The sequence below is a fragment of the Bradyrhizobium lablabi genome (assembly GCF_018131005.1).
GTDB classification, from domain to species: Bacteria; Pseudomonadota; Alphaproteobacteria; order Rhizobiales; family Xanthobacteraceae; genus Bradyrhizobium; species Bradyrhizobium lablabi_D.
The window spans coordinates 226,488-284,158 of sequence record NZ_JAFCJK010000002.1; the positions used below are offsets into that span (position 1 = coordinate 226,488).

53 protein-coding genes (2 of these 53 cut by a window edge) are annotated in these 57,671 nt (G+C 62.8%); 25 read left to right on the plus strand and 28 right to left on the minus strand.

The annotated features are described in order from the left end of the window. The 4 genes from JQ553_RS06090 to JQ553_RS06105 form a co-directional block, all read right to left on the minus strand. On the minus strand, positions 1–2,132 hold the 5' portion of the coding sequence (locus JQ553_RS06090) for an efflux RND transporter permease subunit (RefSeq protein WP_249144006.1). It extends 1,048 nt beyond the left edge of the window; only the first 2,132 of its 3,180 coding nucleotides appear in the window; the start codon lies at positions 2,130–2,132; the stop codon falls past the left edge of the window. After that, the gene (locus tag JQ553_RS06095) at positions 2,129–3,577 is read right to left on the minus strand and encodes an efflux RND transporter periplasmic adaptor subunit (RefSeq protein WP_212499010.1); all 1,449 of its coding nucleotides are present in this window, start codon (positions 3,575–3,577) and stop codon (positions 2,129–2,131) included. The genes JQ553_RS06090 and JQ553_RS06095 overlap by 4 nt, the downstream gene beginning before the upstream one ends. Next, positions 3,574–3,981, minus strand: a complete 408-nt coding sequence (locus JQ553_RS06100; protein ID WP_212499011.1) for a FixH family protein — start codon at positions 3,979–3,981, stop codon at positions 3,574–3,576. The genes JQ553_RS06095 and JQ553_RS06100 overlap by 4 nt, the downstream gene beginning before the upstream one ends. Before the next feature lie 99 nt (positions 3,982–4,080). Continuing rightward, complete coding sequence (locus JQ553_RS06105; protein ID WP_212499012.1) at positions 4,081–4,470, minus strand: hypothetical protein; 390 nt, start codon at positions 4,468–4,470, stop codon at positions 4,081–4,083. Positions 4,471–4,604: 134 nt separating this feature from the next. On the opposite strand from JQ553_RS06105, the gene JQ553_RS34310 reads away from it, so the two are divergent. Further along, positions 4,605–4,823, plus strand: coding sequence for a GDCCVxC domain-containing (seleno)protein (locus JQ553_RS34310; protein WP_249144073.1), 219 nt, complete (start codon positions 4,605–4,607; stop codon positions 4,821–4,823). Positions 4,824–4,855: 32 nt separating this feature from the next. On the opposite strand, the gene JQ553_RS06110 is transcribed toward JQ553_RS34310, so the two are convergent. Further along, a complete protein-coding gene (locus JQ553_RS06110) occupies positions 4,856–7,609 on the minus strand; it encodes a type I secretion C-terminal target domain-containing protein (RefSeq protein ID WP_212499013.1) in 2,754 nt (917 codons plus the stop codon). A gap of 568 nt (positions 7,610–8,177) precedes the next feature. After that, positions 8,178–9,749: a S10 family peptidase gene (locus tag JQ553_RS06115; protein WP_212499014.1), complete on the minus strand. Its 1,572-nt coding sequence runs from the start codon at positions 9,747–9,749 to the stop codon at positions 8,178–8,180. Positions 9,750–9,914: 165 nt separating this feature from the next. Here JQ553_RS06115 and JQ553_RS06120 point away from each other — a divergent pair, with 165 nt between their 5' ends. The 3 genes from JQ553_RS06120 (at position 9,915) to JQ553_RS06130 (ending at position 11,938) form a co-directional block, all read left to right on the plus strand. Then, complete coding sequence (locus JQ553_RS06120; RefSeq protein ID WP_212499015.1) at positions 9,915–10,694, plus strand: NAD kinase; 780 nt, start codon at positions 9,915–9,917, stop codon at positions 10,692–10,694. Between the two features lie 101 nt (positions 10,695–10,795). Then, the gene (locus JQ553_RS06125; protein WP_212499016.1) at positions 10,796–11,341 is read left to right on the plus strand and encodes a response regulator; all 546 of its coding nucleotides are present in this window, start codon (positions 10,796–10,798) and stop codon (positions 11,339–11,341) included. An 18-nt stretch (positions 11,342–11,359) separates the two neighbouring features. After that, entirely contained in the window at positions 11,360–11,938 is a 579-nt protein-coding gene (locus JQ553_RS06130) for an Hpt domain-containing protein (protein WP_212499017.1), read from the plus strand. A 200-nt stretch (positions 11,939–12,138) separates the two neighbouring features. On the opposite strand, the gene JQ553_RS06135 is transcribed toward JQ553_RS06130, so the two are convergent. From JQ553_RS06135 to folE, 4 genes are all read right to left on the minus strand, one after another. After that, positions 12,139–13,317 (minus strand): DUF2336 domain-containing protein, encoded by a 1,179-nt coding sequence (locus JQ553_RS06135; RefSeq protein WP_212499018.1) that lies wholly within the window; start codon positions 13,315–13,317, stop codon positions 12,139–12,141. Positions 13,318–13,472: 155 nt separating this feature from the next. Further along, a complete protein-coding gene (locus tag JQ553_RS06140; RefSeq protein ID WP_212499667.1) occupies positions 13,473–14,462 on the minus strand; it encodes a transglycosylase SLT domain-containing protein in 990 nt (329 codons plus the stop codon). 112 nt (positions 14,463–14,574) lie between these two features. Continuing rightward, positions 14,575–15,003, minus strand: coding sequence for a phosphoribosyl-AMP cyclohydrolase (gene hisI, locus JQ553_RS06145; protein WP_212499019.1), 429 nt, complete (start codon positions 15,001–15,003; stop codon positions 14,575–14,577). Positions 15,004–15,030: 27 nt separating this feature from the next. Next, the gene (folE, locus tag JQ553_RS06150; protein ID WP_212499020.1) at positions 15,031–15,711 is read right to left on the minus strand and encodes a GTP cyclohydrolase I FolE; all 681 of its coding nucleotides are present in this window, start codon (positions 15,709–15,711) and stop codon (positions 15,031–15,033) included. Positions 15,712–15,933: 222 nt separating this feature from the next. Here folE and JQ553_RS06155 point away from each other — a divergent pair, with 222 nt between their 5' ends. Continuing rightward, positions 15,934–16,380 (plus strand): iron-sulfur cluster assembly scaffold protein, encoded by a 447-nt coding sequence (locus JQ553_RS06155; protein ID WP_212499021.1) that lies wholly within the window; start codon positions 15,934–15,936, stop codon positions 16,378–16,380. Between the two features lie 53 nt (positions 16,381–16,433). Here the strand turns inward: JQ553_RS06155 and JQ553_RS06160 are convergent, their stop codons facing one another. Beyond that, complete coding sequence (locus JQ553_RS06160; protein WP_212499022.1) at positions 16,434–17,360, minus strand: hypothetical protein; 927 nt, start codon at positions 17,358–17,360, stop codon at positions 16,434–16,436. A 237-nt stretch (positions 17,361–17,597) separates the two neighbouring features. Between JQ553_RS06160 and yidD the strand changes: the two genes are divergently transcribed. Beyond that, complete coding sequence (gene yidD / locus JQ553_RS06165; RefSeq protein ID WP_212499023.1) at positions 17,598–17,948, plus strand: membrane protein insertion efficiency factor YidD; 351 nt, start codon at positions 17,598–17,600, stop codon at positions 17,946–17,948. A gap of 103 nt (positions 17,949–18,051) precedes the next feature. After that, the gene (locus JQ553_RS06170; protein ID WP_212499024.1) at positions 18,052–18,219 is read left to right on the plus strand and encodes a hypothetical protein; all 168 of its coding nucleotides are present in this window, start codon (positions 18,052–18,054) and stop codon (positions 18,217–18,219) included. 16 nt (positions 18,220–18,235) lie between these two features. Here JQ553_RS06170 and JQ553_RS06175 read toward each other — a convergent pair whose 3' ends face one another. Beyond that, entirely contained in the window at positions 18,236–19,453 is a 1,218-nt protein-coding gene (locus tag JQ553_RS06175) for a hypothetical protein (RefSeq protein ID WP_212499025.1), read from the minus strand. 2 nt (positions 19,454–19,455) lie between these two features. After that, complete coding sequence (locus JQ553_RS06180) at positions 19,456–20,826, minus strand: APC family permease (RefSeq protein ID WP_212499026.1); 1,371 nt, start codon at positions 20,824–20,826, stop codon at positions 19,456–19,458. Between the two features lie 304 nt (positions 20,827–21,130). Here JQ553_RS06180 and JQ553_RS06185 point away from each other — a divergent pair, with 304 nt between their 5' ends. Next, positions 21,131–22,438 (plus strand): alpha/beta hydrolase, encoded by a 1,308-nt coding sequence (locus JQ553_RS06185; protein WP_409363035.1) that lies wholly within the window; start codon positions 21,131–21,133, stop codon positions 22,436–22,438. A 56-nt stretch (positions 22,439–22,494) separates the two neighbouring features. Here the strand turns inward: JQ553_RS06185 and JQ553_RS06190 are convergent, their stop codons facing one another. Beyond that, a complete protein-coding gene (locus JQ553_RS06190; RefSeq protein WP_212499669.1) occupies positions 22,495–23,631 on the minus strand; it encodes an MFS transporter in 1,137 nt (378 codons plus the stop codon). Between the two features lie 344 nt (positions 23,632–23,975). Between JQ553_RS06190 and thrS the strand changes: the two genes are divergently transcribed. Further along, a complete protein-coding gene (gene thrS, locus JQ553_RS06195) occupies positions 23,976–26,021 on the plus strand; it encodes a threonine--tRNA ligase (protein ID WP_212499027.1) in 2,046 nt (681 codons plus the stop codon). 85 nt (positions 26,022–26,106) lie between these two features. Further along, positions 26,107–26,670, plus strand: coding sequence for a nitroreductase (locus tag JQ553_RS06200; protein ID WP_212499028.1), 564 nt, complete (start codon positions 26,107–26,109; stop codon positions 26,668–26,670). Positions 26,671–26,732: 62 nt separating this feature from the next. Here JQ553_RS06200 and JQ553_RS06205 read toward each other — a convergent pair whose 3' ends face one another. Together JQ553_RS06205 and JQ553_RS06210 are read right to left on the minus strand one after the other, a co-directional pair. Further along, a complete protein-coding gene (locus tag JQ553_RS06205; protein WP_212499029.1) occupies positions 26,733–29,228 on the minus strand; it encodes an EAL domain-containing protein in 2,496 nt (831 codons plus the stop codon). A 166-nt stretch (positions 29,229–29,394) separates the two neighbouring features. After that, the gene (locus JQ553_RS06210) at positions 29,395–30,456 is read right to left on the minus strand and encodes a hypothetical protein (protein WP_212499030.1); all 1,062 of its coding nucleotides are present in this window, start codon (positions 30,454–30,456) and stop codon (positions 29,395–29,397) included. Positions 30,457–30,678: 222 nt separating this feature from the next. On the opposite strand from JQ553_RS06210, the gene JQ553_RS06215 reads away from it, so the two are divergent. Continuing rightward, the gene (locus JQ553_RS06215) at positions 30,679–31,722 is read left to right on the plus strand and encodes a patatin-like phospholipase family protein (RefSeq protein ID WP_409363036.1); all 1,044 of its coding nucleotides are present in this window, start codon (positions 30,679–30,681) and stop codon (positions 31,720–31,722) included. A gap of 5 nt (positions 31,723–31,727) precedes the next feature. Here JQ553_RS06215 and JQ553_RS06220 read toward each other — a convergent pair whose 3' ends face one another. Beyond that, on the minus strand, positions 31,728–32,156 hold the full coding sequence (locus tag JQ553_RS06220; protein ID WP_212499031.1) for a CBS domain-containing protein: 429 nt from the start codon (positions 32,154–32,156) through the stop codon (positions 31,728–31,730). Positions 32,157–32,345: 189 nt separating this feature from the next. After that, positions 32,346–33,143 carry a rhomboid family intramembrane serine protease gene (locus JQ553_RS06225; protein ID WP_212499032.1) on the minus strand — a complete coding sequence of 266 codons (798 nt, stop codon included), beginning with the start codon at positions 33,141–33,143 and terminating at the stop codon, positions 32,346–32,348. Positions 33,144–33,656: 513 nt separating this feature from the next. On the opposite strand from JQ553_RS06225, the gene JQ553_RS06230 reads away from it, so the two are divergent. The 3 genes from JQ553_RS06230 (at position 33,657) to JQ553_RS06240 (ending at position 36,290) form a co-directional block, all read left to right on the plus strand. Continuing rightward, positions 33,657–34,211: a PAS domain-containing protein gene (locus tag JQ553_RS06230; RefSeq protein WP_212499033.1), complete on the plus strand. Its 555-nt coding sequence runs from the start codon at positions 33,657–33,659 to the stop codon at positions 34,209–34,211. A 63-nt stretch (positions 34,212–34,274) separates the two neighbouring features. Then, positions 34,275–34,715: a cupin domain-containing protein gene (locus JQ553_RS06235; protein WP_212499034.1), complete on the plus strand. Its 441-nt coding sequence runs from the start codon at positions 34,275–34,277 to the stop codon at positions 34,713–34,715. Positions 34,716–35,384: 669 nt separating this feature from the next. Then, positions 35,385–36,290, plus strand: coding sequence for a hypothetical protein (locus tag JQ553_RS06240; protein WP_212499035.1), 906 nt, complete (start codon positions 35,385–35,387; stop codon positions 36,288–36,290). Between the two features lie 376 nt (positions 36,291–36,666). Here the strand turns inward: JQ553_RS06240 and JQ553_RS06245 are convergent, their stop codons facing one another. From JQ553_RS06245 to JQ553_RS06255, 4 genes are all read right to left on the minus strand, one after another. Then, positions 36,667–37,557: a carbonic anhydrase gene (locus JQ553_RS06245; RefSeq protein ID WP_212499036.1), complete on the minus strand. Its 891-nt coding sequence runs from the start codon at positions 37,555–37,557 to the stop codon at positions 36,667–36,669. Positions 37,558–38,699: 1,142 nt separating this feature from the next. After that, entirely contained in the window at positions 38,700–38,957 is a 258-nt protein-coding gene (locus JQ553_RS34315; RefSeq protein ID WP_312015091.1) for a hypothetical protein, read from the minus strand. A gap of 474 nt (positions 38,958–39,431) precedes the next feature. Further along, positions 39,432–40,361, minus strand: a complete 930-nt coding sequence (locus tag JQ553_RS06250) for a transporter (RefSeq protein WP_249144008.1) — start codon at positions 40,359–40,361, stop codon at positions 39,432–39,434. A gap of 127 nt (positions 40,362–40,488) precedes the next feature. Beyond that, complete coding sequence (locus JQ553_RS06255; RefSeq protein WP_212499038.1) at positions 40,489–41,541, minus strand: transporter; 1,053 nt, start codon at positions 41,539–41,541, stop codon at positions 40,489–40,491. A gap of 976 nt (positions 41,542–42,517) precedes the next feature. Between JQ553_RS06255 and JQ553_RS35210 the strand changes: the two genes are divergently transcribed. From JQ553_RS35210 to JQ553_RS06270, 3 genes are all read left to right on the plus strand, one after another. Further along, the gene (locus tag JQ553_RS35210) at positions 42,518–42,742 is read left to right on the plus strand and encodes a LuxR C-terminal-related transcriptional regulator (protein ID WP_212499039.1); all 225 of its coding nucleotides are present in this window, start codon (positions 42,518–42,520) and stop codon (positions 42,740–42,742) included. A gap of 439 nt (positions 42,743–43,181) precedes the next feature. Further along, positions 43,182–43,676, plus strand: coding sequence for a hypothetical protein (locus tag JQ553_RS34320; RefSeq protein WP_249144009.1), 495 nt, complete (start codon positions 43,182–43,184; stop codon positions 43,674–43,676). Between the two features lie 1,066 nt (positions 43,677–44,742). Further along, positions 44,743–45,489 carry an outer membrane protein gene (locus JQ553_RS06270; protein ID WP_212499040.1) on the plus strand — a complete coding sequence of 249 codons (747 nt, stop codon included), beginning with the start codon at positions 44,743–44,745 and terminating at the stop codon, positions 45,487–45,489. Positions 45,490–45,798: 309 nt separating this feature from the next. Here JQ553_RS06270 and JQ553_RS06275 read toward each other — a convergent pair whose 3' ends face one another. The 5 genes from JQ553_RS06275 to JQ553_RS06295 form a co-directional block, all read right to left on the minus strand. Then, the gene (locus JQ553_RS06275; RefSeq protein WP_212499041.1) at positions 45,799–46,743 is read right to left on the minus strand and encodes a DUF1259 domain-containing protein; all 945 of its coding nucleotides are present in this window, start codon (positions 46,741–46,743) and stop codon (positions 45,799–45,801) included. A gap of 63 nt (positions 46,744–46,806) precedes the next feature. Then, positions 46,807–47,142, minus strand: a complete 336-nt coding sequence (locus JQ553_RS06280) for a hypothetical protein (protein ID WP_212499042.1) — start codon at positions 47,140–47,142, stop codon at positions 46,807–46,809. Between the two features lie 75 nt (positions 47,143–47,217). Beyond that, positions 47,218–47,451, minus strand: coding sequence for a PepSY domain-containing protein (locus JQ553_RS06285; protein ID WP_212499043.1), 234 nt, complete (start codon positions 47,449–47,451; stop codon positions 47,218–47,220). A 58-nt stretch (positions 47,452–47,509) separates the two neighbouring features. Further along, positions 47,510–48,901, minus strand: coding sequence for a chromate efflux transporter (chrA, locus tag JQ553_RS06290; RefSeq protein WP_212499671.1), 1,392 nt, complete (start codon positions 48,899–48,901; stop codon positions 47,510–47,512). Further along, a complete protein-coding gene (locus tag JQ553_RS06295; protein ID WP_212499044.1) occupies positions 48,898–49,716 on the minus strand; it encodes a sulfurtransferase/chromate resistance protein in 819 nt (272 codons plus the stop codon). The genes chrA and JQ553_RS06295 overlap by 4 nt, the downstream gene beginning before the upstream one ends. Positions 49,717–49,955: 239 nt before the next feature. Here JQ553_RS06295 and JQ553_RS06300 point away from each other — a divergent pair, with 239 nt between their 5' ends. The 6 genes from JQ553_RS06300 (at position 49,956) to JQ553_RS06325 (ending at position 54,518) form a co-directional block, all read left to right on the plus strand. Next, positions 49,956–50,774, plus strand: a complete 819-nt coding sequence (locus JQ553_RS06300) for an aldo/keto reductase (protein WP_212499045.1) — start codon at positions 49,956–49,958, stop codon at positions 50,772–50,774. A gap of 63 nt (positions 50,775–50,837) precedes the next feature. Beyond that, entirely contained in the window at positions 50,838–51,662 is an 825-nt protein-coding gene (locus tag JQ553_RS06305; protein ID WP_212499046.1) for a hypothetical protein, read from the plus strand. A gap of 91 nt (positions 51,663–51,753) precedes the next feature. Continuing rightward, complete coding sequence (locus tag JQ553_RS06310; RefSeq protein ID WP_212499047.1) at positions 51,754–52,407, plus strand: glutathione S-transferase family protein; 654 nt, start codon at positions 51,754–51,756, stop codon at positions 52,405–52,407. A 245-nt stretch (positions 52,408–52,652) separates the two neighbouring features. Next, positions 52,653–52,856 (plus strand): hypothetical protein, encoded by a 204-nt coding sequence (locus tag JQ553_RS06315; protein WP_212499048.1) that lies wholly within the window; start codon positions 52,653–52,655, stop codon positions 52,854–52,856. 153 nt (positions 52,857–53,009) lie between these two features. Continuing rightward, entirely contained in the window at positions 53,010–53,996 is a 987-nt protein-coding gene (locus JQ553_RS06320; RefSeq protein WP_212499049.1) for a hypothetical protein, read from the plus strand. A gap of 81 nt (positions 53,997–54,077) precedes the next feature. Continuing rightward, positions 54,078–54,518 (plus strand): DUF1489 family protein, encoded by a 441-nt coding sequence (locus JQ553_RS06325; RefSeq protein ID WP_212499050.1) that lies wholly within the window; start codon positions 54,078–54,080, stop codon positions 54,516–54,518. An 11-nt stretch (positions 54,519–54,529) separates the two neighbouring features. On the opposite strand, the gene panC is transcribed toward JQ553_RS06325, so the two are convergent. Then, the gene (panC, locus tag JQ553_RS06330; protein ID WP_212499051.1) at positions 54,530–55,381 is read right to left on the minus strand and encodes a pantoate--beta-alanine ligase; all 852 of its coding nucleotides are present in this window, start codon (positions 55,379–55,381) and stop codon (positions 54,530–54,532) included. Positions 55,382–55,656: 275 nt separating this feature from the next. On the opposite strand from panC, the gene JQ553_RS06335 reads away from it, so the two are divergent. After that, positions 55,657–56,580, plus strand: a complete 924-nt coding sequence (locus JQ553_RS06335; protein ID WP_212499052.1) for a division plane positioning ATPase MipZ — start codon at positions 55,657–55,659, stop codon at positions 56,578–56,580. A 494-nt stretch (positions 56,581–57,074) separates the two neighbouring features. Further along, positions 57,075–57,671: the 5' portion of an alpha/beta fold hydrolase gene (locus tag JQ553_RS06340; RefSeq protein WP_212499053.1), read on the plus strand. Its footprint extends 342 nt past the window's final position; the window shows 597 of its 939 coding nt (coding positions 1–597); it begins with the start codon at positions 57,075–57,077; its stop codon lies beyond the right edge, outside the window.

Below are 57,671 nucleotides of genomic sequence, written 5' to 3' on the forward strand. Positions count from 1 at the left end.
TAGCCGCCGAGGCTGCGCTCGGCATAAGCCGACGAGGTCCCCGGAACGGCCTTCAGCACCTGTTCGATCTGCCTGGCGAGTTTGTCGATGCCGGCGAGGTCGGGACCGATGACCTTGACCCCGATCGGGGTGCGGATTCCGGTCGAGAGCATGTCGATCCGCGCCTTGATCGGCATGGTCCACGCATTGGACACGCCAGGGAATTGCAGCGCCTTGTCCATCTGGGCGATCAGGCTGTCGATAGTCACGCCTGCCCGCCATTCCTCCTTCGGCTTGAGGTTGACGACTGTCTCAACCATCTCCGAAGGCGCCGGGTCGGTCGCGGTCGCGGCGCGGCCGGCCTTGCCGTAGACAGAAGCGACCTCCGGAAAGCTCTTGATGATCCGGTTCTGGGTCTGCATCAATTCGGACGCCTTGGTCACCGAAATGCCCGGCAGCGTCGTCGGCATGTAGAGCAGCGTGCCCTCATTGAGATTGGGCATGAACTCGGTCCCGAGCTGGCGGGCGGGCCAGACCGAGACGGCCAGGACTGCGAGTGCCAGCACCATCACCAGCGTCTTGGCGCGCAGCACCCCCTTGATCACCGGACGGTAGATCCAGATCAGGAAACGGTTGATCGGATTCCTGCGCTCGGGCACGATCTTGCCGCGTACGAAGATCACCATCAGCGCCGGCACCAGTGTGATCGACAACAGCGCGGCGGCAGCCATCGCAAAGGTCTTGGTGAAGGCGAGCGGGCTGAACAACCGCCCCTCCTGCTGCTCCAACGTGAAGATCGGCGTGAACGACACGGTGATGATCAGCAGGCTGAAGAACAGGGCAGGTCCGACCTCCGTGGCGGCCTCGATCAGGATCGCAATCCGCGGCTGGTCAGGTCCAGCGCGCTCCAGATGCTTGTGCGCATTCTCGATCATGACGATGGCCGCGTCGATCATCGCACCGATCGCGATCGCGATGCCGCCGAGGCTCATGATGTTGGATCCGATTCCCAATAGCTTCATCGCACTGAACGCCATCAGCACGCCGACCGGCAGCATCAGGATCGCGACAAGCGCGCTGCGGAAATGCAGCAAAAACACGATGCACACGAACGCGACGACCATGCTCTCCTCAAACAGGGTGCGCTTCAGCGTGCCGATTGCCGCATTGATGAGGTTCGAGCGGTCGTAGACCGGCACGATCTCGACCGACTTCGGCAGGCTGGCCGCGATCTCGGTGAACCGTTTCTTGACGTTCTCGATCACGTCGAGCGCATTCATGCCGAAGCGCTGCAGCACAATGCCGCTCGCCACCTCGCCCTCGCCGTCCAGCTCGGCGATGCCGCGCCGCTCGTCGGGACCGAGCTCGACACGCGCGACGTCGCGCAACAGCACCGGCGTTCCGCTATCGGTCTTGAGGACGATGTTACCGAGATCGTTGATGCTCTTGAGGTAACCCTTGCCGCGGATCACATATTCGAACTCGGAGAGTTCGACGGTGCGGCCGCCGACGTCGGCATTGCTGGCGCGGATCGCGTCGCGCATCCGCTGCATGGTGATGCCGAGATCGCGCATCCGCTGCGGATCGAGGATGACGTTATACTGCCTGACGAAGCCGCCGACGCTTGCGACCTCCGCCACGCCCTCGGCCTTGGCGAGCGCGAACTTCAGGTTCCAGTCCTGGATGGCGCGGGTGTCGGCGAGGTTCAACTCCTTGGACATCACGGCATATTGGTAGACCCAGCCGACGCCCGTCGCGTCGGGACCGATCGTTGGCGTCACGCCGGAAGGCAATCGCGACGTCGCGCCATTGAGAAATTCGAGCACGCGCGAGCGCGCCCAGTAGATATCGGTGCCGTCCTCGAAGATGACATAGACGAAGGAGACGCCGAAGAACGAGAAGCCGCGGACGACCTTCGACTTCGGTACCGTCAGCATCGCGCTCGTCAAGGGATAGGTAACCTGATCCTCGATCACCTGCGGCGCCTGCCCCGGATATTCAGTGTAGACGATCACTTGCGTATCGGAGAGATCGGGAATCGCATCGAGCGGCAAGTGCAGAAGCGCGTAGAGGCCGGCGGCCGCCGCAAAGCTGCTGCCGAACAGGACCAGCAACAGGTTGCGCGCCGACCAGGCGATGACGTGGGCGATCATGGCTTGGCTCCCACGGTCTCGTCGCCGGATAGGCCGGTGTTGTGCAGACCGCCCGGATCGGCAAATCCCCTCAGCGCCGCCTTGAGGTTGCTCTCGGCGTCGATCAGGAAGTTGGCCGACGTCACGACCGCGTCGCCCTCGGCAAGGCCGTCGCGGATTTCGACATAACCTTCGCCGCGCCGCCCGAGCTTGACCTCGCGCGGCTCGAACCGGCCGCGCCCCTTGTCGATCAGGACGGCCTGCCGGCTACCGGTGTCGAGCACGGCACTCTCGGCCACTGAGAGAACCGGCGCCCCGTTTCCGGTATCGATCTCGGCGTCGACATACATGTCGGGGAGAAGCGCGAGATCGGCGTTCTGCAATTCGACCCTGACCCGCGCGGTACGCGTTTCCTTGTTCAACTGCGGATAGATCACGCTGATCTGTCCGTCGAACGAACGTCCCGGGTAGCTCCGAGCGCGCACCATGACCGGCTGCCCGACCGCGACCAGTCCGAGATCGCGTTCGGCCAAGTCGACCACCGCCCACACCAGCGAGACGTCGGCAATCCGGAACAGCACATCGCCCGGCTGCGCACGCATTCCCTCGGTCGCGGTGCGTTGAAGCACGATGCCGTCGCGCGGGGCCGACCATTGGATCGCGATCGGCACCGTCCGGCTTCTTTCTATCTCGGCGATGACGGGCTCGGGAACGTCGAGGTTCATCAGCCGCTGCCTGGCACCGCGTCCGTACGGCTCGATGCCTGCGGTGGCCTTCGATGTGATGGTCGCAAGATATTCGGCCGCGGCGGAGGAGACCGCGGGGCTGTAGATTTCCATCAACGGCTGACCCCTGGTCACGCGGCTACCGGTCGTGATGTCCGCGACCCGCTGCACGTAGCTTTCGGCGCGCATCGCGACGACGGACAGCCGGCGTTCGTCGAGCTGGATCGTGCCGGGAGCACGGACCAGAGTCCGAATGCGACGAAGCTCGGCGCGCGCCGATTTCACGCCGGTACGCTGGATCTTGCCGGGCGACAACGTCACCGAACCGTCATCGCTGTCGTCGCCCTCATAGACCGCGATGTAGTCCATTCCCATGGAGTCCTTCTTCGGCACCGGTGACGTATCCGCCAGGCCCATCGGGTTGCGGTAGTATTTGACCTTGCGTTCGCCCCCGGCTGCCGGCAGGGCCTCCGCGGGCCGCTCGGGCTCATCGAAGCTCACATCGGCGCCCGCGGGCACCGCACGATAGTCGCGGCCGTCGGGCGTCTTCTTCGGTGTCAGCGAATAAAATGGCCTGCCGTCCGGATCGCGGAAGTAGATCGGCGGGCCTGCCTCCGCCGCCCGCGCGGCGGAGGGGTTAACTGTCGCGACCGGCTGCGGCGGCACGCCGCGGATCATGAATGCGACTCCTGACGCTGCCGCGATCGCGGCGGCAGCGCCGGCGAGACCGAGGCGGCTCATTTCTCGGCCGTAACGACGAGCTTGTTTTCGACCGTGCCGGTCTCGCCCTGCACTTTGGCGCCGAGCGAAAGCTGCCATCTGCCGGCCATGCCAAAGGTCGCCCTGAACCGATAGGCCCCCGGCTCGGTGCCCGGCATCGGCGTCACCTTGGTCGCCATCTCCTGCATGCCGTCAGGCGCCATGTCGAGCCGTGTCGCGAAAATGACCGCGTCGGGCACCGCCCGTCCGGTCGTCTTGTCGACCAGCCGCACCGCTATGACGCGATCGTCGCCGACCCGGACGGTCGCCTGGGTGAGCTGGAATTCGTAGTTCTTGATGTCGGCGCGTGCGGGCTTTGCCACGCCCGTCAAGGCGACGCCGATCAGCGCCGCAGCAGCGGCGCGCGCCAGATTGGAAGTGTTCATCGTTGATGTCCTCGAGATGTCTGATAGGCCGTGTGGCGGCATGCGATGACGCGCGCTCCATGAGGCGCACGTGTCATCGATCAGGCGCTTGCGCGCCGGTCAGACGTTTGTTCGAGGAGGATGGTCGGGGGGATCTGCACCAAGTCCGTCCCGCAGGCGATCGTCACCTGGGGCAAGTTCACGCCGCAGGGGATACCGCTCGACCAGCGACGCCGCCCCGACCGGAACCGGCAGCGAGACAGCGAACATGCAAAGCGCCAACCATGGACAGTCGTCGCAGGTCCTGTTCTTGGTCTGGTCCGGGCAGCATGGCATGTCGTCGGCCATTGCCTGCTCGTCCGAAATTGCCTGCTCGTCCGACATTGCCTGCATGGTCGTGGAGGCGGCATTCGGCATCAGCCGGGCAAATGCCGACGCCACGGGTGCGAGCAACAGCCCGGCCGCGACGAAGAGGAGGATCCAGAGATTGGCAAGCCGTCTCAGGTGCATGCCCGTTTGTCGCACGTATCAGCGCGTCCCGCAAATCCGGCCGAAATCACGATCTCGCCATAGGCGCCGGACGTCTCGCCTTGATGCGCGCCGTCACGGGGCGTAGTAAGCGCCAACAAATGAACCGGCGTCCTATGCAAATTATCTCGACCCTGACGTGCCCGGCTTGCGGATTTGCCGCGTCCGAGACCATGCCGACCGATGCCTGCCAGTTTTTCTACGACTGCAAGCGTTGCGGAATCCGTCTCAAGCCCAAAGCCGGCGATTGTTGCGTCTTCTGCTCCTATGGCTCGGTGCCCTGCCCGCCCGTCCAGACTTCGGGAACGCAGTGCGGCCGCCCGCGTCAGGATTGAGCGCGCCGCGTCGATTTGACCCGACCGGATCTCTATGTGAACAGCCAGCGCGCTTCGATTTGCGAAAGGTGATCTTGCTGCGCTTCCAGTGACTCTACAATCCTCGCCGATAACATCGTTTGCGACGCGCCGCCGGCAAGTTCGTTCATCCAGCCTTGCAATCCACACGGCCCCGAATGGCGCCCGAATGCATTTGCGTGAAGGCCATCGATAAATTGGGCGCTCGCCATTCCAGCATCGACCATGTCGTGCGGCGACGTCTCGTGAGCGCCGGCAGACCTCCAACCCTGATGTCCCAACAGATCGGGATCGCGACCTGGCAGACCATAGATGTGACCAGCGCCGTGTCCATCCGGGTTCGTCGTGTCGGTCGGTACAAGTCCGGCGACGGTCAGCGTCGCTGCAGGTTGGGACGCATCGAAAATGACCTTGACGCCATCGCCCGCATGAACGCCGTCGAGCTGCGCGATGGTCGTCCAGCGTGCACCGTTGGTTGCGCCATCCCGATCGACCTGCAAGATGGCCTCTGTGCCACTCGAATCTTCCAGCACCCGGACGAGATTACCGACCGGTTGACCGCGGCCGGCCGATAGCAATCCCGAGAAATCGAAGGTATCGCCTTCGGCTGGATTGAATGTACCGGCGTTGCCCTGATTGTAGTCAAGAATGTGATCGACGTTTGCGGACCCTTGTCGTCCGCCAGTGCGCGCGGTCAGATCAAACACAAACGTATCGGCACCGGCGCCTCCGGTCATCGTGTCGCTGCCGCCTCTGCCGTTAAGGATGTCTCCCTCGGCAGTCGGAAACGGCTGACCTGCGACAGTATGCGTCATGTCGATGACGTCGTTACCTGCAGTGCCATGGATGGAGGCGCCCGCGACATTTCGAACCATAACCGCGATAGCCTGAGTGTCGATTCCGCCATGGCCGTCCGAGACCTGAACGGTGACATCGTAGACATTGTTGCTGCCCGCGTCGGTCGGCACTTCAAAGTTCGGCGCGGTAACGAATGATAGAGCCCCGGTCGAAGCGCCGATCGTAAATTTGCTCGCGTCCGCGCCACCAATGACCGAATAACTCAGCGCTTGCCCGACGTCCGGGTCGGTCGCCGTCACCGTGGTGACCGCGGTGGTGTTCTCGTCAATGGATGCCGTCGTCGTGTCGCCACCCCCGTTAGAGGCGATGGTCGGGGCGCCGTTCTGGCTTGGCGTCCAGGACGAGTCGAACACGCTGGGATCTCTCCCGGTTTCGTACCAGGGCGCGACGGTCGCGTTCCAATCGGTCAGCGCCTGGTAGCGGGGAGAGCTCTGCTGGTACAGGGATTCGAGAGCGCTCCAGGAGCCCCACTTCGACGGCGCGCTGATGATCCCGAAGTTCATGTAGAGACCACCGCCCGCGTCCTTGAAGTTCTGGTAATTCTCCATCTCGATTTCGTAGAGCTCTGGCTGACGCTGAACGTCGATGAGGAACTGCTGATAGTCCGCCGTCTCGTCCGTGGCGACCTCTCCGTAGCCGCTCTCATAGGTCGTCAGTTCGAGCCCATACTCCGCCGCCTTCGCCCCGTGGTAGGCGTAGGCCGCCTTGAGACTACCGTTGACCTCCTCTTGCAGGCTCGCGACTGCTGCATCGAATCCGCCATCCGGATTGCTCCACCAACTCCGAACGACGTTGTGATCGCTGGTATTGAAGTTGTAATACCCGGTCACGGCGTACTCGTCGAAATAGTCGCTCGCGCGCAGGTGGACGCCGTTCTCGTACCAGTTCTTCGTCTCGAGTCCGTAGGACTCGAGACCCTGCCAAGCGGCCTGCGTGTTGTAGACAACGTGGACGCGGCCGGTCACGTCCTCGCCACCCGTCGGCGACTCACCGAACACCTCGTTCCAGATCCGTCCGACCTGTGCAGTCCGGACGCCGTACCATTCCATCCAGTTCTCGAAGCCGGCATCGTGAGCATCGGCGTAGCCGGATTGTGGGAAACCCCAGTTCCAAACCTCGTTCGAGAACTCGACGTGGACCTCCAGGCCGGGATTCAGGTGATCCCGTACGTAAGTCGCGAACTGGCGAACGTAGTCGTCGCTCGCGTTGACGGGCATGTTGAACCATCCGTCGGCCCCGGCCGCGTTACACAAATCGACCATCGCCTCGACGGGGACGCCCTTGCTCCACTGGGCGTCCGTCATGAGCGGACGATCCGCCCACTCGAGGGTCGCGGCGTTGGATGAATCCGGCCATGCGACCACGCCGTTGGCATCGAACACGGTGTTGGTGTTCATCCAGTCCATGAACCGGAAGGTATGGAAGTCCTCGACCCTTGCGAGGAACTGAGGGTCAAAGACGGCGCCTGCGTTGAAAAGGGCGAGCTGATCCTCGCGAACGACGTGAATGTCGCGGACGTAGTCGGCCGGGTTCGTTGAAGTGATCTGGAAACCGAGCGTACCGTCGGACGCAGAGGTGAGAACGAACCTTCCAGGCGAAGCCTCCGAGATCGTATCGCCGAGGACGCCTTGAAACGTTCCTTCGCCGTCGTACATCACGACGTAGCGGTCACCGGCCGTATCGGCTCCGGCCGGATTATGAAGGATGGGATAGATGCCCGCCCACGTTCCAACTGGGAGCGACGTTACCCAACCGCTCGAGTCCAGATCGAGCTTTACTCCCGTGTCCCAGGCGCTCGACGTTTGTGGAATGAAGTCACTCGCCTCATGCATGAGGTCGATGTAGGGAAAATTGGTTGTCCAGTAGGCCGTGCCGTCTAGGTTGGTGCCGAGCGATGGGGGGTTGGCCATTCGATCTCTCTAATGAAGCGTTGATCGAGGAGCAGGCAATCTGAGGACGGAAGCAGGGCCATGAATCAAATCTTCGGATGACCTCGCGTCCAATCACTAGGAAATTCAGTGACCCGTTTAAAAATGACGCCGCTCTTACGGGGCGGCGGCAATAGACTCCAACCTGTGCCCTGCCCTGACAGTCCGATACCTTGGCTCAGGGTTGAGCAGGCGCCCGGCTATTTGGACCGTGCGCCCCAGCTACAGTGCGTAAGACTTTGACAATTTCACGCCGTTTTGTAGCCATCGGCCACATTTGCAAGGTTCACATTAGAAAAGCGTCAAATGGTCGCCGCCGCAGCTATCTTGACCTTATGACTGCGTCCACGATGAAAGGTTGCTCATTCGCCGCACCGGGTGGAATTGTCGATCAGTGATTTGCCCGACGAGGCAAGACGATGTGGCGGCACGCAGCGCACTCGTAACCATTCCCGTCATGCGGAGGAGGCACACCCCAGCGGCCGTCTCGAAGCACGACGGCCATCAGCAGCAGGGCCGTGCATCCTTCGAGACGCGCAAAGTGCGCGGCCTACTTCATCAAGGCCTCGACCTCCTTGCGGAACGCCTGCCGCGAGGCGTCGCGGGAGTAGAACATGTGGCCACCGGGATAGACCACGAGCCTGGTACGGCTTGGACCTGCAAAGGTGGGCAATTGGTCGAGGATGATCTTCGAGGCGAAGTACGGCGTGGCGAGATCGAACAGGCCGTGGCCGATCAGGAGTTTCAGTTTCGGATCGAGTGCAAGCGCCTGGCGGAGCTGAGACACCGATTCGGCCGGCGTGTTACCGTGGCCGAAATCCCAGGCCTTGTTAACGGCCTCGCTGAGCAATTGATAGGAGCCGTCCGGCCGCCAGTTCAGCTTGCGCGTGGAGAGATCGACAGCGGCGCTCGTCAGCGGGGCCATCAACGGGTCGCCGGATGGATCACCGAACCGGAAGTAGAGCGAGTCGGGATAGGGATCGTAGCCTTCGACGGACGCGTCGTAGCGCCCGGTCACTTTGCCATTCTTGCGATCGAACTCGCGGCGGAATTCACCGATGTCGAAGCGGCCGGCCAGCCTGCGGCTCACCGCCTGGTCGATGCCGGTGAGGCTCGCGACTCTGTCGGCGAGCCGCGTGGTCGCCTCGGCGTCGGCCTGGCCCTTGACGAGGTCGAGCAGGAAATCGCCGCTCGCGTAGCGCTCGACGTCGGCGAGATCCTCGCGCGTCAGCGCACCTTTGGCCGCGCGCGCGACCGCGGTCATGGTCGGCAGGCTCGAGACAAATTGCAGGATGCTCGATCCGGAATAATCGCGGAAATCGAGCACGGGAGAGACCAGGATGAGGCCGCGCACGCCGACACCCTGCTGGGTTTGCAAATTGCGTACGACCTTGGGCCCGCGGATGCCGCCATAACTTTCGCCGGCGACGTATTTGGGCGACAGTAGCCGGTCGTATTTCTCGAGCCAGCGGCGGATCACCAGCGCGATCGAATTGACGTCGCCGTCGACCGAGAAGAAGCGCTTGCGAACCTCGTCGCCGGTCGCGACGAAGCGGCTATAGCCGGTGCCCACGGGATCGATGAAGACGAGATCGGTGAAGTCGAGCCAGGTCTCGGCATTCGGCAACAGATCGGGCGAAGCGGACGACACTGCGCCGTCGCCCTCGATCGGCAACCGCCAAGGTCCCGCATTGCCGAGTTGCAACCATGCCGACGACGCGCCGGGACCGCCGTTGAACAGGAACGTCACCGGCCGGTTTGCCTTCTCGGTGCCGTCGAGCTGATAGGAGGTGTAGGCGATGTCGGCGAGCGGCTCGCCCTTCTCGTCGAACACGCGGATCGAGCCCGCGGTCGCGGTGAAGGCGAGCGTGCGGCCGGGCAACGCGAGCGACTGCTTAGTGGTGGAGTCAGGCGGCAGCCGATGCTGATCGGCGGAGGACGGCGCATTGGCGTTGGCATTTTGTGCTGCCTCGCCGCGCCCTGCCCGTCCCTTCTGGCCCGTCTGTGCTTGCGCGCTCGGCGACGGAGATGGCTGTGGGACTTCATCCTCGGCGTGCGCCGCGGCGGCAAGGCAGAACACGAGCAGCGCCGCCCCAAGCCGCGTCGCAAAACTGTTAGCCATGTCGTTCACTCCCTGCCCACCGTATCAGTATTTGCAGGCTTGCGGGTTCTGGCCGCAAACTGCGACAGCTTGGCGGCACCCGCAAGCCGTGGGATCATCTCGACAAGGCCGCCAGGGATGTATAGACGAGCGCGGCGTATTCCGTGGCAAACGAGTTCGTGAGCGATGTCCAGCACCAAGCGATATGACCGGATCGCCTTCGTCGCGAGCGTAGGCGCGGAAGCGCAATCGGCGCTCGAACAGCTCACCGCGATCTACGGCAACCATGCCCCTGGCGACGCCGACGTCGTGGTCGCGCTCGGCGGCGACGGGCTGATGCTGCAGACGTTGCACGCCAATATGCGCACGGGCAAGCCGATCTACGGCATGCATCGCGGCACCGTCGGTTTTCTGATGAACGAGTATTCGACGCACGACCTGCGTGCACGGCTCGCCGCAGCGAGGGAGTCGCTGATCAATCCGCTGCTGATGCGCGCCACCGATGTCCACGGTACCGTGCATCTGCATCATGCCATCAACGAGGTGGCCTTGTTCCGTCAAACTTACCAGGTCTCCAAGCTGCGAATCCTGATCGACGAGCAGGAGCGCATGCCCGAACTGATGGCCGACGGCATCCTGGTGGCGACGCCTGCCGGATCGACCGCCTACAACCTGTCGGCGCAGGGGCCGATCCTGCCCATCAACGCCCAATTGCTTGCGCTGACCCCGATCAGCGCGTTCCGGCCGCGGCGCTGGCGCGGCGCGCTGTTGCCCAACTCCGCCTTCGTGGTGATCGAAGTGATCGAGGGGGAGAAGCGGCCGGTGGCGGCGGTCGCCGACCATGACGAGGTCCGCGATGTCCGCCGTGTCGAGGTGCTGTCCGACAGGACCATCGCGATGCGGATGCTGTTCGACCCCGGCCATTCCCTCGAGGAGCGCATCCTGCGCGAACAGTTCGGGCACTGATGGCGGCCTTCCCCCCGGCAACCAATCATTAACCTCGCTCGGCATATGGTTAACGTTGGGTAATACCGCGTTGGCCCGGTATGCCCGTTCGGAACCGGACCATGTATCGCATCGATTTCAACAAGCTGCGATTTCTGATTTGCGACGACAATCCGCATATGCGCCGCATCTTGCGGACGCTGCTGCATTCGTTCGGAGCGCGCGAGGTCTACGAGGCCGAGGACGGCGCCACTGCGCTCGAGATGTACACTCATTACGTGCCCGACATCGTCATCACCGATTGGTCGATGCCGATCTTCGACGGCCTTGAACTGGCGCAGATGATCCGGCAGCCGGAATCCAAGGGCAACCCGTATGCTCCGATCATCATGTTGACCGGTCACACCGAAAAGCGCCGCGTCACTGTGGCGCGCGACGCAGGCGTTACCGAATTCCTTGCCAAGCCGATCTCGGCCAAAGGCCTCTACCAGCGCATTCTCAACGTGGTCGCCAATCCGAGGCCCTTCATCAAGACCAAGACGTATTTTGGTCCCGACCGCCGCCGCAACACCACCAACACCTATATCGGACCCGAGCGCCGCGGCAGCGGCGAGGTGGAAGTGATGCAACAGCCATCGCTGCTCGAAAAGGCGCGCCCCGGCATCTAGCAGGCCAAGGACACCGTCATGGCGAAAGACAAGCAAGCGGCGATCGAGATCAAGAGTTTCGGCACGCATCACGTGATCACGCAGCCGAATCCGCTGCGCAGGGTGCTGCTGCGCGTTCCCGAGAGCGATCTCGACGATCCCGTCGGCCGCGCCGAGAAGGCGCTTGCCGGTCTCTCCGGCGAGTTCAAGGCGTGGATGACGATCGAGGCCGATCGCCTCTCGGCCGCCCATGCCGCGGTCCAGCTCGACGGCTTCAACAATGAAACGCGCGATGAGCTGTTCCGCGCCGCCCACGACATCAAGGGCGACGCCGCGACGTTCGGTTACCCGTCGGCGGCGGCCGCCGCCGAGAGCCTGTGCCGCATCATCGAGCATGCGCCGGACCTTAACGCCGTGCCGGCCGACCTGATCGCCCATCACATCAATGCCGTGCAGGCGATCGTGCGCGAGCGTACCAAGCTCGACACCGCCGTTGTCGCAGGAGTACTCAGCAAGCAGCTCCGCGGCATCGCCGACGAATTCCTGACCCGCGCCAACCGCGATCGCCCGGAGCATCTCGAGGCCATACTTGCGCCGAGCATCGTGCCAGGTGAATAGGCGCGCCACCGGCTGCCCGCCGCTACCGCAGCGAGCGGCGCGAAACATCCTCCATCGAGAAAGTTCGGACTGGGCTAGAGCGCGACGAGTCCGGGTCGGATAGTCATCGCACCTTCGGCCTTTGTGAGAGCCTGATCTCCACGCAACCGCTACGCGTTTGTCGCGAGGGAGAACAGCGGGGCGCTTTTCCGGATCATACTCTAAGCTGCGATGAGATCGTCGTAAGCCCGGGCCGCGATCGCTTCTTCGGCGGCGAGTTCTTCGCAGAACATGCGCGCTTCCTCCCGTGCTGATTCCGTGGCAAAGCGGCGCAACAGGATCAGCAACGGCTCGGCGGCCGAACGGTCAGTTTCGCAATGGGTCAACACACGTTCCACCATGCGGCGATGCAGGCGCGCCGCGCCGTCGCCACTGTCGACATAACCGATCTCGTGACTCGCCTCGAGCGCGACGCGGAATGCCGCGAAGGTCGATTCCGGCAGGCCCGCGCGGATCAGCAGCGCCTGCAGGCCGGCGCTGCTGCGATCGTTAAGCAGCGCTGAGACGCGGGCTTCCGGTAGTCCGGAAAGCTCGGTGAGCGCCGCGCCGAACAGGTCGAGATTGCCCGACAACAACGCCCGCAGGATCAGTCCGGCGGTCAGCTGGCTGGTAGAGCGCAGATGGCTGATAAGCCCACGCATATCCTCTCCATAGGACCGCGCGGCTATGTTCACCGTGGAGCGTTCACGCGCCTCGCCTGCAATCCGCCCCGCCCGGTCGGCGCCGAGCCAGTTTCGGGCGACCACGAATTGCGCCAGCGTGTCCGACAATTTCGCGACCAGCGCCATGCGCGTCGCTGACGGTAGATCCTCGAGTTGAAACATCGCTTCTCTGATCGCGGCGAGGTGGCCGTGCCGTTCGACGATGCGGTCCCAGGAGAAGGGCACCAGGCCGGCATGCGGATTCTCGATCAGTTCGAGCGCGGCAGCCGCCGACCCGACCTCGGCGATCGCGGCGGAGACAGAGGCCGGCAGGCTGATGCGGCGCGCGACCGCGCACTGTACTTCGTCGCTGCCGGTCGCGACGATGTCGACGAGGTCCGCGTCGATCAGCAGCGGCGAATGCTCGAGCACCGGCAGCGCGATCGACGGCTGGTCGACCGAGAGTGCCTGCACAATTGCGGCCGGCGCCTCGGCGCTGCGCGAGAACACTTCGGCCATCGCCCCACGGACCAGCGGCGACGGGTCGTCGAGCAGCATCAACAGCACGCCTTCGGTCGCGACGCGGTCCTCGTCAGTGAGATCCGAGACGAGCCAGGCCCGCGCCAGGGCCCGTGTCGCCTCTGCTCGCTCGCCCGCCGGGGCGGTTCTAATCCAACTAATAAACTGCCGAACGATCATGGTCCTGCCGGCTTACGCAACGAGCGGCATCGATATGCGACGCCAATGCAGGAAAAAATAAACCATGACGCTTAACAAAGAGTTCACCATAAATTTTTGGGATTATTGACGTTTCGTTAAGGGGAGCCGACCCGCGGCAGGCGCCAGCCGGGCCGCTAGCTGCCGAACGTGCCGTTGCGATCGCTGAAGAGATCGAGCCGGCCGGGGGCACGGACCTCGGGGGTCGCCGAAGCCAGTAGCGACGGGGATTTGCCCCACAGCTCCTGTACTGCGGGCGAAATCGGCTGCGCTCGTTCGCCAGCCTGGAATAGCGAGCGGAAGGTCGGCGCGGATGCGGTTCCCTGAGACGCCGTGGAGGCCGGCGTCACCGCCCGCGAGTCCGGAAAGGTCGACAGATAGGCCGCGTTGTCCATGACGGGTCCGGGCGCCGCGCCTGCAACCGCGTAGGGGCTCATCGTGCCGCCGCTCACCGCAGCGAAGGCCGTGCGCGTATCCCGGGAATTCGCGGCCGCCGCGTAGCGCGTGCTCAGGACCGAATAGACCTGCGAAACACTGCGCGCGCTTCCGGACCTGTCATAGAAAATCGAGTGGTTGGCCTCGGCAGCTCTCGGGAACATTGCCGCCGCATTGGCGGCCGGACTGTCTTCGGAGCTCGAGATCAGCCTGGCGGCGCCGCCGACGCCCATGAAATGGGCCATATAGAGCTCGGCATCGGTCGGGCGGCGGCCGATCTTTCCCGTGAGCTTGAAACTGTTGGACTGGGTCAGCACCGCCGCCATGGATGACGCCGCGTCCGGCTCGGCACGCAGCTTCATGATGGCGTTACGCGCAGCCGGATCGCTGACCGAATAGCTGCCGTCGGAATTTTTCGTGATGGCGTCGGCATATTTGCCATAGCCGAGCTGGCTTCCGGCCTCCTTGACGGTGCCGAGCCAGGTCTGGTCGATGAATTGATAAAGTCCGCGCGCCGACGAGGTCGTGGCGCTAGCCTGCGGATCGAAATTGGATTCCATCTTCGCGGTCGCGAGCAGATATTCAAAGCTCGCGCCGGTGGCAGCGGCCGCTTGCTTGATCGAGCCCGCAATGTTCAGGCGCGAGCGATCAACACCTGCCGCAGCCGTGGCATTGAATGTGTCGACCGACATCTGTCCGGTGCCTTGGCGGGTGTCGGCAATCGGCACCCATGTCTCACACTGCCGCGATTATGGTTAACGGTGCATTAAGAGTGCACCGATCGAGCCAAGCCGAAGGCCGTCCCTATATACGATAGACCTGCGCCGGATCGAACAGCCGCTCGGCATCGACGGGTGACAGGCCGACGGCACCGCCCTCACCTTTGACCGCGCGATAGAAGCACGAACGCCGTCCAGTATGACAGGCGGCACCGGTCTGCTCCACGCGAATCCATACCGCGTCCTGATCGCAGTCCATCCGCATCTCGATCACGCGCTGGGTCTGACCGGAGCTTTCGCCCTTGCGCCACAGCGCCTTGCGGGAACGGCTGAAATACCAGGCCTCGCCGGTTGCGATCGTCTTGCGCAGGGCCTCGTCATTCATATGCGCGACCATCAGCACCTCGCCGGTCGCGACGTCGGTCGCAACGCAGGTCACGAGACCTGACGCGTCGAATTTGGGCTGGAAGGAGAGCCCCTCTTCGCGATCGTGATCGTGGGTCGATGCAGCCACGGGAAACCTCGCAATCGAAACGCGAGGTTACCGGTTTGGTCCTCGCACCAGGGACAGGAAACGCTGCTGCTCCGCCGGATTGTCGCGGAACATGCCGGTGAACCGGCTCGTGAACGTCACCGCGCCATGCTTGGCGACGCCGCGCACCGACATGCAGGTATGCTCCGCCTCGATCAGCACGGCAACGCCGCGCGGCTTGAGAATCTCGTCGATCGCAGCAGTAATCTGCGCGGTGAGATGCTCCTGCGTCTGCAACCGGCGCGCAAAGATATCGGTAAGCCGCGCGAGTTTGGACAGGCCGACGACCCGCTCCACCGGCGTGTAGGCGATATGCGCCTTGCCATAGAACGGCATCATGTGATGCTCGCACTGAGAGGTGAACTCGATGTCGCGCACCAGGACGAAATCGTCATAGCCCGCGGTTTCGCCGAAGGTGCGGTTCAGCACTTCGGCCGGGCACTGATGGTAGCCCTGATAGAGTTCGTCATAGGCTTCAACAACGCGGCGCGGCGTTTCGAGCAGGCCTTCGCGATCTGGATTCTCGCCAATGTAGCTGAGAAGGATCTCCACCGCCTTTTCAGCCTCGGCCCGTGACGGCCGCGGCTGGTCGGCACGCACCGCCGCCGCCATGAATTCGGCGGGGTCGATCTCGGCCGGACGGCCCTCGGACTGCTTGTTGGGGCGGATCGATTTGATCAAGGCGTCCATGTCTTCTCCGTTCGACCGGCCTCATGCCGGAGGTGTCACCGGGCAGACGGGGCGGGTTCGCGAACCACCGGGCGCCTGAATATCCCTATCCTAACAACGCCACGACATAATGCGACCGTCATGGCTGCATGGCCGGACTATATTTCCGCCAATGCCGTCCATATATAGGACGGTGAAACTCAGCCGCCAAGAGCGCCTGGCGCCGGAACCAGACACCACCCCATGCTGAACGATATTTACAACAAGCGGATCATCGAATTGGCCGGCAATATTCCACGGCTCGGCCGGCTCGCCGACCCTGACGCCAGCGCCACCGCCCATTCGAAGCTGTGCGGTTCGACCGTGAAGGTCGACCTCAAGATGGACGGACGAGTTGTGACCGACTTCGCCCACGACGTGAAGGCGTGCGCGCTCGGCCAGGCTTCCTCCTCAATCATGGCCAGCCATGTGGTGGGATCGACCGCGGACGAATTGCGCGAATTGCGCGAGACGGTGCGCAAGATGCTGAAGGAAGACGGCAAGCCCCCCAACGCCGGCAAATGGGCTGATATCGCGTTGCTCGAACCGGTGCGAGACTACAAGGCGCGTCACGCCTCAACGATGCTCACTTTCGACGCGGTGGTCGATGCGATCGGCCAGATCGAGGCCAAGGCCAGGCAGCCAGCGTAGGGCTCCATTCGGGACCTCGTGATTGGAGACGCCGCCCTCGCGGCACCTCACCATCAGGGCTTGGCTTGCTGCACGGGTAGAGGCGGCGCCGGCGCGGCCGTGCCGCCCGTCGGCACCACAGCCTCGGCGGTCTTGGTCGCCTTCGCGGCCTGCGGCTGGACCTCGCCTTGCACCGCGCTGCTGACGAAGCGATCCTTCGACTTCGCTTCCGCGACCGGGATGGTCGTGACATCCAGTTGCGGCAGCACGTCGGCGATGGCATCGGTAGTGATGAGATTGGTCAGCCGCAACTCGGCCGGCGACAATTCGTGCAACTCGTCCCATGGCGGCACGCTTAATGCCAGCGACAACAGGTCGCCCGCACCGCCCATGTCAAACGTGTACTTGGCAAGACGGCCGATATCGCGCTCGACGATCATCAGGTCCTGCGCGGTGTAGCTGGCGCCCCTCGCGTCCTCGGCGCGGTCGCCCATCCAAATCTGGTGGACCCTGACATGTGCCGTCGGCGGCACGTAACGTGTCTTTCCTGACAGCAGCAGGAACACGCACATCGACTCGCAATAAGCCTCGGGCACGACTATCGCGTGCTCCCCCTGCGACGTCTGACTGATAAGGCTGGTGCCGACGGTCGTCAGAGCGCCAAGGCTCCGGAAGCGCCGGCCAAGCGCGATCGAATCGTTCACGGAGCCGCCGCTGGAATCGAGCACGATGGTGGCGCCGTTAAGCTGACGACCGCGCGCGAAGTCATCAAAATCCTTCGGGCTGTCAGCGGTGATGATGCCGACCGCGGACACCCAGCCTTTGCAATTCGGCTGGCAGGCGATCCAGTTGAACTTCATCGGCAGCTTGCGTTCTTCGAGGGTCGAGTTCGCCTGCGCCGAATTGCCCAGCGTCGTGATCGTGCCGGGCATTGCCATGCACAGGCTGATGGCGCCGAGAAGCGCCCAGCCAAGAAATGGAAGCGACCTCACAAGACTCAATTTGGTTCCTTCCCCCAAGCCCCTAGAGCAAAAGGTGGCAGTGGCCCCAATTCGACGCAACATGATTCTGTCATTGCAGCATTAGGGAAACGGTAACCTTGCTTGTCCGGAGCGTCCATAGGACCTTTGCTGCAACGCCATTCGCGCGGTGCGATAATTGAGAACTGTGGCGTAAATATCTGCAAGACCTCTGTTCCTCGGCTTGGAACCCCCGCAAGACTACGTACATATGGGGTCATGCCGCCGACCGACCGTTCGACGACGCATCCTGCGAGATGCACGGAGTGTGCCAGCCTCCGCCGGCTGCCGCGCAACCTTGGCCGCGGCCTGATCTGGATCTACCGGCACACGCTGTCGCCATTGGTCGGCTACAATTGCCGCCATCTGCCGACCTGCTCGGTCTATGGCGATGAAGCGATCGATCGGTTCGGACTCTGGGCCGGCGGATGGATGACGCTGGCGCGCCTGTTACGCTGTCATCCCTGGGGCACGTCAGGCATCGACAATGTGCCGATGGCAAAACCATCGAGTGCGCGCTGGTACCTGCCGTGGCGCTATGGCCGCTGGCGTGGCGTCAACGCGGATTGAAGGATGCCCGCACCCCTCGCGACCGCCGCGTGCATTGCGCCATGCGGAACTGTGGCGGGGCTGCGGCATTGTCTTGTTGGCTCCCCGTTGGGAGGAAACAACGATGCGCTGGAAAATCAGGCGCAACGGTCACGATCCCCGGCAAATCGATTTGCTGGCCATCCTCGCCCTGCTGATCCTGATAGTCGCCGCCTACCACTACTTCGCCTATCGTCCCGAGGCGCCGGGCAACACGGCCTTCATTGTCCCGAGCCAAAGCGTGAAGTGGTGATGCGCGAGCCCTTGCCCTAGCGCCAGAACCAGAAACCGCCCCGCCATTGGGGCGGCGGGATCGGCGCCGACGGCCTCGGCTTGCGCGGCCGGGGCTTGAGCGGCGGCTCATCGACGGGTGCTATCGCCTCCGCCGTGCCTGTGCCGTCGTCGGGCAGCCTGACGGACAGCAGCAAATTGGATTCGCGCGGCCGCCAGCGATAACCGATGCCGAAGTCGATCGGCTGGGAGCGGCGGAACAATTCGGCATAGGCCTCCTGGTAACGGCCGGGGAATTTGTAGATCGGGCCGAGATAGCGGCCAAACGGAAAGAATCGCCATTTCTTAGGGCTGTAATAGGCGAACGGTATTCCGGAATCGTCCTGGATGATGGTCGCGCTGTTGGCGAGGATGAAGCTGCGCACAGTGGAGAAATTGCCGGCATGCAGCAGGTAGGACGCGCTCTTGAGCAGGCTGTTGCCGGGCGCAAGCGTGGCGCAGAATTTGAGGAAGCCGCTGGCCTTCGCGCCGGAATTGGAGAGATCGGTCGAAAAGTAATACAGCGTCCTCTCGACGCCATCAGAACCTGCGAAGAGAATCCGGGTGCCGCGCACCGCGTTGCGCGGCAGCGCATCCGCGCCGACGATGAGCGCGCCGTCCTGGTCGAGCGCCACCGGCTTGACGTCGCGGATGGTCTTGCCCGACCGCGCCAGGAACACATAGAGGATCGGCAGGGTGCCGCTGAGTTCGCCGGCATGCAGGTCGACCTTCATCTGCTTGGTGATGAAGAAGGAGAAGCTCAGGATCGATCCGAGCGAGTCCTCGACACTGTACAGCGCAGCAGCAATCCCGCCGCGCGGCAACCTGGTGAGGTCAGGCACCGCTCCGGGCGGCTCGAGGGCGCTCAGCACATAGGTCGTCGCGCTGGAATAGAATGCATCGGCGTAGAGAAAGTCCGGGCCGGAGAACATGTAGAACATCGTGGGCCTCGGCGCGGCGAGATTGGTCTCGGACCAGGCCCGTATCTTCGACAATTGCCGCTCCTCGAGCTGGGCGAAGGCGGAGTTGAAGAATTTCGCGTGACGCTGCCAGGCAGGATCCGCGGTCAACGGCAGCAATGGAGAATCAGCCGAAGGCTGCATTCCGGCGAGAAAGCGCGCGGTGTCATCCGGCGTTACGTCCGCGGCGCGCGCGGGCAGAATGGCTGCGACCGACACGGCGATGACGAGCAGCAACACTTTCACGGACATCGGCATTTTCATTCGCACGCCGGTCCGGCAGACGCAGCGCCATCCGCCCGTTTGCGGAAGATCGCGTAGATCAGAAGACCGGAAACCATGATGAGGGTGCCAAGCGCCGATTGCAGCGGGCGCTGTGTCAAAAGATAGTACATCATGAAGGCGGTCACGAGCAGGAAAACCAGCGGGGTGACCGGGTATCCCCATGCGCGATAGGGCCGCGGCAGTTCAGGCCTCGTGATGCGCAGCTTGATCACACCTGCCACGGTGAAGAACGAGCAGAACAAGAGCGCGAACTGGATGAAGTCGAGCACCGCCTCGAAGCTGCGGGTGAACAACATCAGGTTCGCCACGGCAAGCTGGAACAAGATGGCGTAGGCCGGCGCACCACTGCCAGATCGCCGCGCGAACAGTCGCAGCGCCGGAATATCCTCGCCCATCGTCATCATCACGCGCGGCCCGATCCACATCATCGCGCTGATGGAGGATATCAACCCGACACAGATCATGACGCCCACCACGCGGCCGCCGATCTCGCCAAAGATGTAGCTGCCGGAGATGCGGGCGACATCGAGCTGGCCGGCGAGCTTGTCGATCGGCGCGGTGTGCAGGAACACCGCGTTCAGCGCGACGTAGAGCACCAGCACGATCAGCGTGCCAAACAGCATCGCGCGCGGCACATTGCGCTCCGGCAGCCGCATCTCGCCGATGATGTAGGTCGCGGCGTTCCAGCCCGAGAACGAGTACATCACGAACACCAGGCTGATCGCGAAAGGCGCGCTGAGCACATAGGCCAGATCCGCCGGCGACGGCGCGAACGAAACCGGTTGCGGTGTCGCGATCACGAAGCCCGTGACGAGGAACGCGACGATCAGAACAACCTTCAGGACGGTCGCGGCCAGTTGGAAGGTCGAAGAATGCCGCATGCCGGTAAGCTGCACGATCGACACGAGCCACACCACGCCGACGGCGAGCGCGAGCGGCGGCGCGTCAGGTAGGATCGAGCGGCCATACTCGCCGAACGCCATCGCTGCGAGTGCGACCGGCGCGGCGAAGCCTACGGTCGCCGACACCCATCCCGCCAGGAATCCGAAGGCCGGGTGATAGGCCCGGCCGAGGAAATTGTACTCGCCGCTCGAACGCGGGAACATCGCGCCAAGCTCGCCATAGGAGAACACACCGCACAACGCGACGACGCCACCGACCGCCCACAACAGGAGGATCGAGAAGCCGGAGGGGATGTCCTTGACCTGAAAACCGAGGCTCGTGAAGACGCCGACGCCCACCATGTCGGCAACGACGATCGCTGTCGCTGTCAGCACCGAAACGGTCGAGCCAGTGCCGGGAATCGCGCCGCGTAGCGCCGCGCTTCCCGTGTGTAATGCCGCCATGTCGACCGTACCTTCAGCCGCCCAAGCCCGGTTCGCTATTTGCGCAGGCTGGCGCGGTCCAATTCAAGCAGCGTTAACAGTGGTTTAATTAGGGACAAGCGCGAGGTATAATAACACCGAAATACCCACCATGAAAGGCAACGTGGAAAATGCGACAATCGGGTGCCCCCTCACAATCGCGACATGATTGGGTGGTCTCATTTTGCCGTCCGGATGTGGGGAAATGCTTCCGGAAGCTTAACGTGACCTAAACACCGACAAGCTCAAATACGTCGTTTGCCGGTGGGTTCAGGGCAACGGGTGGATGGTCGGGGCGAAACCGAAGATCGACGATCGTGGTCGTGTGTGCGGAGCAGATTCGCTGCGCGCACACGATCATGCGCGATGGCCGCGCCGCCGCGGGATCACCCGCGCATGCATTCTCATCCTGCTCTCGCTCCCCCTCACCCAATGCGGCAGGGCGCCGGAGGCAGGCATGCTCGCTGCGAACACCGAGACGAGCGGCGACACGTTCGAGGATCGTTTCCCGGCGCCACAATTTAGGGATCGCTTCCCGACCGAGAAGGAAAGCTTCGTCCCTTACCAGCGGAGCGCCGCAACACCCGCCGCCGCACCGGCCGCGCAGGCATCGCCAAGGACTGCGCCGCCCTCGCCGGTCCGCGTCGCCTCGATAGCACCGACGCTGACACTGCCGTCCGCGACCGAGCGCGACGAACTGACCACGCTGGTCAGCATGAAATCATCCGCCTTCCCGTATTTCGGCAACAATCCGCGCACCGACACGCCCTTCCTCAACGTCGGCAGTGGCGAACGCCGCGGCCACCGCAGCTATAGCGGCCGCGTCTACTGGCAGAACGAGACCTACAACGACAGCCGCGTGCTGGTGCACATGCCGGAAAGCTTCAACGTCAATAAGCCCGGCGTAATCGTGGTGTTCTTCCATGGCAACGGCGCAACACTGGAGCGCGACGTGCGCGACCGTCAGTTGGTACCGCAGCAGATCACTGATTCTGGGGTCAACGCCGTGCTGCTCGCGCCACAAATGGCCGTCGATGCGGCCGACTCCAGCGCCGGCAAGTTCTGGCAGGCGGGCGGGCTCAAGCGCTTCCTGGACGAGTCCGCGCCCCACCTCGCCCGTCTCTATGGCGATCCGAAATCCGCGCAGATCTTCGCCAATATGCCGGTCGTGATCATCGGCTACAGCGGCGGCTTCCTGCCGACGGCCTGGAGCCTCGATGTCGGCGGCGCCGGCAACCGCGTCCGCGGCGTGCTGCTGCTCGACGCTGTCTACGGCGAACTAGACAAGTTCGCGTCCTGGATCGAGAAAAACCGCACTGGCTTCTTCGTCAGCTCCTACACCCGCTACACCAGGCAACGCGATCGTGAGTTGATGTCGATACTCCGCGGCAAGGGCATCTCCGTCAGCGAGAGCATGGAGGGACCGCTGCGTCCGGGCAGCGTGGTGTTCGTGCAGACCCGTGACGGCATCACCCATCGCAGCTACGTGACGCAGGCGTGGACCGAGTTTCCGGTCCGGGACGTTCTGACCAGGATGGCGGCCACACCGGCACTTTCGCGCGTTGCGAGCGCGCCGTCTCAATCGGGCCGTTGACCGGCCGCGGCGCGCGGTCGCGCCCTCTCAAACGTTGATATTGATGACACGCTCGTTCACTCGGCTGCGGCGGCTATCGGGTTTGTCCGCGGCCGCGTCGCGATCACCACCGTAAGCGCCAACGCGATGAGGGCGGCAGCGACATAGCCTGCGCTATGCAGCCACTCGCGCGCGAACAACAGCCCGCCGATCGCGGAGCCGACCGCCTGGCCGATATAGAGCACCGAGGTGTTGAGCGAGACCGACGCCGACGCAAGCGCAGGCGCCGCGCCGACCAGGCGCACCTGTTGCATCGAGTTGGTCGATGCGAAGCCAAGCCCCCACAGCGCGACCGATACCGCCATCAGCGCATAGACGCCGGCGCTCACTGCCCAGCCGGCGACGCCGGCCAGCATCAGCCCCGTGAACAGGACCGAAGTTCTCCAGGCGCCCCAGGAATCCACGATGCGGGTAGCGACCGCGACGCCGATGAATCCGCAGACTCCGTAGAGCGCGAACACGAATCCGATGGCGTCCGGTTTGGCGCCCGTGAGCTTGGCGAGCAAGGGCCCCATGAAGGTAAACACCACGAACTGGCCGGACATTTGCAATGTGGTGATCGACAGCAGGGTGACGATCATGCGGTTGCGGCCGACCTCTGCCCAGGTCTTGAGGTCGACCGCCGTGCCGAGCAGTCCGCCCGGCAGGCGCCACCACAGCAGCGCGGAACTCACGAGAGCCATCATCCCGATCGCGCAATAGACTGCGCGGAAGCCGTAGCGGCTCGCGATGAAGGTGATCAGCGGCAGGCCCACCGCAGCGGCGAGCGACCAGCCCAGGAAGATGTAGGCGATCGCGCTGCCGCGCTTCCCGACCGGCACGATCAGCGCCGCGGTGCCCGCCGCCTGAGGCGTATAGATGACGCCGACGGCAAGCATCACGAGACGAATGATCAGCAGACCGGCGTAATTCGGCGCGAGGGCGGACGCCGCATTGGTGAGCGCGAACACCAGCAGCGTCGCGGTCAGCAGTGCTCGCCGTTCGATCCGGCTGGTCAGCCAAGCCGTCACCGGCGATCCCACGCACAACACGATCGCGCCGAAGGTGATCAAAAGGCCCGCGGCGTGGATGGTGACGTCCAACCCGCTCGACAGTTCCGCGAGCATCCCCGCCGGCGCCAGCACCGAGCAGCCGGTGACGACATTGCCGAGCATCAAGGCGGTGGGAGCGAAGCGTTTCACGGCGCGTTGATAGCAGGCAGCCGAATCAATGCAAATGCATCCAAATGCATGACACGCCCTCGCTTGCACCCCCTTGCGGTCGCTGCGACGCGCGGAACTCGCGCCGGGCTGGGCGGAAATGAATGCTCGACGTTAGACGAGGATCGATGGGTCGCATTGCCGAAGGCCGTCGCGCGAAACCAGATGGACCATTCACGGCGCAAGGCCGCGATGCGGATTTTATTGGAATCGCCAGCTTGTCCTGCCCGAATCGCCTGCTATACCGCTGGTTCCGCTTACCTGCGCTCGTTCGCAGGAGTGAGCCACAGGAGACCTCGATGCCCGAAGCGCCCAAATCCGAATCCGGATTCCAGTACAGCCTCTCGAACCTCAAGCCCGCCGAACCCTTGCACAAGATCGCCCTCACCTTTCCCGACGGGGCGAAGCGGGAATTTGCCAAAGGCACGACCGGCCTCGATATCGCCAGGGGCATCTCGCCCTCGCTCGCCAAGCGCACGGTGGCGATGGCGCTCGACGGCGCGCTTGCCGATCTCAATGACCCGATCGAAGCTGACGCCAAGATCGAGCTGATCAGCCGCGAGGATCCCCGCGCGCTGGAGCTGATCCGGCATGACGCCGCGCATGTGCTGGCGGAAGCCGTGCAGTCGCTGTGGCCGGGCACCCAGGTCACCATCGGCCCTGTCATTGAGAACGGCTTCTACTACGACTTCTTCCGTAACGAGCCATTCACCCCGGAAGATTTTGCCGCGATCGAGAAGCGGATGCGCGAGATCATTGCGCGGGACAAGCCGTTCACCAAGGAAGTTTGGGATCGTGAAAAGACCAAACGGGTGTTCCGCGACAAGGGCGAGGCCTTCAAGGTCGAGCTGGTCGACGCAATTCCCGGCGCCGAGCCGATCAAGATCTATTTCCAGGGCGACTGGTTCGATCTCTGCCGCGGCCCGCACATGACTTCGACCGGCAAGGTCGGCAACGCCTTCAAGCTGATGAAAGTGGCCGGCGCCTATTGGCGCGGCGACAGCAACAACCCGATGCTGACCCGCATCTACGGCACGGCGTTTGCGAGGCAGGAGGAACTCGACGCCTACCTCAAGCAGATCGAGGAGGCCGAGAAGCGCGACCATCGCAAGCTCGGCCGAGAGCTCGACCTGTTCCACTTCCAGGAAGAAGGTCCAGGCGTCGTGTTCTGGCACCCGAAGGGCTGGACCATCTTCCAGCAGCTGATCGCCTATATGCGGCGGCGGCTGACCGGCGACTACAACGAGGTCAATGCACCGCAGATCCTCGACAAGGTGCTGTGGGAGACGTCTGGCCACTGGGACTGGTACCGCGAGAACATGTTCGCAGCGCAATCGGCCGGCGACGAGGCCGAGGACAAGCGCTGGTTCGTGCTGAAGCCGATGAACTGTCCGGGCCATGTGCAGATCTTCAAGCACGGCCTGAAAAGCTATCGCGACCTGCCCTTGCGCCTCGCGGAGTTTGGCGTCGTGCACCGCTACGAACCATCGGGCGCGATGCATGGGCTGATGCGCGTGCGCGGCTTCACCCAGGACGATGCGCATGTGTTCTGCACCGAGCGGCAGCTCGCCGACGAGTGCCTGAAGATCAACGACCTGATTCTGTCGACCTACGGCGATTTCGGCTTCGACGGCGAGCTCACCGTCAAGCTCTCGACCCGGCCCGACAAGCGCGTCGGCACCGACGAGATGTGGGATCACGCCGAACGCGTGATGGCGACCGTGCTATCGGAGATCAAGGCGAAGGGCAGCAACCGCATCAAGACCGAGATCAATCCGGGCGAAGGCGCGTTCTACGGGCCGAAGTTCGAATATGTGCTGCGCGACGCCATCGGCCGCGACTGGCAATGCGGCACGACCCAGGTCGACTTCAACCTGCCTGAGCGGTTCGGCGCATTCTACATCGATCATGACGGATCGAAGAAGGTGCCGGTCATGGTGCATCGCGCGATCTGCGGCTCGATGGAGCGCTTCATCGGCATACTGATCGAGCATTACGCCGGCAACTTCCCGCTCTGGCTTGCGCCGACGCAGGTTGTGGTCACGACCATCACCTCTGAGGGCGACGAGTACGCCAAGGTGGTGGCGGCTGCCGCCCGACACGCCGGCTTGCGGGTCGAGATCGACCTGCGCAACGAGAAGATCAACTACAAGGTCCGCGAGCACTCGCTGGCGAAGATCCCGGCGCTCCTCGTGGTCGGCAAGAAGGAAGCCGAGACACATTCGGTCTCGGTCCGCCGCCTCGGCAGCGAACGCCAGACCGTAATGCCGACCGACGCGGCAATCGCCGCCCTGCTCGACGAAGCGACCCCGCCGGACGTCAAGCGGGCCCGATTGGCGGCCTGATCTTCATAATCGGTCTAAACCGGCTTTCGTCGACCCGGCCGTGCCCCTATCTGTGGGGCACGGCTACCACCGCAAGGACATTTCCGTGCCCGATGCCATTGAACTTCTGAAGACCCGTCGGTCGATGAAGCCGCGTGAGATGACCGCGCCCGGCCCCTCGCAGGCCGAGCTCGACACCATTCTGACCATCGGCGCGCGGGTGCCGGATCACGGCAAGCTCGCGCCTTGGCGCTTCATCATCTTTGAGGGCGACGCCCGCGGGCGCGCCGGCGACGTGATCGCGAAAGTCTTTGCCCGGAAGAATCCCGGCGCGCCGGCGTCCGACATCGAAGTCGAGAAGAGGCGCCTCACCGATGCGCCGCTGGTGATTGGCGTCGTCAGCTTCACCAAGCCGCATCCGAAAGTGCCGCCGTGGGAGCAGGAACTGTCGGCCGGCGCGAGCGCGATGAACATCGTCACCGCCGCGACCGCGCTCGGCTACGGCGCCTGCTGGCTGACCGGCTGGTTCGCCTTCGACCGCGACGTGCTCGATGGCCTGGGACTGAAGGCGGACGAAAAACTCGCCGGCTTCATCCATATCGGCACGCCGACCAAGCCGAGCGAAGATCGCCCGCGTCCCGCGCTGTCCGACATCGTCACGAGGTTCTGATAGTTCCTCAACCTGATGAGCGCGGAGCCGGCCATGAGGCTCCAAGTGGTCGCCACAGTGAGTCACGCAACCCTTGATGCTCGGACCGCGAAGGCAGTCAACAGGGCCTCGATCTCGCTTCCGGGTTTTGCCGCGCTGAACAGGAAACCCTGCACCTCGTTGCAGCCTTCGGCGCGCAGCGAATCGAGCTGGTCGACAGTCTCGACGCCCTCGGCGGTGGTGGTGATCTTGAGGCTGCGGCCAAGGCCCGAGATCGCGCGCACGATCGCAAGGCAATCGGAGCGACGCGCCAGGTCCTTGACGAAGGAACGGTCAATCTTGATCTTGTCGAATGGGAAACTGCGCAGGTAGCTCAGGCTGGAGTAGCCGGTACCGAAATCGTCCATGGAGATGCCGACGCCGAGCTCGCGCATTTGGTGCAGGATCGCAAGATTGGTCTCGGTCTCCGCCAGGAATACCGACTCCGTGATTTCGAGCTCAAGCCGCCGCGGCGACAGACTCGAATGCGCGAGCGCCGAGATCACGGCCTGGACCAGATTGCGGCTGCGGAACTGCACCGGCGACAGGTTGACGGCGACCTTGATGTCGGCAGGCCATTTCGCCGCTTCCGAGCAAGCCTCGCGCAGCACCCATTCGCCGAGCGAAACGATCAGGCCGATATCTTCGGCGACCGGGATGAACTCCGCCGGCGAGACCATGCCCTTTTGCGGATGGCGCCACCGCAACAGGGATTCGAACCCGCTGATCCTCTCGGCCGCGATATCGACCAGCGGCTGGTAATGCAGCTCGAATTCGCCATTGGCGAAGGCCATGCGCAGGTCGCGTTCCATGTCGCGGCGCTTCTGCGCCTGCTGGTCCATCTCGCGCTCGAAGAAATGGTGGACGCCGCCGCCCTCCGACTTGGCGCGGTAGAGCGCCATGTCGGCGTTGCGCATCAATTCTTCCGAGGTCGTGCCGTCGCCCGGCGACAGTGCAATTCCGATGCTTGCGCCGACGACGACTTCGAGGCCATCGATGGTGTAATTTGCGCTCAGCACTTCGATGAGCCGTTCAGCAAACGCACTCGCCTCGTTCGGGGAAACGTCGCCGGCGAGCACAATCGCGAACTCGTCGCCACCCAGGCGGGCCGCGACGTTATCGCCGCGGACCACTGATCTCAGCCGTTCAGCCACGAGCTTGAGCAGCCGGTCGCCCATCGGGTGGCCGAAGGAGTCGTTCACATTCTTAAACAGGTCGAGATCGACGCACATTATCGCGACGCGCCTGTTGCCGTTCAGGCTGCGCTCCAGCGCCTCGCGCAGGCGCTCCTGAAAGAAATCCCGATTCGGCAGATTGGTGAGCCCGTCATGATGCGCCATGTGGGCGATCCGCGCCTCGGCCGCACGACGCTCGGTGATGTCGACGACCGCCACCAGATAGCCCTCGCGGCCGTCGAACGGCACCCTGCGCCCGAACGTCAGGACATGAATTTCGCTGCCGTCCGCCTTGATGTGCCGCCAGTCGCGACTGGACTGATAGACGTCGCCGAGCTCACGCAGCGCCTCGCTGTGCGTGGCCCATTCATCCTGTGGCCAGATCTCACGCAGCTTCATGCCAAGGAACTTTTCGCGGGCGTAGCCGTAATGCTGAACGGCGGCATCGTTGACGCTCAGGAACTGCATCGTGTCGGCGTCGAACACCCACATCGGCATCGGGTTATTCTCGAACAGCAGGCGGAACGAGACCTCCCGGCGCTTCAGCTCGGTAACGTCGGAAACCGTCAGCGACAGCATGTCGCCGAACGCCGTGACACCAAGCCGAAGGCAGCGCTCGTCGGTCCCTATCTCGAACTGCCCGCCGGTACCGCGTCTGATGAATCCGCGCAGTTGGCCGACGACTTCCGGCGCGGATAACGGGTTGCCCCCGGTGCTGAGCCGGCGCCACAGCAAATCGGTAGCGGGCTGCGTCAAAAGCTTTGCAGCACCTTGATTGAGATGGACGATCTGGAAATCGGCAGGCTCGCCGCGCGCATCGCGGACCGCGGCGAGCGACAGCATACCTTCATCGGTGGCCGAGAAGATTGTATCCAGGAGATTGTACTGCGCATTGCGTTCGTTGACATAGAGGCCGACGAGCAAGCCGCCCCAGCGCGATACGGTTGGCAGCGCAAGCACGTCGTAGGTCCGCACCAGGCCCTCCCGCACGCAGTGCGCCGATGCGAGATAGGGACGACTGTTTTCGCAGGAGCTCGCTGCGGCTTCGCCAAGCGCGGTCGCGCAGTCAGGCGGCAGTGCGCTCAGCGGGATATTCCAGCGCTCATCGTTCAGCCATGTCTGGACGTAGCGGCCGGTGTGAGACACGCGCAGCGCCCCGTCGTCGTTGCGCAGCAGCAGGATATGATCGGCGAGCCGGCCAAGACTGCCGAGCATCACGTCTTCATAGCGGGGCAGCTTTTCACCCGGGCGTACTGCAGCGTGCCACTTCCGCTTCAGGATCGGCACATCGGCGAACATCTCGGCGCCGACTTTGGCTGATGTCTTGTTCGGTTTTGTCCCTGGTTTTGTTTTGGCCACGACCATGGCGCGCCCCACTCACGCAAACGCTGTCCCCGCGGCATCAAAGCCAGCCGCACTTAATGCGATGTAAAAGCTGTCCAACCGGTAAGCCGTTAAGGCCGGGCATGACAGTTTTAAGTTGTGTGATGGTTAGCGCAGGTTAGAGACTATGACAGTTCAATGAACCATCTCAGCGCGCGACGACCTCGACCTCGCCATCGACGCCGTTGACGACGTTGAAGGGCCGCTCAAACACCTTGCCCTCGTTCTTGGCGATCGCACGATACTCGCCTTCTGACAGCACGACACGCGGGAAGGCGCCGATCGATTCCTTGATCACGTCGCCGCCCGGCGTGATCACCGACCATGCGGTGTTGGCGAGTGCCTCGCCTCCCTTGTCGCTGACGAGTTTCAGCGTGATGACGGCGGCGCGATGGGTGACCGTGACGTCGGTCAGCTTGCCGGCCTGAACGCGGATGTCCGAGCGCACCACCGAGTTTGCGTCGCCATAGTTGGAGATGATGTAGTAGGTCCCTTCCGGCAGCAGCGCGACGTCGCCGGCTGCGACGTTCGGGATCAGCGCGCCGCGATCCGAGCCGTCGAACTGGCTGCCCTTGTAGATCGCGAAGGAAATCTGGTTGGCCGGGATCTTGCTGCTCCCGACTCGACCTTCGATCCGTAGGCCACCCGCCGGCAGCACAAACGACTCGCGGTCGGTCTCTGATTTCAGGCTGACCGCGCGAACCGCGCTCACGAGTCCGAAAGCGACATGGACGACGTAATTGCCCGGAGGCAGCGTGATGTTCGGCGTCGCGCCGCGGTCCTCGCGGACGAGCCTGAAGGTGCCGTTGTCGTCGGGCTTGTCGGCAAACACCCGCCACACCAGCCCGCTGTTGATAACCGGCAGATCCTTGCCGTAGCGCGCGGTCAGCGACAACACGCCCTGGCCGGAGTTGGACGCGCCCGGCGGCGGCGCCACTGGCGGAACAGTCGCAATCGACGGCTGCACGATGGTCGGCTGGGTCAGCGGCGCCGGTCCGGAACCCGGCCCGGATGACGGTGCAAGGTTAAACGCCGGGCCGGCCGGCACGTCCGGCACCAGGGCCGGCGGAACCGGCGGCGGTCGGTCGCCGAACAACTGCGCGGAGGCGGGCTTGGAACCCAACACAACCGCGAGGACCGCAAGCATAAGCCACTGGAGGAGCCGCCCGCTCCACCCATATCCGCTCATGCCATTGCCCCGCGCAGTCATTGTCCTGCTTTTCACCGAAAACGCGGCAAATTCAAGCCTGCGCGACCTAACGGGGCTCGCCGTCCCGTTGGAACCTGTTGGATCAACGTAATGTTAATTCAGAGTCGCGGTCAGGTCACAATCCATCCCTACGCCGGTTTTCCCGGGCATAAACCATGCATGAGGACGCTTCTGGCGGAGCCGCGCTGCGCGGCCTAGTCTTGCGACAGCAGGAGATGTTGCGTGTTGGATAGTTGGATGGGGCGCGGCAAAGGTTCCGATGGTCCTGACAAGGTCGGATTGGGGACGGTACGCCGCCCCGTGATCGGGCTTGCCCTCGGCGGCGGCGCCGCGCGGGGCTTTGCCCATATCGGCATCGTCAAGACGCTGCTCGCCCATGGCATCGTCCCCAATGTCGTTGTCGGCACCTCGATCGGCGCCGTGGTCGGCGGCGCCTATGCGACCGGGCATCTCGATACGCTGGAGCAATGGGCACGCAGCCTGCAGCCGCGCAACATCCTCAGTTATCTCGACATCCGCCTCAACGGCTCCGGCCTGATCGGCGGCACCAAGCTTGCCGCCGAGATCGAGACGGCGATGGGCCCGTCCCTGATCGAGGATCTCGCGGTCAAGTTCGCGACCGTTGCTACCGAAGTGCGGACCGGCCACGAAATCTGGCTGACCCACGGCCGCGTGGTCGACGCGATGCGCGCTTCCTACGCACTGCCCGGCATCTTCGCGCCGGTATTGATCGGCGACCGCTGGCTGGTCGACGGCGCGCTGGTCAATCCGGTGCCGGTGTCGGCGGCGCGCGCCCTCGGCGCCGAGGTCGTGATTGCCGCCAATCTCTCAAGCGACGTGTTCTCGCACTCGACCACGATCTACAATCACGGACAGGCCGCCGGGCCCGACGTGACGGTTGCGGTGGTACCCGAGCCCGCGCTCGACGCGGAGCCGCCGAAGCGCCGTTTTGCCCGCTTCTTTTCCGCCGAGCGCACGGTGAAGCGCGAATTCTTCGGTAGCGCCGGCCGGCCGGGAATTTCGAGCGTCATGGCCGATGCTTTCAACATCATGCAGGACCGCATCACCCGGGCGCGGCTGGCCGGCGACCCTCCCGATTTGTTGATCTCGCCGCGCGTCGGGCAGATCGGCTGGTTCGACTTCCACCGCGCCGACGACCTGATCGCTCACGGCATACGCGCCGCCGAGCGGGCGCTTGAGCCGATCCAGGAAGCGATCGGCATCCTGGTCCCGCAATCGACCGACGCCGGCACCGCCGGGAAATAGCATTTTCACGCCGTCTTGATGTAATCGCGCAGCGCCTCCTGCTCGTGCTCGTAGTCCTGGACGCGGCGCTTGACGATGTCGCCGATCGAGATCAGGCCGACCACCTGGCCGTCCTCGACCACGGGCAGATGGCGGAACTTGCCGGTCGTCATCACCTCCATAAGCGCGCTGACGGTGTCTGACTGGCGACAGCTCACGACCTTCCTGGTCATGACAGCGCTGACCGGTTCGTCTAGCACGCCGGCGCCACGTTCGCCGAGCACGCGCACGATATCACGCTCCGACAAGATGCCTTCCATCCGGCCCTGGCTCATCACCAGCACCGCGCCGATCTTGCGCTCACCGAGCAACTTGATCGCGGCCGACAGCTTGGCGTCGGGCTCGACGCTCAGGATCTCATGACCCTTGGCATCGAGAATGGAACGTACCGTCATCGTTGCCTCCCTGAATCCGTTCGCGCCCCCTTTAGCCGGGGATCGAGCCTGTTTGTTGAGTCTTCAATCAACGGTTCCGCGCCGCTCTCGGTTCCGGGGCGCGATCAGCAGCACGGCTGAATTTGCAAGGCCTGCTTTTTCTGAGTCACAAGGATGATGGATGAATTCGCCGCGCGCCGCAAGCGGCGATCAGACGCGGCCTGACTGGTCCAACGACGACGCATTTGCAGCATCGCCTCGCGTGCGCGGCACCGGATCGAATAGCGAAAACAGCACGAGGCCGGCGAGGAAGCCGCCGATATGTGCCTGCCAGGCGACACTCGCGCCATCGCCGCCGATCGTGATCGAGCCGAGACCGAACACGATGTTGACGCCGAACCACACCGCCAGAAATCCGAGCACGCGCCCGTCGCGCAGCGCGCGCGACAGTGACAGCGCCGGCACCCTGGCCGCAGCCTCGGCATCGCCCCGGCTGAACGACAGGAAGCTGCCCCGAACGAAGGCAAAGCGGATCGCCGCCGCCATGGCGCCGGACACCGACGCCGAGGCGCCGATCATCGGCGCGATCGCATGCTCATGGGTCACGAGATGCGCAAGCGCGCCGGCCGCCGCCGTCACCGCCATGAACACGAAGAAGCGCACCGCCCCGAAGCGCCGCGCCAGCGCGCTGCCGAACGGCAACAACCACAGCACGTTAAAGCCGATATGAGTCAAATTGGCGTGCAGCAGCGAATAGGTGACGAAGGTCCAGACCTTGGCACCGGCCCCGCCCGGGAAGGTCACGTTGAGCAGCGTCGAATCGTAGCGTTTCGGGATGAAACCGAAGACGTCGATCGTCCAATTCTCCATCTGCGCTGGCAGCAGCACCCGCAGATGGATCACCGCGATCAGCAGGACGTAGGCGGTCAGAGCCGACGGCAACGTCAGGATCGGCTCGCGCGGCACCTCGGCCGGCGGCGCAACCGGGGATTCGGGATGGGAGTCCAAGGGGACAGCGACCTCATATACGGCGGTTGACCTCAGATAGGCGGCTTTCGCTGCCTTGTGCAAGTGCACAGTCCGGAAATCGCAGCGCTTTGCTGCGCGGCGTTTTGCGCCGCACGGCGTCCGGGATATGAGGTTGAAAAGAAGAAAAGGGAGGGCGCTGAGAACGCCCTCCCTCATCCGGTTGACCTTGCCACGCCCCAGAGGGACCGAGAGTGCTTCCCCACCCCTCCCCGCGCGGTGACCAAACTGTTCGACGCCATTCGTGTACGTAAGCCGCCGGCCCTTGGAGACAACCGACGCAAACGGGAATGAGCTGATCTTAAGGGGCTCCATCGCACGCGCCAAGCGCATAGTTAAATTTACGTTAACGGCGCAAATTTCCCGGCAGGCCGTCCAAAACGCGGCTACGGCATGGACGCTGCACAGTCTTCCCTGCACAACAGAGAAGGGATCGCGCTTGCACGAAAACGAGACAGAGATGTCCCACCGAGGCCAGCGCCGGGCAAGGTTCGCATGAAACACGAGTCCAGTCGCGAGTTTTTCGCCTATTGGAACGCGAAACGAGGCGATGCACGCGCGCCCGATCGCAGCGAGTTCGAGCCATCCGCGGTGCGCGGGCTCTTGGCCGACATCTTCGTACTGTCTTATGACGGCGAGGCCGGCTATCCCTTCCGCGTTGCCGGCACCCGCGTCTCGGCCCTGCTCGGTTGCGACCCCAAGGACCGAAGCTTTCCGGAGCTGTTCGCTGGCGAAAGTCGCCGCGAGATCGAGGACCTCATCACCTGTGTCGCCGAGGAGACGCTGCCCGCGATCGCCGGCCTCACCGCGACAACCGGGACCGGCGCGCGTGTGCATTTCGAATTGCTGCTGCTGCCCTTCACCGCCCGCGTGCATGTCCCGACCACGCTGACCGGACTGCTCGCCCCCTTCGAGGACAACACCGCCACGGTGCGCGATTTCACGCTGACCTCCTGGCGCTATCTGCATCCGCCGGAGAAGCTGGTGCCGCGTGCACTGCGAAAACTCGCGATCGCCCGCGGCTTCCTGGTCTATGAGGGCCTGCGGTAGCAGCGGACGAACGTCGGCAGATTTGCTATGGTCCATCCGTTCACAAGAACGGAGCATCATCGCATGGACGCCGTGACGCCGGAGGATGCCGCCACGCATTCCCATATCGTTCGCCCGCAGGAGATGGAATGGCAAAAGACGCGCTTCCCCGGTTGCGAAGCGAAGACGCTGCTGTTCGATCGCAAGACCGGGCTGATGACCGCGCTGATGCGCTTTGCGCCGGGCGCTGTGCTACCCGACCATGAGCACGCCAATATCGAGCAGACCTTCGTGCTCGAGGGATCGCTGGTCGACAAGGAAGGTCCGGCCAGGGGCATGAGTTGCAGCGCCGGCGAATTCATCTGGCGCGAGGCCGGCAGCCGCCATGCCGCCTGGTGTCCCGAAGGCGGTTTGATGCTCGCGATCTTCCAGGTGCCCAACAAGTTCTTCGAGGCCGACGGCCGCGTGGTCGATGCCAGTGGCGAGGATTGGGATGCGGCCTGGGGACATACAAGGAAGGCGTGAGCTTCGCGCATGCATCCGCCTTCTCGCGACATGATTTGTCCGAGTTTTGCGTCTCGTTTCGCCCACTCTTCTCGCTGAGGGCGCAGGGAAAGCCGGGTGCCGATCGCACCCATGGGTCCCGTGCAACAAAAAGCACGGGGGTAGGACCACAGGTGTAACCGGAAACAACCCGGCTTTCCCTGCGCGATGGTTTTACGGTTTCCTTCGTGCTCTTTCCGGTGACCAGGCTTTGTTGACACCGTCCGCCTCGTGGATCGCTCCACGGACTTAACGCCTGCCTTGGGGCGTCAAAACCACACGACTTCGCCGTCCGCCTCACGCGCGCTCGTCAGTCACGCAAATCGGCGTCCACCGCATCTCAACCCAACACCCGTGACGATCGCGAAGCGCCCCTCGATCGGGTGAGACGGGCGGATTCAACACCTGATTTGGGTCAACCGCGAAGCAGTATATTTTTCAGGCGAAGGCTTGCCTCGTCGGGCAAATCAGTGATCGAGAACACAACCTGCAATCTATCGTTTCGCGATGATAGTTAGGTGCATTGGACTGCACCGTCGTCGCAATGCGTTCTCAAGAAATAATCAAGCCGGTCTTAAGCGAAAATCAAATCCCCGACCAAGTCTCGCGCCGGCGCTCCGGCTACTACGCTGGATCGACAGGAGTGAGATCATGCCCATTCGCGCGCGAGTCGGACGACATACCAGGGCTGGCGGACGCCAGTGCCAGAACTGGGCCGACGACCAGAAGACGGTTGTCGACCTGCTGAATCGGATTTCGACCGCCTACGGTGGCGCGGGCGCGGGCCTGAGGCAGCGGATCGTTGCGGGCATCGCGAGCAACGAACTTTACGCGGCGATCGTTGCGTTCGAGGCGAAGAATTTCCCGGGGCAGCATCTTGGCTTTTTCGAACCTGGCGGGCCGATGTTCAAAAAGCTCGAGGCGCTGGGCACTCCGGCTCCCACACCTCCGGCTCCCGCGCCTGCGCCGCCACCACCGCCGCCACCAAGCGAGCCGACCTCAGGCCCGATTCCTCGTGTTTTGACGACGGGGGAGAAACGACTGCTGTTTCCGATTTTCGGCGATACGCTCGATTACGACCAGCAGACCGTCGACAGGAACGACGATCACACAGGAGGCGAATACAATTCGTTCACGCCCGGCTACTTCCCCAATATGTCGCCGCACATCTGGAGCTGGGACTACAGCCTGGCGTCGCATGGGAAGGCTGCGGTGTTCGTGCATGAGATGGTGCATGTTTGGCAGTCGGGACACGGCAGCCACAACATCTTGAGAGGCGCCTATCTCTACGTCAGATATCGCGGCGACTACGACAGGGCCTACAAATACAACCTGGATTCGTCGACCAATCTCGGCGATTTCAACATGGAGCAGCAGGCCGCGATCATCGAGGACTATTATCTCGTATCCAAGCACCTGGCACCGGACAGCAACGTCGGGACGCGAAAGGGTTTGGGCGACTACGAGCCCTATGTGGCGCAATTGAAAGCCGCAGGGCGGTTTCGCTGGCCGGTCAGAGCCACCCGTAGTTGGGACAACATCGGGAACAAGATCTGAACCGTCCTTCCGCCACCGAGCGCGTGATCCGGCCCAGTCCGCGGCATCAGCGGGTCACCTCGTCGGTGCTGACGAGCAGTGCCGGTGACGTGATTACTTTTTCCGCGCGTGCTGGTCGAACACGCTCAGCACGGCGACGACAAAGCGCGCGGCCATCATCACGGGGTCGATGGTTGCCTGCGGCAACGCGCCGTGACCACCGCGGCCGCGGAATTTGATGTAGAGGCCGTCGGCGTTCGAGCTGGGCGATGAACGTCAGCGTGCCGCGCCACTGGTCTTTCAGGCCAACCAGTGTCCTGGCCGTTCCCACCCGGATCGCCATATGAATGTCGTGACCGCAACTGTGGGCCACGAATGTACGTCGTTCTTCAGCTTCTCAGGACGAACCGGCAGTGCTCCGATAATCTTCCGAATTGATATATGAAGCAATGCGGCGTGATCGGACGATTGCCTCACCAAGCTCAATAAATCCACCGAGGTCGTGAGGCGCCGCAGCCAACCCGATCCCGTCCATACCGCCAGGACGCGGTACCCATACCTCGCGAGTCTCCAGAAGATAAACGCCGTAAACGGTCTGCAGATCGGCTGGAGCGCTGCTCCCGAACTCTTGTTGTATCGAGTAAGCTGCCAGCGCTGCGTTAGTGACGATCGAAGCCTCGGTTAAGGCTTTTCGATATCCTGGGCTGAGGACGACGTCAGGGCCAAACGTGGCGAGCAGCTTTCTTGCCGAGGTTTGCACCACCAGAAGCAAACGGTCGAGAATATTGCGCAACGAATGCTTGGCGGCGAGCGGCAGGTAATCGCCCGGGTTCAAAAATACATCGACTGCTGTCGTTAGAGCGCCACATCCGCTATGACCGAGCACCACGATAAGCTTCAAACTGCCGCCGAGGTTTTCCACTGCATATTTAAGGCTTCCAAGCACCTCGGTGCCTAGACCGTTACCCGCCACGCGGATCACAAAAAGATCGTTCGGCCCTTCGTTAAAAATCAGTTCGATGGGCACGCGAGCATCTGAACAGCCGAGTATGGCAGCAAACGGACGTTGCTTCGCCGTTTCAGGACTGCCCGGCACCAGGCCCAAGTCGCGTGGGTCGACCGGGATTACCTGCTGTATTCCGCTCTGATCCTTTACGTGGTCGACAAGCGCGGCGAAGCTCTTGTTGCCGTGCTCCAGCCGGCCCAGAGCTGTTCCGCTATCCGACGGCAACGGCCGGATCGTCGTTTCTTGGGGGTTGAACCGATATATGATGTCGACCGTCTTCACGTCAGCCTTCGTTCACGACGAGGGTTATCTCCGCCGGTACGGTCTTGAGATCTGAACGAACCCAGGTCCCGTAACCAACAACGGCACACCTAAAGCCGCCACATGATAGCATATTGACATGGATCAAGCGGACACCGGTCGGAGAGCGAGATGGCGTCGCCAAGCGGAAACCCGCTGATGGCTCTCATGCGTCGCGCCCGCCGCTTTGGTCGCGCCAGGGGCACTTAAAGTCAGCCCCGACCCCTCTTGCACCGCTTCGCGACGCGCCTCGAAACGCGTGAGCCCCATCAGAAAGCTAAAGCCAACCATTAGAGCGAGCAGTCCGAGAAGTGATTGTTGGAGCGCGGAGACGTTACCGCTTACGCCTTTGCCTTCATGCCGTTTACCAAGTCGCCATCCGATTTCGCTCGCGAGGAAGACAATGCAGACGCCACCAAGAAAAATGAAGAGAAGGGGTAGTCGTAACGATGCCTCACGACCGCTCAACCTCCTATCAGTTGGTTTGGCGAGCGTATCGCCCGTGCGATCCGGATCACCAGTATCTGAAGCCGAGCCATGCGTAGTGTCCCTGGCGTGCTGCGAGGACGATCCGCGGTCGCGGATACTTTCTCGCGACTCGCGCGACATATTTCGCAGTCATTTGTCGCCTCTTCTGTTCAACCGATGCCATGTAGCGGGAGTCCCGCGATGACATGAGCGCGAGCGCGTCGCGCGCTGCGGACGTACCGGCGCGATCTGTTGACATCTCTCGATCCGTGGGCGGTGGTGGCGGGTCCTTGTCCCACGCCGAAACTGCTGCGGAGGCGGCGACTATGTTCGTCGTGTCGAAGATCACGGGCTCGGGCCGTTTTCGATCCGAGTGGATGCGTATGACAGGTGGATATGCTGCCGCTCTCTGGGCGAGCGGAGGCGTTGGCAGATAGAAGTCCGCAATCCACAGCAGCGCAAGCAATGCCACGCCGACGTTGCGGAAATATGCCGCAAGAGGCATTTGTCGCTCCACGCCCCCCACATTGCCTGGGTCGAATGCGCGACGCCCGCCACGAATTGCCGGGTGATCTCCCGGCGTCCTTCAGGACCAAACCATCCAACCGCGTTTGATGTGTTGAAGGAGCGCTATGCCCATCCTTCGCAGGATGGCTCTAGCGACGAACCCCAACGCGATTGACGCCGCCATTCAAATTGCCTCCGGCGTTGTGACGGACCGCAGCGCGTGCCACCGGACGGGGCCGGAGCACGACGCCGGCCCTTGCAACGCAACCTGTCGGATAGCCGACATACGTGCAGTACACGACCGCACCGGCCGGCTCACTGCTGACCGTAACGCCTGCGACTCCCAGCACCGCACTGAACGCGAGGCCGGTGAATGTTAGCTTTGCCAAAGACCTGGACTGCCGCACAAGCGCCTCCTCTTTTTGCCGTTGCCATCGACGGCTTGCCGTGGCTCCTGCTGTCCAGACAGTCGGCTTCCGCAGTGCGACAGTGTTGACTTAGGTCAAGCCCCACCGATTTGCGATCAGACGCGGCAATCCGTCAGCCCCGCGTCGACCAGATACTGCACCAAGGATCAATAGCGCGGTCCATGAGCTAACGGTTTGATGCATGGCTACCGCCGCTGTCACGACACACCCGCGAGTTGGGTCGTATGTCGTCGAGGCCGCCAAGCTGCACCTGCGCGGGCCGGAGCGGTCTTGCCGGCACGCAGCGCGAGTTTGTCACGCTACGGTTCGTCGTCGCGAGCTGGTTGGGTTGGGCCTGATCGCCGGAGGTGTCGGCTCCCACGAAACTGGTCTTTGACAGCACAATGACCGAGTACCTTGAAACCACGCATTGCGGCGTGCGAGATCAATGTATCAATCATCCGCCATGCGCGCTCAATAGCCTGCCCCCCATCGATACTGCCACGCTATCCCGACGTTGCTGAACTGGCTGCCCGTTCGGGTGTAGATGCCCGTACCGGCGTTGAGCTTGATCGAATTCTGACGATCGATCGGTAGCGCGACAGTAAAGCCTGCACGCATGTTCTCTTGTTGGTTATCGCCCTTGTTGCCGTCTACGGTGGTGCGGAGGCCTCTGAAGTAGGTGCCATCCAGTGAAATCCATGCGCCGGACTCAAAATTGTGAATGAGACTTGTCCGGAGCAGGTACAGCGGCGCCTGTTCAAACCTCTTGCCATTGAAGAAGTCGGGATTGACCGTGAAAAACGTCACGCTTGGCGCGACCTCGAAAATCCATCGGCCCCAGGCCTTGGAAATGCCGAGCTCGGGGCTGAACGACCAGCGATTGTTGCCGAGATTGAGCAGCTTGGTGTCGTCATACTGCCCCAATGGGGCCGACACCTGAAGGCTGACGCCGACGATGAGGTCTTGCTTGTAGCTTGCGAATTCCTTCAACGACAGGGCAGGAGCACCAAGCAGATTCAAAGAAACGCGAAATCGCGGATCGCCAAATCCAGTCATTTCGCGCTCCCGTTGCTGGCCCTGCACAAGGCTGCGTGCGGAAAATTCGCCATAGGGCATGAGCACATCGAACTTGGCGGATTGACCCAGGAAATCGAACGAGCGCACGTAAACTAGGGCGCCTGTATTGGAGTGGAATTGTGCGTCGGCAATCCGCAATTCCGGGTCAAATGCCGTCTGGCCTTGCGCGTAGATGTAACCCGCGATCAGAAAGTTAAGGCCGATGGGCGTGTTCGAGTACTGCCTTGGCTCGGCGTCCTGGGCTTCCACTCTTGCCGCCGCCAGGACGGTCGCAGCGATGCCGAAAATCGCCCAACGCCTGAAGCGATCGAGGAGATCGAACATAAGCATCCCCGGCAACCCGGCTGGGCACTCCGAAGCGGCATGCGCCAGCCTCCATGACCAACCTCATTTTGGGCGAATTCCAGTCGGCGCCGGCCGCTTCGCCGCCGCCGTCCAGTTCGCACAAAACCTATTTTACAACCAGATGCTTCGTGGGCGCTATCGCGGCAGCGGCGGTCGGGGAAATGGTGAACGTCAACCACGTATTCCATCCCGACGGACGGTGGGCCGCACCGAATTCGCCGTATCCCCTCAGGCCCAGGAAGCCCTGCATGTCTCCGACCGGGAAGCTGTATCCGATTTGCGGACCGACACCGAAAACGCGTGACCTGAAGCCACCGAGGATTGGGTTCTGGCCGGAATCGTCGGTGATTTGCTGGTAGGCGTAGCCAGCAATGCCGACGAAAAGCTGCTTGGTGAGGAAATGCGATGCGCCCCAGTCGAAATGGAAATCGATGCCACTCCTGTAATGCGTGTCGAGATTCTGGAAATTGTAGGTAAAGCCGGCGACGCCCGAAAACTCGTTCCCTGTCGCCTGATTAAGGTAGGTATAGGCGCCTCCAACGTCGATCGCGCCGTGGCCGAGCCCGATATTGGGAAGCCGAATCGGATCATAGTCGCCGACGGGAATATTGCCTGTGACGTAAGCCATGTAATTGTTGACGCCATCGTTCCATAGCAGTTCCGCGAATGGTGCGAGGTCGCCGTAGGAGGTAAGCGAGCCTTCGAGCGTTCCGCTGCGCGTCACCACAATCGGTCCGGCTATTGCTGTCAATGTACCGGAGATACTGGCGGCGGCTCTGCCATACTGGCCGGACATGCCTACGACCAACTGACCGCCAAGCACCGGCGTCGCGAAAGTATACGTTGGCGCGAGGGCGACCAGATCGGCCCGCCCGCTCAGAATCAGATTCAAATCAACGTTGACGGTCGCGGGGATTCTGCCGATCAGGATCTCTCTGGCTGCAGCAGCGCTCCCGGCGGCGGCGACGCCGGAATGGTAGTAGTTCACAGCAAGCGCCCAGCCTGGTGTCTGCTGCACGGCGACGAGACTCGCAAACTGACCCGGAAACCAGAATGAGCCGCCGCCCTGGTCGGCATGCGAAACATCAGGGCAAAGCAGGAGAGCCGCGGCCGTTACCGCATAGCCAATGACGCGGATTCCTGGCTCGTTGGATCCCATTTTGCGAACCTCTGGGCGGTATTGCAACCAGTGGCAGCTACCCACAAAGCGGCCCGCGAACCGCGAGGCATCAATTACGATGGGCATTCAATACTAGGGCACAAGCAGCGCCCGAAATCCGTGACAGAAGGGTAACAGCTGAGGATATTTGGTATTGCGGGCTGTGGCACAGACCCGGCCCGATCAAGAACTGGTCGCACTGGAGATGTTCGGTTCTTTGCCCCGGGGCAGGGCCTGTTCCTGGCGGCCCGAAACGGGACCTGCTTGGTCAGTCGGACCATGTCCGGCCATACCCGATGCTGTCGAAAAAGTCGAAAATGCGGCTAGGGAAAATTTCCCCGCAAAAGCTTGCTGGCGACAGATTTCTTCTAAGGATGCGTTCCTGATGCGAAGAAGATTTCTGTTCAAGTCGATGTGGTCCACCGCGTCTGATGGCTGCGAACAACTCCTCCTCCGTGGTCGATCCGCGCCTTGCGGTCGTACTCAATGACCGGATCAGCCAAGACGTGGATATGGTCACCGTGCGGTTTAACTACCGCTCCGGCGGCTAAGACGCGCCGGTCTCCCGTTATTGATTTTTCTGAAGTCCACCAAACTGAGCCCCGGAATCGTCCGGGGCTTTTTGTACGGTGACATCCAGCGGGCGGATGCGCAGCCGAGACCAACATACTGAGCCTGCGTTCGCGCCGTCGAAGCGGAGAAACCGTTAGGGCGTTACCCGCTCACGCGCGGCTGTCGGGTTTGGGACGCGAGGCAGAAATCACTTGCTCAGCCACTTTTCTCGCGGGCTCAATGGCAATTCGGGTAGGCTCTAACTGGCACAAACTGCACTGGCTTTGTTGAGTGTGGCGGGCGTAGCCTTAACGCCCCCTACGTGGAGTTGTGTCATGGGCAGTGACATGCTCTTTCAGGTTTGCATCGTGGCTCTGGGTCTGTGCCCGGTCGCCTTAGCGGCGGTCGCCGTCTTCGTACAGTGATGCTGGCGGCGTCCGAACTGACGGCCCGAGAGAAAAAGCTCCTCAGGCGCATGGCACTGGGGCGATCGGACTATGAGATCGCCATCCAGATCGGCGGGACCGAGGCGCGGATTGCGACTCAGCGCCTCCGCCTCCTTAGGAAGTTGAACATCCACTCTGAGGGGGAGATCGTGGATGCTGCCGCGAGGCTCGCCCCGAGGGCGCGTCAAAGCGCATTGTCCTAATCCCCCGGTTCGGCGCTTATCGTGATGGCTATCACGAGTGGTATTTCAGCATTGACGCTACCTCAGTTAGCGCCTCTTTCCATTCATTGATGCTGCTATTCCCGTCGCCTGTTGAGCCGGCGTCGAGAACGGACGGTCCCAACGTACGGCGATAGGTCACGCGCGCTGTCCTGGTAAATCGCGCCGTCCAGAACTGCGCCGTCTTCGTGTCGCTGATCGGACCAGAGAGAGTCCAAGCGGAAAGAAGTTTGCGCTCGACGGAAACAGCCGGTGTATATTCGCGACTGAAAGCGGCCATATCGGAGGCGCGCTTCGTTCTTGCAGAAGCCCTCCGTCATATTGCGCAAGATCAAATCCGAAAGTAGCGCGAAAGACTATGGTGGCTTTCCTGTGAACTGGCATGCATCCCTAAAAGGCAGACAGTTAGTGGAGAAAGCCCATGACACAGATACGTCGGACCAAAATTGCAATTGCAATTTCAACATTTGCTGGTGCCGCGCTACTCTCCTTCGGCTGGTCTGAGCAACGCGGTGTCTCGTTGTCAGTTGATAATGCGCAGGCGCGAGTTGGTCGTCCCTTGACGCCAGTGAGCGTTGCAGGTGTTGCCCGCCGACAAAACCGGCGGGCTGCGTACGGTGTCGGCGCAGGCGTTGCGGGCGCCGCGGCGATCGGTACGGCTGCTGCGGTCGGCACGGCTGCTGCGGTTGCCGCCTCGCCCTACACGGGATGGGGAGGCAATACTTGGAGCGGCGCTTACGCAGCTCAAACGGATCCTCGCTTTGGACAACCTCACTACGCGATGAGGGCTTACTACGGAGGTAGTCCTTATTACGGCTATGCCGGATGGGACGATTACTCGCGCCGCAACTCTCTTAAATGCCTGCCTGGCACCATGACAAAACTCGACGATGGAAACATGTATCTCTGTCAGTAGTGGCAAGCGTTAGAGATGCGCAAGAGGCGGCTTGATGAGCCGCCTCCGTCACTTGCGTATCGCCGAAAGAGGGAGGCAGAAATGATCAAGTTGATTGCTGGTGCTGGGTTCGCCCTATTGGTCGCTACGTCGGCGCAAGGGATGACGTTGCCTGCGCCGCTCATTCAGCCGGACGATCTGGTCACGCAAATCGCCGTTGGCTGCGGCCCCGGCAGGACTCGGGTCAATGGTGTCTGCGTGGCGAGAACCACCGTTCGCCAAACCCGCCGAGCCGTCCGCAGGTGTGTGCGATGGCAGGGAGGCGCTTGCGCCCTGTATCAGTGAACGCCACCGGCTGCGACGTGCAGCCTCTTCGTGTTGCCGATACTCGGCTTCATAATGATCTCGTGATGGTGTGCGTCTCTGGCACTTGATTTTGCCGAGCCGGTTCGCAGTGGCGCGGCATGACGCGCGATCGGGGAGCCGTGATCAACTGGCGTTCTGCTGGAACTAGGTCACCACCCTTTTGAAGGTGGCTAAGGGATCGACCTGAGATTGACCCAGGTCAAAGCCACACCGGGCTCGTTGTGAAATACCGACCCAGTTGATGCTTCGGAGTCCAGGTGAGATGGCGCCAACCTGGTACGTCACGTTTGAGAGCGGTCCGCGCGGTTTGCTGCCCAAAAGGCGAAGTCCGCGCGAAACCAGGACATTTGCGACGGAAGGCGAGGCCAAGATTTTTGCGCGCTCAAAGCTGGACGAAGGCCTGATCGTTTTCGCAGGCACGATAAATCCCCACCTCCCGAGGCGACTTGTCCTATCCAGCCACGTCCACACGTGGCTGACAGAGGAGGACGAGGCTTCGGGAGAATCTCCCCTTCGTTCCAACCACGATTAAGCACCGCGCTCGTCCTGCACCGCGTAATTTCCGATTGCGCTTGAGTGTTGCCATTTTGTTACGGGGATCTGAGACGCTCGCGACTAGGCTTTCGACTCATCGACTGGAATCAGAAGTTATGCACGAAAACATGCACACGCGGTCGACGGTCGAAAAGATAACGATTGTTGGGGAAATGGAGACAACCACATGACGAGACTTTTAATGGCCGCTGTCGGCATCGCAGTTTTGGGCATGGCTGCTCCCGCATCGGCCGCCGACATGCCCGTCAAGGCACCGCCGCCGGCTCCGCTTCCGGTGATTTACAACTGGAGTGGCTTTTACATCGGCGCCAACGGCGGCTGGGGTCAAAGCCACAATTGCGTGGATTTCGTCACCGCCGTGGGAACAGTCGCAAGCGGTTGCGGTGATCGCTCCGGAGGCCTGGTCGGCGGACAGATCGGGTATCGCTGGCAAGCCAATCAGTTTGTGTTCGGATTGGAAGCACAGGGCGACTGGGCCGACCTCAGCAACACGCGCGTCAGCCTGCTCAATCCGACGCTCTCAACCACAGTGAAAACCGACGGCATCGGCCTCTTCACGGCCCAACTGGGTTGGGCGTGGAACGCGTCCCTGCTCTATGTGAAGGGCGGCGCGGCCGTGACCAGCAATCGCCTTGATGTATTCGACAACATTACCGGACTCGGCCTGGTGTCGGCCAGCAACACGCGTTGGGGCGGCACAGTGGGTGTCGGCTGGGAGTATGGATTCGCACCGAACTGGTCGGTCGGTGTTGAATACGACCATCTGTGGATGGGGAATGCGAACAATTCCTTCTCCGTGCTCGATCCGCGCCTTGCGGCCGTACTCAATGACCGGATCAGCCAGGACGTGGATATGGTCACCGTGCGCTTCAACTATCGCTTCGGCGGGTACACGGCACCCGGGCGTTACTGATTTTTCTGAAATCCACCCAACTTGCGCCCCGGCATCGTCCGGGGCTTTTGTTGTACCGTGACATCCAGCGGGCGGATGCGCAGCCGAGACCAACGCTGAGCGTGCGTTCGCGCTATTCTCGCTCCCGGCGCCAGCTAACGCGGGCCTAGGCAAAATCCGGCCCTCGAAGGACGAAACCCCGCGGACGCGGGCCTTGTCGAGGACAGTCCGTCCATCCCGTCGTTACCGGGACGAGGTGGCGAACGCCTGGATGGACATCCTTGCAAAAAGGGGAGGGCCGCAGGTCCTCCGAAGCTTCAAGCCGGCACGTCAGCTCTTTGTGCTTGCCGTCTTATCGAGCGCGGCGCGCAAGCCCTTGGCGAGCCTGATCGCGTCGTCGTTCGCCCAGAAATGCATGAAGAAGAGACGCGGCTGTTCGTCCAGCATGTGACTATGGATCGCCGTTACCTCGATCCCATGCGTGCGCAGCGCCGAGATCACCGGGTTCACCTCGTCGCCGGTCAGCACGAAATCGCCCGTGATGGCCGCTCTGCCTTCGCCGGTCGGCTGAAAGTTGATGCCGATCGCAACGCCCATAGGCCCGACCGGACTTAGCTGCATGCCGCCTTCACTGATGGGGTCGCGTCGCGGCACGTTGAACTGATAGACGCCGCCATTGGCTTGTCCCTTCACTCCGATGATCTGGTCGAGCTGCGCCGTATCGAGATCGACGGCGGGCGGTGGGCTTGCGGGCGCCGCAACCGTCAGCGGAGTTCTGCTTTCTGCGAGCCCATCGTGGATCGCCGAGGCCAGCTTGACGGGATCACCGTGGCCGGCGACGTGCATGTAGAAAGTCGCGGGACTCGCGCGCAGCAGATGGTTGTGCACGGCGGTGATCTCGAGGCCGCTCGCTATCATCTTCGCCATCACCGGATTGATCTCGGTCTCCAGGAGCACAAGGTCTCCCATGATCATGGCGCCGCCATGCGCCGGCTTGAACGCGACCCAACCACCCAGCGCCAGCGCCGGCTTGATCGTCACCCCGTCCAAAGTCACGCTGAGGTCCGTGCGTGGAAATCCGTAACGATGGACGTCTCCGGCGACCGCCGGCTTCCGTCCGAGCACGTCGTCAACCTGCTTCCAGTCGATGTCCTGGGCATGCGCCGTGGTGACGAAGGGCTCGGTGAATGGCTGCCAGTCGATCTTCTGAGCGTTTGTGCCAGGCACGATGAAGCAAGCGCCGATGCCAATCAGCGCCCAGATTGTGCTTCTCATTTTGCTACTCCTTGAACTCGAGTTCGGGAATCCTGAGCGGCTGTCGCGAGAGCATGCTTCTGCCTATTCTCTGGAGAGGCCGACGATGGTCCTCAAACCGGCGATGCTCTGTACCGAGACCTCGACCGCATCGCCGAAGCGGACCGAGTTGAAGATCAAGCCGTCCTGAACCTTGAACTGCTCCGTCGCGCCCCGAGATAGCCGGATCTTGATGGTGTCGTTTCCCTGATCGACGCTGTCGATTACGCCGCGCAACGTCTCGGTGGCGGGCGGACGGGCAACGGCGGCGCCTCGGGTTGCCGCGACAATCGCCGTCGTCGGCTGACTGACATCAGCCGGTGCAGAGAAGGCCATGCCCGGAAGCAAGATCGTCCAGGCGATCGCGATTGATCTCATCATGTTATCAACTCCATCGTATTCGGGGCGGGCCGCGGACCGAGGCTGCGATCGACCAGCCTTGCCGCTGCGGGGATCTCAGTGCTGTTCTTTGATCTGGCCGCCGCTGTCGACCACGAGCCTCACTTGCTTGCCGTTCTTCATTGCCTTGACGGTCGTGCCTTCGGCGGTCGACTTGATGTCGCTGACCTGCGAGTAGCCGGCTGCCTGGATCCTGGCGACGAGCTCTTCCTGGGTAAGGGCAATTGCGGGAGACAGCCCGCCGGCAATCGCCAGCGAAAGAACCGCACGAAGTATTGTTCGCGTTCGCATGTTCGTTCTCCTGGTCATCACCTGCCCCAGGTGAAGTTCGTTCGGTGGCATTACTCTGTTAAATGACGCCTGCCAGGCGCAGCAGGATGCCGCCGGCGCACGAAGCGGCGAGGACGACGAGCATCCCTGCGTTGAAGCGGAAGATCGCCGTGGCAGCCGCAATCGACAGGACGAGAGCCGGCAGATCGATGCTGGTGATCACGGGTGCGTCGAACGACAGGCCGAGGGTATGAACCGGAAAGGTCTGCCGGAACAGGGTGTGTAGCGCGAACCAGATCGAAAGGTTGAGGATCACGCCCACGACCGCCGCGGTGATGGCCGAGAGCGCGCCGGCGAGAGCCTTGTTGCCGCGCAGCGCCTCGATGTAGGGCGCCCCGACGAAGATCCAGAGGAAGCATGGCGTGAAGGTCACCCATGTCGTCAGCAACCCGCCAAGCGTACCGGCGAGCATCGGCGGCAATCCGCTCGCCTCGCGGAATGCGGCCATGAAACCCACGAACTGGACGACCATGATGAGCGGCCCCGGCGTGGTCTCGGCCATGCCGAGACCATCGAGCATCTCGCGCGGGGTCACCCAGTGATAGTACTCGGCTGCCTGCTGCGCGACGTAAGCCAGCACGGCGTAGGCACCGCCAAACGTCACCATCGCCATCTTGCTGAAGAAGATCGCGATTTGGCTGAACACGTCGTTTGGCCCCAGCACGATGAGAAGCGCCAAGACAGGAAGGAGCCAGAGTGCCAGCCAGACCGCTCCCACCCGCAGCGTGCGCGCGGTGTTCGGTCGAACGTGATCCGGCACCGCTTCGCCGAGCATGCTGTCGATCGCGGCCGAGCTTTTTCCACCATGGTCGATGGCCGCGAACTCCGGCCGCCCCAAGCGGGCGCCGACGAATCCGATGATGGCTGCCGACACGATGATGAGCGGGAACGGTGCGCCGAAAAAGAAGATCGCGACAAAGGCGGCTGCTGCGAGCGCGATCATGATCGGATTGCGCAGCGCGCGCTTGCCGACGCGGACCACGGCCTGGATGACGATGGCAAGGACCGCTGCCTTGAGGCCGAAGAACAATGCCTCGACGAAGCCGACGTTGCCGTAGGCGGCGTAGATGTAGCTGAGCCCCATGATGGCGAACACGCCGGGCAGGACGAACAGGCCGCCTGCCACGATGCCGCCGACCGTCCGATGCAGCAGCCAGCCGATATAGGTGGCCAATTGCTGAGCCTCGGGCCCCGGCAACAGCATGCAGTAGTTGAGCGCGTGCAGGAAACGCCCCTCGGAGATCCAGTTCTTCTCCTCGACAAGGATGCGGTGCATCACCGCGATCTGGCCCGCTGGTCCGCCGAAGCTCAGGATCGCAACTCGCATCCAGACGAGAAGCGCTTCGTTGAAGGAGATGCCGTGCGCGGGCGATTGCGCACCGATTTTCTGGCTTGCCGCGAGATCGGTCATGGCTTCACCTTGTTGGTGGGCCAATTGTGCGTCTCCTTGGTCGCGTCGCGGCACCAGCGGTAGAAAGCGTCGTACAGAAGCAGGCCGGCGCTCAACTGTTCGAGGTCGTCGTCGTACATGCGCGACAGGCCAAGCGAGGCCGCGAGCAAGCCAGGCGCTTCCGGCGCAAGGTCGAGCCGCGCGGTGTCCGCGGCCCGCACCATTGTCGCGAGCCGCTCCAGAGCCGGTGTCGAGAGGCCGAACTCCTTCACCATCACGTCAAAGGTGCAGAGCTCGCCGCGATGGCTCCAGAACACGTTCTCGATGTCGAATGGCGTCGCCTCGAAGCGCTCGGCCACGGCCTCGACTTCCGGGGGTGTCACGAACAGGAAGACGGCGGCCGGATCGACGAAGCGGCGGATCAGCCAGGGACACGCGATCCGGTCAATCTTCGGCCGTGATCGCGTGACCCACACGGTGCGGCCACGCCCGTCACGCTTTGGAATCTTGTCGGCGGGGACGGTTGGCAACTCGGCCGCCGTCCAGCCGAGATGACCACCTTCGAGAATCTCGGCTGTAACGCTGCCATAGCGCAGCCACGCGGCGGTTCCTTCGCTGAGCTTCTGGCCCTTGTTGCAAATGACGACGACCGACTGGCCGGTCATACGGGAGCCCCAGTCCTGCACGTCAAGATGGGAGCGGCGCACCGCGCCGGGTATCAGCCGCGGATCAGCGGCGAAATCCTCGTCGATTCGAACATCGACGAGTGCCGGCGCGTTGGCCGTGCCAATGAGTCGGGACAACTTTTCAGGGGAGATGGAGGTGTATGATGACATGCTGCGCCCTCTGGTAAAATCGGGACGCGATTCTTAGGCATGTCGCCTCGCGGGGAGATCGCTTTCCCCGGACCCCAAATAAAGACCCTCCGGTTCGGGGTGTCAACCTCGGTATGCTCAACAATTTCGAGAAACCGAAAGGCGGTCGTCACATCTGGTTCAGTCGACCGTTCCTATGGAACTGAGACAGACAAACAGGGCGCTTTGGCAGCGCCGGATCATGTGCGCATAATGGCCGCATGATTGTTGTCGAAGGCAACGGTGCCAAAATCCCGGCCATCGGGCTCGGCACATGGGAATTGCGCGGCCGCGCCTGTGCCCGCATCGTCGAGCAGGCGCTACGGCTGGGTTATCGCCACGTCGACACCGCGCAGATCTATGACAACGAGCGGGAGGTCGGTGATGGCTTGCGTGCCTCCGGCGTAAAGCGCGACGATGTCTTCGTCACGACCAAGGTTTGGACCACGCATTTCGCGCCCAACGACCTTGAACGATCGGTCAAGGAGAGCCTCGCGCGGCTGCGCCTGACCGAGGTCGATCTGCTGCTGCTGCACTGGCCGAACCCGCAGGTGCCGCTGCCCGAGACGCTCGGCGCGCTGGCGCGGGTCAAACGGCAGGGGCTCGCGCGCCATATCGGCGTTTCCAACTTCACGGTGGATCTGATCGAGCAGGCGGTGGCGGCTTGTCCCGAGCCGCTGGCTTGCGATCAGGTCGAGTATCATCCTTATCTGGACCAGGCCAAGGTGATGGAGGCCTGCGCACGCCACGGCATGGCGCTCGTCGCCTATAGCCCGATCGCAAGGGGTCGTATCAAGAACGACCGTGCGCTGGCGCGAATCAGCGACCGCTATCGCAAGACGGCCGTCCAGGTCTGTCTGCGTTGGCTCGTGCAGCAGAACGCCCCGGCGATACCGCGCACCTCGAAGCTCGAGCGCCTTCAGGAGAACATCAATATCTTCGATTTCGAACTGTCCAGCGAGGATATGCGCGATATTTCCGCCATGGGCGGCGCGAGCGGCCGGCTCACGGATTTTGGTTTTGCTCCGAAATGGGATTGAGGCGTCTTCTCCCCAACCGCTATGCTGGCGGGCAGGGGAGACATCACGATTTGATCGAGTGCGATGAAGTTTCGGGCAAATGCGGACATGATGGCGTCGGTGGTCGCGCACCTGTTGCTGCTGGCTTTGGTCGTGGTCTTCTCGGAGGTGCACCAGTTCGGTCCTGTCGCCGCTGACACGATGGCGGTGGACATCGTGACCCCGCAGGAAATCGCCGAGATCACGCCCGACCCGACGCCAACGCCGGAGCCCGACCTGTCATCGCCGGACAGGCCGGCTGACCAGCCGCCCGAACCGGCCGCGCAGGCGCCGGCCGAGCCGCCGCAGCAGCAGGCGGTGCCACCGGCGCCACAGCCGAGCCCGACTACGCAGCGCACGGCCGCGGCGGAGCCACAGCCGGCTCCGCAGCAACAGTCGCCACAGCCGCCGGCCTACACGCCGCCGGAGCCCGACCTTTCGGTCAAGTATCATGTAATGCTGGGCCTGCCGCCCGATCTGTCCGCGCAGACTGCACCCGCCGCGCCGCGTTCGGCGAACGAGGGGGGAAAGGACAATTTCGATGCACCGGCCACGGAGACCGCCAATATCGGCACCAGCATCGTCAGCGAATTCCGCCGCCATCTGAAGACGTGCCTGAAGCTTCCGGCGACGCTGAACAGCGGCGACGACGTCAGGGTCAAGCTGCGGGTGTTCATGGAGCCGGACGGCAAGCTTGCGGCGGCTCCGCTGCTGATCGAGGCCAGTGCATCCGCGAAGGGTCCGCTGTTGATGCGTAGCGCGGCCAGCGCGCTGCAGGCGTGCCAGCCCTATGCGATGCTGCCCCGCGATCGCTATGGCGAATGGAAGGTGCTCGACCTCGACTTCACGCCGCGCGATTTTGCGTCATAGCGCGCAAGCCCGCCGTCGTCTGCATGTCCGGTTGAACGCGTGTGATACGCCGTGGCAAGATGCCGGCATCCCAACAGGATTCCGCGCGAAAATGTTGAAGCTCATCATCGGCAACAAGAACTATTCGTCATGGTCGATGCGGCCGTGGCTGGCGCTGCGCGCCAACGACATCCCGTTCGAGGAGGTCTTCATTCCGCTCTACACGAACCAGACCGACAAGGACCGCATCCTCGGCTTCAGCGATTCCGGAAAGGTGCCGGCGCTGATCGATGGCGACGTCACGGTCTGGGATTCGCTTGCGATCATGGAATATCTCGCCGAGAAATTCCCGGATGCAGGACTTTGGCCTGCGGACCGCGCCGCGCGTGCCCATGCCCGAGCGATCTCGGCGGAGATGCATTCGGGCTTCATGGCGCTGCGCAACGAGTGCGGCATGAACCTGCACCGTCCGATCCGCGCCGTGGCGCTGTCGGATGATGCGCGCGCCAATGCCGCGCGCATCCAGGATATCTGGGCCGATTGCCACGCCCGCTACGGTAAGCAGGGACCATTCCTGTTCGGGGCGTTCGGTGCCGCGGACGCGATGTACGCGCCGGTGGTGCATCGCTTCCGGACCTATGCGATCCCGGTCAAGGGTGAGGCGCAGCAATATGTCGACGCCATGAGCGCACTCCCGGCGTTCCAGCAGTGGACTCAGGAGGGTCTCGCCGAGACGCTTGTCATCGATCGGTTCGAGCACGTCTGACGGCCGGGCAAAGGTCGATCACGGGCCACACACCGCTCGGTGCGCCGTGAACCCGGTTTTTGGACGTGTTGACAGAGAATTTCCGCATTCGTGGTGGCCTATCGCGCTGAAATATCTGCAAAAATCGCGTATTGGCCATGCCCTGATGCCGCTGGATTTCGCGGCCGGCGGTGTGCTAGGTTGTCGCGGGGTTCTCAATAAATTGGTCGGCCAGCGGGACGCGAGCGGCCGGCAATCTCTAGGATATGGAGAGGGCGTTGAAGCATAAGTACTCCGTTGGAGAGACTGTCTATTTTACTGCCAGCAACGTCGCCCGGCCTGCCGCGAGCGGGACCTATCAGGTCATCCGGCTGCTGCCGACTGATGGCGACGACTGCCAGTACCGGATCAAGAGCTCGACCGAAGCTTTCGAACGGGTCGCCAAGGAAAGCCAACTCGCGCTGTCCTGAGCGCTACGCGCAAGCCGGCGGGTGAGGGCGGTTCCGCCCACCGCCGTTACAAAGGCCCTGCTCGCGAATCCATTCTGCCGATGGTTGAATGCCCCGGGGGTGGTGGCATTCGCCGTCGCTGGTTGTGTTATGCTGCGTTGAGGGACATCGCGCATGAATTGGGCTTCCTCACTGGATCAGACTTGGCGTTTGCCGGCCTTTCCGATGTGGCTGACGCTGGCCGCGGCAGTGTTCTTCGGACTCGTCGTCCTGGTGACGCTGCTCCGCGCGGAGAAATCGGTCGCCAACGGCGCGCTGACCGTCATCACATTACTGGCGATCGCCGTTGCGGTCGCCGCTACCATCCGTGGTTTCGGTTCCGCCGGGCAGGCTGGGTCCACCGAGATGCGCACGGCGCAGGCGACAAGCCCGGCACTGCCGGCGCTCGCCTGCATCGACGACCTCGCCGGCGACGCCGTTCTCAGCGCGTGCGAGAAGTCATTGTACGGTTCGGCCGACGCGACTGCGGCCGCCGTCAGCTATGCCTCCGCCCAGATTTCGCGCCTCACCTCGCATGGCGACCTTGCGACTGCCGGGCCCAATGCCACAACCGAGTTGAAGGCGCTGCGCCGCGCGATCGAACGCGACCGTTACGGACTGATGGCCTATGTGCTGACGGCGCGTGACCACTGTACGCCGACCGAGTGCCCGGCGTTCGGTTCGTTGGGTGACAATCGTCAGATCGCGACCAACATGAACGACCACGTCTACGAGAACCTGATCGCCCGCTATGCGCCGACCTGGAACGCCGTGCAACCGCAGGCCGCGGCGGGCATCGTTGCTGCACTGCCGCCGTCGGCGGCCGCAGGGCTGCCACCCTCGGTGCCCACCGGCAAGCCGACCAATGCCGAGTTTCCGAGCGCGTCGTCAACGCCTCCGGTCAGCATCATGACCCCTGAGCCGCCGTCGCCTCCCGCCGCCAAGCCTCCGGCAGCGGCTGCCGCGCCGCCACCGGCTGCGCGCCCGGCGCCCCCGGCGACTGTCGCAGCGGCAAAGAAGCCGCCGGCGCCGAAGCGTCCTCCACAGACACCGGTTCAGCTCACGCCGGCAGCCCCGCCCGCGACGCCTGCGAGCCCACCGGCCGCCGCGAGCGAGAACTAATCACGATCCGTTTCTGTCTGGATCACCGCGTCACGATCTGATGCTCTTTTCAAAGCGTGCGGTGGGCGCTAAATGCGGCGCATGCCGCTTCATCTCATCAAGCTCGCCGTCGGTTGCGAATCCGTCAAGGAACTCAAGAGCTGGGTTGCCGAGCGGATGGCCACCGCGAAGAAGAAGGGCCTGCCACTCCGTCACGTCCACATCACGCGGATGACGCCGAAGCGCGACGACGAAATCCTCGCCGGCGGATCTCTCTACTGGGTGATCCGCGGCGAAATCGCTGCGCGCGAGAAGATCATCGCGATCGAACCGTTCCGCGACAAGGACGGCATCGGGCGGTGCCGGCTCGTGATGCAGCCCAAGGTGATCGCCGTCTCGCCGCGGCCGATGCGGCCCTTCCAAGGCTGGCGCTATCTTACCGCCGACGTCGCGCCGCCGGACCTGACGAAGTCGAGCGCCGCCGGCGTAGCCTCGATGCCGGAGCCGATGCGCCGGGAATTGCGCGATCTGGGGCTGCTGTAGTCCACTGGCGCTCAGACCGCGATGTTATCGATCAGGCGGGTGGCGCCGAGCCGCGCCGCCACCAGCATCCGCATCGGACCATCCTTGAGCGATGTGATGGGTGCCAACGTGACGGCGTGTCGGACCTCCAGATAATCGAGCCCGAAACCGGCCTTGTTGATCAACGCGACGCCGGCGGCCATCGCGGTGGCAACGTCCTCGCCGGCGCGCAGGCGGCCTGCGGTCTCCTTCATCACGCGATGGAGTTCGGGCGCCACGCGCCGCTCCTCGGGCGAGAGGTAGACGTTGCGCGACGACATCGCGAGGCCGTCGCGCTCGCGTACGGTTTTTGAGCCGATCACCTTGACGCCGAGGTCGAGGTCGGCGGCCATCTGGCTCACCACCCTGAGCTGCTGGAAATCCTTCTCGCCGAACACCGCGACATCAGGCCGGCATTGCGTGAAGAGCTTGCCGACCACGGTGGCAACACCGCCGAAGAAGTGCGGCCGGAAGCGATCTTCGAGCCCAGCGGTGGCCGGCCCTTCCGGCACAATCCTGGTGGCGAAGCCGTCGGGATACATCGCCTTCACCTCGGGATGCCAGATCAGGTCGACGTCCTCGGCGGCGAGTTGGGCGACGTCGGCCTTCCAGGTCCGCGGGTAGGAGCCGAAATCTTCGGTCGGCGCGAACTGGGTCGGGTTGACGAAAATCGAGACAATGACGCGTCGCGCGCGACGCTTTGCAAGCCGGACCAGCGACACGTGGCCGTCATGGAGCGCTCCCATCGTTGGGACCAGCGCGATCGTCGCCTTCTTGGCGCGCAGCGCATCGACGGCGCGACGCAGGGCAGGGACGGTGCGGACGACAGTGGGATTTCGCGGCATCTGGGTTCGGGTCTCTCGAGGTGAAGCTTGAGCCTTGGCGTTCGGCCTCGCGGCACGCAAACCGAGACTAGCAAGACCGAAGGGCTGCCGCCAAACCGACACGGCACAACTTCATCACCTTGCGCCGAATGTGCGGGAAGAACGGCGTCGCCGCCGACGCGGCAGTTTCGTTCGATCGATTCACGCCAACGAGGCAGTATGGATTTCATCAACTAACATGCATTTCACTTGACCGAAGTCACGCGCACTTTGAAGATGCTGCTGGGGGTTGAATCATGTTAGTGCAGGCTAGTCAGGGTCATTCCGGCTCTGCGCATGTCATTGTGCTGGGCAATGAGAAGGGCGGTTCGGGCAAATCGACCACCGCGCTGCATATCGCTGTCGCGCTGATGAAGGCGGGACAGCGGGTCGCCTCGATCGACCTGGATTGCCGCCAGCAAAGCTTTACTCGCTACATCAACAATCGGCAGGAATGGGCGCGCCGCACCGGCATTGATCTCGAGATTCCCGGGCATCACTGCATCAAGTACGGCGAAACGATGCAGATCGCGGAGAACGAAAACGCCGAGTTCCAGCAGTTCATCGAAGTGGTGAGCGCGATCGAGCGGGCCAATGACTTCATTGTCATCGATACGCCAGGGTCGGACAGCTACCTGATGCGGCTCGCGCATTCGATGGCCGACACGCTGGTGACGCCGATCAACGACAGCTTCCTCGATTTCGACGTGCTGGGCACGGTCGATCCCGCGACCTATGCGGTAACAGGGGAGAGCCATTATGCAGCCATGGTGCGCGACGTGAGGCGCAACCGCCGTCAGCTCGATGGCGCCACGACCGACTGGATCGTGGTCCGCAACCGCCTGTCGATGCTGGGCTCGCGCAACAAGCAGCTCGTCGCAGACGGATTGAAGCAATTGTCGCTGCGGCTCGGGTTCCGCGCGATCGACGGGTTCGCCGAGCGGATGGTCTATCGTGAATTCTTCCCGCGCGGGCTGACGGCGCTCGATCAAATCGACGAGGCGACGCTTGGCACCCGCCCGAGCATGGGCCATGTCACCGCGCGCGAGGAGGTGACGAGCCTGCTGCGCCAGCTCAAGCTGCCGCTCGACGAGCGCGGTCGGCGCCGCGCGGCCAACCGCGCCGAATGGTTCAGCCAGGTCGACAAGCCGCTCGAGTTCCACGACATCATCGGAAGCTAGCGCTTGTTCGATTCAATCGGGATGAAGCTCCGGGGCGTTCGTTTCACGACTTAGGAACAGCGTTTCCAGGCGGAAGGTAATTTGCCACCACCGTTGCGATGGAGTTCGAATAAGCGAGTTTTCAGGCCGATGACGGTCCGGCGCTGAAGCCGATCATCGATACCGAGATGGCTGAGTCACCGTAGTCTTGCGGTCAATTTGGCCACAACCCGGCCAACAAGCGGAACAATACTTGTCATGTCAGGTTGTTGTAGTAATCTTTGAGCGAGAGCGTTCGAGCCGAAGCTGTGGAACCAACGCTCGACAGTCAGGGGATGTGAACAAAACCGGCTGTACGTATACCTGCCTACCGTTTGGGTGCGTTGCACAAATTTATTGCGAACAGTTCACAGTTTTTGGACTTCCTGTCACGTCACCGTGACATATATGCTGAAGAAGGAGGCCAAAGAGCTTCCGGCGAAAATGCTCCAAAGGTTGGGCGCCTCGAGGACGTCATGAAACGTGGAATTACCGTTCTGCTTTCGCTTTCCGTGATTGTCACGGTGGGGTACTTCACTGCGAGCAAATGGGCGATCCGTCACGAAACCATCATGTTCCGTGATCCGTCGCGCAACGATCGCCCGGTCGAGGTCGACGTTGCTGTCCGACGTGACAAGGAGATGCAAGCCAACGCGGGCATGATCACCTTACCGGTCGCAATTCTCAATCACGGCAATACCGTCAAATTCACCGAATATTCCTTCCTCGCGAATGTGCTCGCGGCGCGCGGCTATCTAACGATCAGCATTCAGCACGATCTCCCGTCGGACGGGCCGATGGTGACCAAGGTCGGCGAACTCTACGTCGGCCGCCTGCCGCAGTATCAGCGCGGCATCACCAATATCAAATTCGCTGTCGAGGAGATGAAGAAGGTCCAGCCGAACGCGGACTACAGCAAACTCACGATGGTTGGCCATTCGAACGGCGGCGACATCTCGATGTACTTCGCCAAACAGTATCCGGACGAGATCAAGAAGGTCGTGACGCTGGATAATCTGCGCGTGCCGTTCATGACCGAGGGCAAGTTCAAGATCCTGTCGTTCCGTTCCAAG

Bases quoted from the DNA above. Each gene is read 5' to 3' on its own strand.
- JQ553_RS06095 (WP_212499010.1), bottom strand. From the start codon at position 3,577: ATGAGCCGCCTCGGTCTCGCCGGCGCTGCCGCCGCGATCGCGGCAGCG.
- JQ553_RS06100 (WP_212499011.1), bottom strand. From the start codon at position 3,981: ATGAACACTTCCAATCTGGCGCGCGCCGCTGCTGCGGCGCTGATCGGC.
- JQ553_RS06105 (WP_212499012.1), bottom strand. From the start codon at position 4,470: ATGCACCTGAGACGGCTTGCCAATCTCTGGATCCTCCTCTTCGTCGCG.
- JQ553_RS34310 (WP_249144073.1), top strand. From the start codon at position 4,605: ATGCAAATTATCTCGACCCTGACGTGCCCGGCTTGCGGATTTGCCGCG.
- JQ553_RS06110 (WP_212499013.1), bottom strand. From the start codon at position 7,609: ATGGCCAACCCCCCATCGCTCGGCACCAACCTAGACGGCACGGCCTAC.
- JQ553_RS06115 (WP_212499014.1), bottom strand. From the start codon at position 9,749: ATGGCTAACAGTTTTGCGACGCGGCTTGGGGCGGCGCTGCTCGTGTTC.
- JQ553_RS06120 (WP_212499015.1), top strand. From the start codon at position 9,915: ATGTCCAGCACCAAGCGATATGACCGGATCGCCTTCGTCGCGAGCGTA.
- JQ553_RS06125 (WP_212499016.1), top strand. From the start codon at position 10,796: ATGTATCGCATCGATTTCAACAAGCTGCGATTTCTGATTTGCGACGAC.
- JQ553_RS06130 (WP_212499017.1), top strand. From the start codon at position 11,360: ATGGCGAAAGACAAGCAAGCGGCGATCGAGATCAAGAGTTTCGGCACG.
- JQ553_RS06135 (WP_212499018.1), bottom strand. From the start codon at position 13,317: ATGATCGTTCGGCAGTTTATTAGTTGGATTAGAACCGCCCCGGCGGGC.
- JQ553_RS06140 (WP_212499667.1), bottom strand. From the start codon at position 14,462: ATGTCGGTCGACACATTCAATGCCACGGCTGCGGCAGGTGTTGATCGC.
- folE (WP_212499020.1), bottom strand. From the start codon at position 15,711: ATGGACGCCTTGATCAAATCGATCCGCCCCAACAAGCAGTCCGAGGGC.
- JQ553_RS06155 (WP_212499021.1), top strand. From the start codon at position 15,934: ATGCTGAACGATATTTACAACAAGCGGATCATCGAATTGGCCGGCAAT.
- yidD (WP_212499023.1), top strand. From the start codon at position 17,598: ATGCCGCCGACCGACCGTTCGACGACGCATCCTGCGAGATGCACGGAG.
- JQ553_RS06170 (WP_212499024.1), top strand. From the start codon at position 18,052: ATGCGCTGGAAAATCAGGCGCAACGGTCACGATCCCCGGCAAATCGAT.
- JQ553_RS06175 (WP_212499025.1), bottom strand. From the start codon at position 19,453: ATGCCGATGTCCGTGAAAGTGTTGCTGCTCGTCATCGCCGTGTCGGTC.
- JQ553_RS06180 (WP_212499026.1), bottom strand. From the start codon at position 20,826: ATGGCGGCATTACACACGGGAAGCGCGGCGCTACGCGGCGCGATTCCC.
- JQ553_RS06185 (WP_409363035.1), top strand. From the start codon at position 21,131: ATGGTCGGGGCGAAACCGAAGATCGACGATCGTGGTCGTGTGTGCGGA.
- JQ553_RS06190 (WP_212499669.1), bottom strand. From the start codon at position 23,631: ATGCTCGGCAATGTCGTCACCGGCTGCTCGGTGCTGGCGCCGGCGGGG.
- thrS (WP_212499027.1), top strand. From the start codon at position 23,976: ATGCCCGAAGCGCCCAAATCCGAATCCGGATTCCAGTACAGCCTCTCG.
- JQ553_RS06205 (WP_212499029.1), bottom strand. From the start codon at position 29,228: ATGGTCGTGGCCAAAACAAAACCAGGGACAAAACCGAACAAGACATCA.
- JQ553_RS06210 (WP_212499030.1), bottom strand. From the start codon at position 30,456: ATGACTGCGCGGGGCAATGGCATGAGCGGATATGGGTGGAGCGGGCGG.
- JQ553_RS06220 (WP_212499031.1), bottom strand. From the start codon at position 32,156: ATGACGGTACGTTCCATTCTCGATGCCAAGGGTCATGAGATCCTGAGC.
- JQ553_RS06230 (WP_212499033.1), top strand. From the start codon at position 33,657: ATGAAACACGAGTCCAGTCGCGAGTTTTTCGCCTATTGGAACGCGAAA.
- JQ553_RS06235 (WP_212499034.1), top strand. From the start codon at position 34,275: ATGGACGCCGTGACGCCGGAGGATGCCGCCACGCATTCCCATATCGTT.
- JQ553_RS06240 (WP_212499035.1), top strand. From the start codon at position 35,385: ATGCCCATTCGCGCGCGAGTCGGACGACATACCAGGGCTGGCGGACGC.
- JQ553_RS06250 (WP_249144008.1), bottom strand. From the start codon at position 40,361: ATGTTCGATCTCCTCGATCGCTTCAGGCGTTGGGCGATTTTCGGCATC.
- JQ553_RS06255 (WP_212499038.1), bottom strand. From the start codon at position 41,541: ATGGGATCCAACGAGCCAGGAATCCGCGTCATTGGCTATGCGGTAACG.
- JQ553_RS35210 (WP_212499039.1), top strand. From the start codon at position 42,518: ATGCTGGCGGCGTCCGAACTGACGGCCCGAGAGAAAAAGCTCCTCAGG.
- JQ553_RS34320 (WP_249144009.1), top strand. From the start codon at position 43,182: ATGACACAGATACGTCGGACCAAAATTGCAATTGCAATTTCAACATTT.
- JQ553_RS06270 (WP_212499040.1), top strand. From the start codon at position 44,743: ATGACGAGACTTTTAATGGCCGCTGTCGGCATCGCAGTTTTGGGCATG.
- JQ553_RS06275 (WP_212499041.1), bottom strand. From the start codon at position 46,743: ATGAGAAGCACAATCTGGGCGCTGATTGGCATCGGCGCTTGCTTCATC.
- JQ553_RS06280 (WP_212499042.1), bottom strand. From the start codon at position 47,142: ATGATGAGATCAATCGCGATCGCCTGGACGATCTTGCTTCCGGGCATG.
- JQ553_RS06285 (WP_212499043.1), bottom strand. From the start codon at position 47,451: ATGCGAACGCGAACAATACTTCGTGCGGTTCTTTCGCTGGCGATTGCC.
- chrA (WP_212499671.1), bottom strand. From the start codon at position 48,901: ATGACCGATCTCGCGGCAAGCCAGAAAATCGGTGCGCAATCGCCCGCG.
- JQ553_RS06295 (WP_212499044.1), bottom strand. From the start codon at position 49,716: ATGTCATCATACACCTCCATCTCCCCTGAAAAGTTGTCCCGACTCATT.
- JQ553_RS06300 (WP_212499045.1), top strand. From the start codon at position 49,956: ATGATTGTTGTCGAAGGCAACGGTGCCAAAATCCCGGCCATCGGGCTC.
- JQ553_RS06305 (WP_212499046.1), top strand. From the start codon at position 50,838: ATGAAGTTTCGGGCAAATGCGGACATGATGGCGTCGGTGGTCGCGCAC.
- JQ553_RS06310 (WP_212499047.1), top strand. From the start codon at position 51,754: ATGTTGAAGCTCATCATCGGCAACAAGAACTATTCGTCATGGTCGATG.
- JQ553_RS06315 (WP_212499048.1), top strand. From the start codon at position 52,653: ATGGAGAGGGCGTTGAAGCATAAGTACTCCGTTGGAGAGACTGTCTAT.
- JQ553_RS06320 (WP_212499049.1), top strand. From the start codon at position 53,010: ATGAATTGGGCTTCCTCACTGGATCAGACTTGGCGTTTGCCGGCCTTT.
- JQ553_RS06325 (WP_212499050.1), top strand. From the start codon at position 54,078: ATGCCGCTTCATCTCATCAAGCTCGCCGTCGGTTGCGAATCCGTCAAG.
- panC (WP_212499051.1), bottom strand. From the start codon at position 55,381: ATGCCGCGAAATCCCACTGTCGTCCGCACCGTCCCTGCCCTGCGTCGC.
- JQ553_RS06335 (WP_212499052.1), top strand. From the start codon at position 55,657: ATGTTAGTGCAGGCTAGTCAGGGTCATTCCGGCTCTGCGCATGTCATT.